A 57,389-nucleotide genomic window follows, 5' to 3' on the forward strand; every position below is an offset into this window, starting at 1 on the left:
ACTGCAACGACGTCATCATCTTCATCAACGCAGCCGGTCAGTCAAAGCAGTGCCAGCAGTACCACTCATACTGGGGTTACTAACAACTACCGCTCCGGCGGTGGCAGTAGTTATGCATACAAGGCAGTGCCGAACACTGCAGACAGTGAAACCGTCTATGTGAGTCCTCAGATTCCCGGCCGTTATCACAAGGATCCCAACTGCCGCGGCCTGCACAAGTACGGAACAAGTATCCAGACAATGACACTAGTTCAAGCCCGTGCTGCCGGCTACGTTGCCTTCTGTGCATACGAGCGGTATGGCGACTAGAAATTAACCTGAAGTAACAGCAAAAGTTCCTCATTTTTGAGGAGCTTTTTTAGTTAACTTTACAATTGTTCCAAAATACTATGCATGTGCATAGTATCGTGTTATACTTCTGTGGTTAAGTTCCACGCAGCTTTTTGCATTAGACTCAGGAGGTCTTAAATTGAAATTAATCACAGTTGAAGAACATTACGACACCGATGCCAACATTGAACAATTTAACAAGTATTCAGAAGTTAAGAACAACAACCCGTTCCAGGATAAGTTAAAGCCATTCCTTGTTGATTTTGACAAGAAGGTTGAATACATGGACGCGAATGGCATCGACATGCAGGTGATTTCCGATGCCGGTAACTCCGCACAGGTTTTGCCAGACAAATACGCGGTTGCTGGATCCCACGCGCAGAACGAAACGCTGGCAGAAAACATCAGCAAGTATCCAGACCGCTTTGCCGGCCTAGCAACATTGCCTGCGAACACACCTGACAAGGCGGCTGCAGAGCTCGAGTACGCTGTTACTAAGCTCGGCATGAAGGGTGCCATCATCAGCGGGAGTATCGACGGCCAGTTCCTTGACGACCCGAAGTTTGACGCGATTTTCGCCGCTGCCGACAAGCTTGGCACGACGCTGTACTTGCACCCAGGTGTCATCACCAACGCCCAGAAGGCCATGCTCTACGATAGTAAGGCCTACTCACCAGCCGCTTCCAACATGATGGCCGGCGCAATGTGGGGTTGGCACATGGAAGCCGGGATTCAGGTCATGCGCCTCATCACTGCCGGTGTGCTCGACAAGTACCCGAATATTAAGCTCGCAACCGGTCACTGGGGTGAGTTCATCCCGATGTTTCTGGAACGGATCGACGGCTTCAGCGACATCATTACTAAGTTGCCACACAAGTTCTCTTACTACTACAAGCGTCAGGTTTACATGTCACCATCCGGTATGTTCACGGCTCCCCAGATGCAGTTGTGCCTGAGCGAAGTCGGTGCCGATCACATCATGTGGTCCGAAGATTACCCATACGTGCAGTCTGGTAAGACGACCCGTGAATTCCTCGGGGGTGCCGATGTGACTGCCGAGCAGCGGGAAGCAATTGCCCACGGAACTGCTGAGAAGTTGTTCAAGCTGTAATCAAGATCATTAAGCACAATCTTTGCACTTCAAAAGCACCTAAGAATGATTAGCACTTCATCATTCTTAGGTGCTTTTGGTTTAATTGTCCGGCTCATTAATTAAGTGCGCAGGGGCTAGCCGGACGCCGTGCACTGATCAGTTCGTTGATGGTGACGCTCGCGAAAATCAGTGCTGCGCCGATCATTTGTAGGCCACTGAGGTGCTCGCCCAGCAGCCAGATGCCAAAGCCCGCGGAAAACAGTGGCTCCAGCGAGAAGATGAGGCTGATGGTTTCCGGTGTCAGGAAGTGCTGCACCTTGGTTTGGACGACAAAGCCGAACGCGCTGCAGATAATGCCCAGCGCGAGAACGGCGCCCCATTGGGTGGTCGTTGCGGGCAGCTCCGGCTTTTCGAACAGGAGACTGCTGATGACGCCCTCTACGCCGGCAACGCCCAGCTGCAGGACGCTGATGCTGAAGGTGTCAGCAATTTTGCGGGTGACGTGGCCGGAGTAAATGATGTGGACTGCGTAGAGTGCCGCCGTCAGTAGGCATAGCGGCGCCCCAATGGAGAATTGCAGGTGGCCGTTTGCGACCAGCAAAAACAGGCCGATGATCACCGCAATGGTCGCAATGATTGCTGATGGCCGCGGCAGTTGCCGCTGCAAGACCGCGTTAAATATCATCACGAACATTGCTGTTGTCGCGACCAGGAAGCCCGCGGTGGTCGCGCTGGTGTGCTGAAGACCAAACATCACGCTGGCAAACAGGCCGTAAAGCAGGGTGCCCATGATAAGGGCGGCTTGAACGTGCTCTTTGTGCAGGCCGTGTAAACCATGCGGGAAGACCAGCATTGTGACCGCAAAGGCAATCAGAAAGCGCAAGCCCACCAGCAGCAGAGGGGAGACCGCGACCAAAGCGACCTTCATCCACATATAACTGGCGCCCCAAGCCGCAACTACCAGGGTCATCATTACAAACGCCCACCGTTTATTCATCACTATCGTCCTTTCCGGTACTTGTTCCATAGTATATAATCGGTGGATACATAAGTATAACGAATGATTCTTATTCAAGAATTAGCAGGGGTGATACAAATGAATCGCTACATCGCATTCTTAGAGGTCGTTACGCGGGGTAGCTTCAGCAAGGCCGCCGCTGCGCTGGGGTACACGCAGTCGGCAATCAGTCAGATGATTGCAGCGTTGGAAGATGAAGTGGGTGTGCGTTTACTACAACGGTCCCGGCGCGGGGTACGGTTGACACCAGAGGGCATGACACTGCTGCCCCAAATTCAGCAACTAGTTCGTCAGTATCGGACCTTTCAAAACCACGTAACGGCAGTTCAGGGCCTGATTGGTGGCGAGATCCGCATCGGGACTATCTCCAGCGTGACGCGACAAATCCTGCCGCAAGTCATTCGTGGTTTTGAACAACAATACCCGCAGGTGCGTTTTGTTTTCCATCAGGGTGATTACAGCCTCAACCGGCAGTGGATTGAATCCGGGGAGGTCGATTTTGGCGTGGTCACTCCGCCCGCGGTGCCGGACCTAACGACAATTCCCTTTTGGCAGCCACAGATGCTGGCGGTCCTGAACCGCAAGGACCCTTTGGCAAAATTACCGGTCGTCCCGCTCACGGACCTTGCTGATGAGCCCTACATCATGGTTGAACAAGGGGATTACAGTGAAGCACTAAATGCCTTCAAAGCTAAAGGTATCAAGCCGAACATCAAGTTCACGATTCACGATGATTACGCAATCATGGGGATGGTCGAGGCAGGACTAGGCTTTAGTATACTTTCCGCCGGCGTATTGGACCGCATGCCCTTTGACGTGGCGGTACGGCCGACTGACCCGCCACTAAGTTTGCACTTAGCGCTGGCGTTCAAGGACCGAGATGCCATGCCTTTAGCCAGTCAGAAGTTTATTGATTATATGCTTGCCCACAAAACTAAATAAACAGTGCGGCCCTGGATTCAAAAGTAGAATCTGGGGCCGTACTGTTTATTGTAAGTAAGATTAAGTGTTACCAGCTAAATTCTTCGTAGTACATGTCGGTGCTGGCGACCCCAGCGTTACTTAAAGCATGGCTCCACGAGTGGCCCATTTTGCTGGGGCCGGAGAGGAGGTACAGATTAGGGCTTTGCGTGAGGGCAGCAGTCTCCTTGGCGACGGCAAAACGACCCGCCTGCACGTGTAGCTTTAAGTTAGTCCGCTTGGCAGCAAGCGCCCGCAACTGCGGGACATAGATCAAATCCTGCGCGCGGTGGGCGGAGTAGTACAGCGTGATTGGAACGTTAGGGTAAGCCTGAATCAGCGCAATCATTGGCACCACGCCGGAACCACCAGCAACCAGAACCATGGGTGTGTCCGGATGCGTGTCGATCATGGTCTTGAAGCGACCAAAACCACCGGCTACGTTCGTTAGTGTGTTCACTGGCAGTTGCTGCATAGCGCGGGTGAAGTCCCCATCTCCCCGCACAGCCAACACCAGCCGGTCGTTCTCGACGGGACTAGCAACCGAGAAGGGGTGCAGTTCCCGCATGCTTGGGTAGTCTGGAAAGCTGATGAAGACATAGTCGCCGGGTGCAATCTGTAGCCGGTAGTGATGGGTAAACCGGAAAGTAAATTCAAAGAAGTTGGGTGCTAGTTGGCGCTTGGCAGTTAATTTTGCTTGCGGTAGCCACCAGGTATCCCGAATCTTGGTGTAGGCGTAAGCCAAGGCGACCACGAGGGTGTAGCCGTTGAAGAGGAACATATAGGGGTGGATGGCGGTGATGTAGTCGATCAGCTGGACGTGGACGAACACCAGCGCGACCGCGATTAGGTTCAGGCGGTGGAGCCACACTGAGAATTCATGCTTAAAAGTCCCTTCAAGCAGGTGTTTGAGGCGCGCCAGCAGCGGAATCCTGCTTGTGAGCCAGCCGGCCATAAACACCAACGAATAGAGCATCATCGCGATGAACAAAACCAGGGCGATATCGCCAGTTAAGCGGATCAGGCCGAATGAGTTGGTGTGGATTTTGTGGAGGACCGCCACTACGATTGCGACAATACTTAGGCAGCCGTGCACCATGTAGATGCTGGGCAGACCGATCAGCCGGTCGAGCCACTGCGGCCGGGTCGCCAGGTAGATGGCGGCCAGGAACCAGACGTAGGCGATGTTGCCGAATTGAACGCCCAGATTTGCAGAATGCAGGCCAGTTGCCAGGGTCAAGACTAATGGTAGCGGCAAGATAAATAATACAACGAGCCAAGTTAAACCTAGTAGGTAAGGAAAACGTTTAAGCAAGATGTGCACCTTCTTAATGGTGGGGGATTCGGCAGAAAATGACGGTTCAGTTTTGAATTGTTGGCAATTGGGTTCAACTTAATAACGCGCAAAGTATAACTGCATGCGAGAATCGTTGCATTAACAATTGTTAAGCATATAACTTTTTTTAATTTTATTCGCGCCGCGTGTTTGTGCACGAATCCGGACAATTGCCCAATTGCTGGCGTTATTTTAGGGTATAATTTGGCTAGTTACTAATGCACGGACTTTGGAGGAATTAACATGCAACACAAGAAAAGTTGGCTGCCGGCGCTGGTTGTGGTGTTACTGCTGCTTGGCGGCGGCTGGTATTGGTTTGCCCACAGCGGTAGTCACGCCAAGACGAACACGAACGCCGCGGTGACGACCGAAAAGCAGTTTTACCAAGATATCACCAAGAAGTACCCCCAGCTCAAGCCCGCTCTGGACCATGATGCTAAGCCAGACACCTACGTGATTCCGGGCCTATTGCGGACGCAAACGTTGAGGTCAAGTAGCAATCAACTCGGCGTCAGCAAAACCATGGATCCGCAGGGACTGACGGTAACACCGCAGTACGTGGTCATTTCGGCCTACAGTCACGACAAGAAGTACCGCTCCGTGCTCTACTTCATTGACAAGCACACGGGTAAGTTTGTGAAGCAGATCGTCATGCCGACCAATTCGCACGCGGGTGGTTTGGCGTACGACACCGTCAGCAAGCGCATCTGGGTCACGACCGAGACGGCATCCCAGACCGCATCGCTGTCGGCTTATGATCCTAGTACCTGGCAACAGGCAGATTTTGCCAAGACACACAATGCCAGCCAGTTTGACCACGTAATCAGTTTGCGTGGCGTTAAGCGGGCGTCATTTATTACCTACCACAATAACTCGCTGGACGTCGGCTTCTTCGACCAGAGTGCGCAGGGCAAGTTCCTGGCGTTCCCGATGACGCAGAGCGGCTTGCCTGACACCAACACGGCGCGGAAGGTTGAACTGCGGGGCGCAAACCAAGTCGGTAAGTACACGACTTCCAAGCGGCTGCAAGGCGCGACCTTCTACGAGGGCAAGCTGCTGTTCTCACAGTCATTCGGCCGTAATTCCTCCAACATTTTGGCCTTCGATAATGATGGCCAGCGCAGTTGGATCGATTTTGACAAGGACGATACGCTCAAAACGGTCAAGTTGCCGCCATATCTAGAACAGATCACCGCTGACGGCAGTGACCTCTACGTCCTGTTTGAATCTGGGGCGGCGAAGTACCGCAAGGCGAACCTGGTCTTTCACGCCGATCGGGTCGTGAAGTTTGACCTCGACCGCTTGCTGCAATAAACGAAGATTAGCAAAATTGCCTCAGCCCTTGATTGTCGTGGGCCGGGGCAATTTTTTGGCGTTTTAGGCTGCGTCAATCTTGCGGCCCCGGTTCTTCAGTGCCATGAATGCGGCTGGGAGCAATGAAATCACGATGATTGCCACCATGATGAGTTCGAAGTGCGTCTTCACGATGGCGATGTTGCCGAAGAAGTAGCCGGCGCCAAGTGCAACCAGGACCCAAGTGATTCCGCCGATGACGTTGTAGAAGGCAAAATCACGGTAATGCATTTTGCTGACGCCAGCGGTGAAGGGGATAAAGGTCCGGATGATGGGCATGAAGCGGCCGAGGAAGATGGCCGGCTTGCCGTACTTGGCGAAGAACTTCTGGGACCTTTCCAAGTAGGCGGGCTTGATGAAGCGACTGAGTTTCTGGCTGTGCATCAAGTGACTGCCGAAGTGTTCCCCAATTTCAAAGTTCAGGGAGTCGCCGGCGATGGCCGCAATGCTCATGATGGCCAGTAAAATCCAGATATTGAGGCCGTGCCCACCGAGCGCGGCGAGCGAGCCGCACAGGAACAGCAGCGAATCACCAGGCAGGAATGGGAGCACAACGACGCCGGTCTCAACGAAAATCAGGGCGAACAGGCCGAGATAGATCAGGCCGCCAAACTGGGCAATTAGTTGCGGGAGTAACTGGCTAAGATTGGGTACGAGGCTGGTGAGTAGCAGGATTGACATGGCAATTTCCCCTTTGAATGGTTTTCCGAATTAGTTGATGGTCTTAGAATACCCACCCGCCGGTGACCCGCCCACTCATGAAAACTAAAGCGAAAATGAGTAATTTTCAGCTACTCTGCCGCCGCTCCAGACAGATGGGCAATTATTTCTGAGCAAAATTCAGAATGGACACTGAGCGGCAATATTGCCCGGGAAATAATCTTATCGAATGGTAAAAATGCAAAATCATCGTGTGGCGCGCTTTTAAGGGTACATTGTTGTTTCACAAATGAATGATACACTGATGGAATGTGCCACAGATGTGCCACCCTCACTCGTAACCCAAACTTTAAAAAAACTAAACTAGAATAAAAGAAATAGCGTCTGCGGTCCGAACTGGAATACCGAAAAATTTGATCATTCGACTATACTGTGACGCTGTTTCTTCCAAAACACGAAAAAGCGACAATCCGAGTAGTGAACTATCACCACCTGGACTGTCGCTTTAACGTTTATATAATCGATTACCAGAGCACTATTAAATAATTGCGCAGTCTATTCCATCAGGATTATTTATTTTGATGGAGAGAACCATCCAGTATGCTTGTGGTACAAACGCGAATGCTTGACAATATTTGCAGAGCATTTTCCCGCAGTGGTTTTGCTCTTTGTCGAACAGTATGGATTACTGCCATAATCGGCCAAACAATGAGTGCTCTTCGCCAAAGCAACATCACAGTCACTTTGTACAAAGTTTCGCGCAGCCATAACAGGGTTTGCCGTCTTAGAATAGTAACGCCCGTTGCCTAGATAACCGTTGAAACGATTGCAGTGCACGTATTGTCCATGCTTAGGTAACTGACCATTACTAAGCCCACCTACTTGTACATCCGCCGAGGTAGACAGAGTCGCTGCTGACTCCTCTGCATTCAGAGCTTGATCGTCCATGTTCTCAATAATCTGTCCCATATCGACCGTTTCTTGTACAACAACAGTTTTGCCATCAGAAAGTTGGCTCTGCGACACTGCTTGTGTATTCTTTGTTCCAGCTGTTGTACTTTCCGTCGTTACATCCAATGCACCATCTTTATTGGGGTTAGTGTTAACAGTCACTTCACCCTTTGAATCAGTCACATAAGATTTTCCCTCAACTGATACAGGCTCACCGCTGTACTTTACGTTTCGTTCCAAACGATTATCAGTTGCGTTGTAGATCCACCCTGTTTGTTCGTATAAGTTAATAACATCTTGGTTCAGGTCGCTACAGTCGAGAACCTGTAAAACTTCTTTTTTAATTGTAACCGTTTTATCAACGTTACTTGAGAACCCAGTGGTAAATGTAAACGCACTGGCCATAACCCCTAAAATTGCAACTTTTCTCCAAAAGATTTTCTCATTTTTTCCAACTCCTAAATGTTAGCTGACGATACTCCGACCCATGTTCACCTTCAACAACCACGCTATACAGTCGTAGGGCTTGCATCACCTCCCTTCTTGTATATTTTTTCGATTCATATAGTCGTGCAATAAATGAAGTAGCTAAGGCACATGAAATCGATGTTCCCGAAATTTTCGATCTTGATAAATTCGAGTACAACGTTCCAGGCATAACGTAATCAACATCCCCAAAGTTTGAATAGTCTGCAATTAACCCAGTGGATTCAACAGCACCAATACTCAAAACACCTGTTAGTCTGGCAGGAAAATCAGAGTATTCTCTGGAGTGATTACCCGCCGCCGCAACAACCACTGTTGAATCGTTCATAAGTTTTAATATGATATTCTGAATTCGTTGACTAACGGATTCGAAGTAAAAGCTCATGTTGACCAAGTCGTAGTCTTTGGATTTAATTGCAGTTAAAGCCCGATACACTCCACTTTCAGTAATAGTTGTCGTTCCAGCAGCATAAACATCAACAATACTAGATTTTGGCCCGTATTTTTTTATAATACTCACAATCTGATCTGCATGGGTGGTGTTGTTAGTGGGGATTGATTTGTTAAAAACGGCCTTATCTTGCGTAAGGTTTGTCGAACTGTCGATAATTGCTATACGGGGATTTCGCTTATGCACCATTCGTTTTGAAAACTGAATACTTTCGATTGTCCCAATGTGACTGGAAGTACGACCATACTTGTGTGATGGACTAGTGCACCCACTCACACACAATATTGTTAGAAGAAGAAGTACAGTCAACGTTCTAATTTTCATTGCACGACCGGATACAGTGTAATTAATTTATTGACTAATTGGCTACGAACAGAGGTGTAATTCCTACTGAAGTATACGTTGGTTACAACATCTCGATTTTTCTTTATGCTAAACAAGCTAGATTTTACGTTTTCCTTATCTGATATCTGCAAAAGTGCCATCTTCATATCGCCATCGGAACTCATATAATGAACAAGCTGTCCTTTGTCGGCGTTACCAAAGTCAATATTGTATTCATTATTTCGACTGAATGTTGTAACCTGGTTTGGAACGATGCTATGTTTTTTAGCAACCGTTGCTAACGTATGAGTATTATCGACTTCCTTTGCCATCTTGGTTAGCGCTTGATGTTCACCCTCAACAACGGTGAGGTGGACGAGATACGTACCATTGATTTTTTCCTCTTCGTCAAGAAATTTCCGTAAGGTTGATTCTGTAAACAAATCAAAGTTTTTCGCTAAGCCCTTTACACGAACATAGTCTGTAAGCTGTCGAGATTTTGTCGATTTAATATTTGGTTTTGTTAGTTGTAAATATTTTAATTGAGTGACCTTTTCATGGTCAGATATTGATAAATGCTCTTTAGTAAACTATTGATTAATCATACTTCGCTCTTTAAGTGCAGTTACTTCAGTCGTGAAATAATCCTTTTGTAACCCATTATTCACATCTTGCTTGGTTATCTTCTGATCTCCGACCGTCATTACAGTTCTTTGTAATTGAGTGTTTTCGAAGGCTTTCATGCCGAAAACAGTACAAATTACCGTAACTAAGCAGGCAACCAATGCCGTGACAAGTATCTTTATGTTCTTTTTCATAAACTAATCCTCCATGTGTATATACTTACATCGACGGTATAAGCACAAATATCATCCAAACGATAAATAGAATTAACAATACAAAGACGGCAACTGATAACCATAAGATGACTTTATTCTGTTTCTGAGCGCCGATATATACCATTACAAGTGCAATCAGGAGAAGAAGTACCAAATATTTAGTCATGAAAGATCTTACCTTTCTACATGTTTTTAGGGGTCTACACTTTCTGGTGTTGGAGAAATCCAACGCGGAGAGTGTGGATCCTTTTTAAATTACAGATATATCTAAAAGGACACCTACAAAGTTACCCGTGCTATGCTCTACGCGTCGAAATCAAAAGCAAGAGAGGTAATCTGTCGATGTCCACTTTTAATCCTACGCTGTCTGTTATTGGAATTCCAGACCCACATATCCATGTTTACGAAGTATACGATGAATTCCGTGGTAAAGGCTCACGTCGCCGGAAAGTACATGTCATTTTTGCTAATCTTTCTTACAGTCTGAACCACTGTCCACTATGTGGGATGAATGCACTGCGTCCTAACGGGCACAAGCTTACTCACATTCACGTAAAAGGAGCTACAGAGGTTCCAACAATCATTGATTTAAACAAGCAACGCTGGTGGTGCGATAACTGTGGCCATTCAGTTATGGGGACAACACCCCTGGTCGAAACTAACCATTCGATTGCCAAAGGCATTGAACAAAGAGTCATTAAATTGGCACAAGACCGGCTTCCGCGGAAGACTATTGCGCTATTGCTAGGCATTTCATCGACAACTGTGCAAAGATTTCTCAATGCCAATGTAAAGTATCATGCGGCAAAGCATTTACCCGTAAATCTGTGCTTTGACGAGTTCCGTTCGACAAGCAATATGATGTCGTTCATTTGTATTGACGGTGATACACATAGGCTGGTCAGCCTGCTTGGTGACCGCCTGAACAAAACCATCAAGGACTTCTTCATCAACCAGTACAGCCTTAAAGAGCGCCGTGCAGACGGTAACGATGGACATGAATGCCGCTTATCAACTCTTTATCCATGAAGTCTTTCCGAATGCTCGCATCATCATCGATCGGTTTCATATCGTTCAGTTACTTGGGCGAGCACTAGATCAAGCACGTATCGCTACACTTAAGCAGATTCAGAATCACCACCTGAGAACCTACAAGGTTCTCAAATCGCAGTGGCGTCTCTTCCACAAAGCAAATCCAGACGCGCAACACGTCCGTTACTTGTTCGGATTGAATGAATATATGTCCGAGCAGAACGCCTTAGATATCGCATTGGACAAGTACCCAGAACTCAAGCAAGTTTACGGCACCTATATCTCCCTGCACGATGCATTAACGAATCGGGACACAAGAGCTTTCTGGCGAATACTTGATACTTACAAACCGACAGGTAGCCCAATGGATACAGCCATTAGTACGCTTTATAAAAATCGTCGTGGTGTTCTTGCGGCGACAGCCAGCCCACGATCAAATGGTCCGATTGAAGGTGTTAATCGCTTAATCAAGTCTTTAAAGCGCTCCTGTTTTGGCTTCGGCAACCAGGAAAACTTCTTCAATCGCATTTACCAATTAACAGCTTAAAACAACAAAGAGGCCTCCAATTATGGAGATCTCCTTGAATGATAAATTTATTCTTCAACACCATTTGACGCAGAGCCTAAAAAATTTAAGGCAAAAAAAGTGCCGCTAAATTCACTTTGCAGAATTTAGCGGCACAGATTAATTGGCTTCAGATACGGCTACTTTGTTGACACGGCTTGGTCGCGCAGTTCCCGCCGCAGCGCCCACAGGTTCAGGGCTAAGGCTGCAAGCATGAGAATCAGGGCAACTAGCATGATGTGGTGCAAACCCATGTACAGGATCTGGCGCATCTCTGGCAGTAGCTGCTGCGGCAGAGACTTGTTGCTCTGGGCGTTGGAGAGCTTGTTCATCATGCCCATGGTGATTTTGCCGCCAGCCTTGAGAACGCCGGCGTGCAAGGCGTTGTTCATGACCAGGCCGAACAGGGCCGCGGCCACGGACTGCGCGAGCATGCGGATCAGGAAGGAGAAGCTGGTTGCGACCGGCACATCCTGCGCATCCGCGTCAGTTTGCACTTTAACTTGCAGCTCACTGAAGATGAGGCCGTTACCGAAGCCTTCAAAAGCTCCGGCGGTCAAGATTACCCAGTAGGCAGCGTGCGCACCGGCCAGTGACATGATGATGTAGGTCATGATCAGCATACAGATACCGACTAGGAGCAGCTGCTGCGCGGTGACGCGGTGACGGAACGGTGCGGCAATCGTGGCGCCCGCAAAGTTAGTTAGCGAGCTGGGAATCTGCGTGCAGCCACCGACGAGGGCAGACAAGCCGAGCAGCGCTTGCGCCCACATTGGGCCGTAAGTGACGAAGGCCATGAACGCACCCCAGATGATGGTGAATAGGCCGAAGTCGACGAGCAGGTCGGTGTTTTTGAACAGCCGGCCGGGGATGATGGGGTCATCCGCACGCTTTTCCGCCCAAATGAGGCCAGCGAGGCTAACCACCGCCAACGCGGCCAGCAGCAGCACAATCGTTGTTGACTCGGTGCCAATCATTTCGATGGTCATCAGCAGGCTGATTAGGCCGACCGACAGGAAGCAGGTGCCCAGGTAGTCGAATTTTGCCCGGGCCTTGGCCGTGACGTTTTCCTTGAAGAATATCTGCACCAAAATGGCGGAGAGCAGGCCAATTGGCACGTTCAGGTAGAAGACCCAGTGCCAGGACCAGGTGTCAACGATGGCCCCACCGACTAGCGGCCCGATGATGGTTGCCGTCGAGAAACTCGCGGAGACCAGTCCCAGCACCTGCATGCGTTTGCGCGGGTTCTTGTACAGTTGCGCGTAAATGATGTAGGGCAGGGAGACCATGCCGCCGCTGCCGAAGCCGGCGATGGCCCGCGCAATGATCAGGGTGATCATGTTCGGGGAAGCACCCTGCAGAAAACTGCCGACAACGAACATGATGGCGGCAGTTTCGTAAGCGCGCCGGTTGCCGAAGCGTTCACCGAACTTGCTCCAGAGCGGGGTGGAAACGGCGGTGCCGAGCAGGAACACGGCGACGACCCAGCCCATCAGCTCCAGGCCGTGCAGGTCGGCAATGATTGCGGGCAGTGCGGTATTAACAATGGTGCCATCCAAGCCACTCATCGCGTTCGAGAGCAGGAGGGCAAAGGTTACGATAATGACATTTTTCTTATTCACGTGGGTTCTTCTTTCAGAAAATTAAAACTAATATAAATGTTACGCTTCTATTAGTTTCGCTACAAGACTGTTAATCCGGCTTTCTGCAGCAAAGACAGCTTTGCAGGTGGTAAAATATGCCTAATTGGAATATATCGACGGGGAGGCATCAATCAATGGAAACTCAGAAGTTGCAAGCGTTCGTCACTGTTGCCGCGACGCGCAGTTACACGGAAGCCGCGGCTCAGCTGTTCACTACGCAGGCTACGGTGTCCAAACAGATCTTGGCGCTCGAAAAGCAGCTGGGAGTGAAGTTGTTTTCCAGGACGCATCGCCAAGTTGAGTTGACTCCGGATGGGATGATCCTATTGCCCAAGGCGCAGGCGGTGGTTACTGCCGCCAATGCACTCACGGCTGCGGCCACACGGCAACAACACGCCCAGCACGCAATTTTGCGTATTAAAACTATTCCGTCGATTTCTAATTACCGGGCGTTTAACCAAATTGCCAGCTTTCATCGCAAATATCCGGAGGTCAAGCTGCAAATTAGTGAGGGTGAAAGTGACGCCCTCGCCGCAGCTTTGACCGCTGGCAGCGTGGATATTGTATTCACGCGTTTGCTTGCGGGCCCGGTGCGCAGCAATGAAACCTTTATTGGCGAGCAGGATGAATTATGCGTGTTGCTGCCCAAGAGCAATTCGCTTGCGCGCAAAAAATCTTTGACTGTGGCGGACTTGCACGGGGCCGATTTGCTACTGCTAGGGGAGAGCACCCATTTGTTCCAGCCAGTGGCCCAGTTGTTTGCGCGTGCGGGCGTTACGCCCCACATTACCTACAAGGGTCAGCGGATCGACCTGATTCTGGGGATGATCAGTCGCGGCTTGGGCGTTTCCATCATGATGGCGAAGGCAATCGACCTTAGTGATTACCCCAGCCTGACGACCGTGAAGTTAACGCCGACCGTGAGCTCACAATTGGCTTTTGTGCGCCGAAAAGGACACAACAGCTCGGCGAGTGATCAGTTCTGGAACTTCATCCATCAACGTAAATACTTAAAGTCAGGGGACTATTCCAATTTGGAATAGTCCCCTTTACATTCCGAATTGGTTGCCCGCCGCTTTCCCCGCATAATAAAAGTATCGAAAACGGAGGCAAGCAAATGACTGAAAAATACGATCTACGCAAAGTATTAGCTGAAATCAAGGCCGTTCCGGGGCAATACCACGAAACCGACAAGGGAATCGACCCGAACGCCGACCTGGCTGGTGTTTACCGCTACATCGGTGCTGGGGGCACGGTGCAGCGGCCGACTCAGGAAGGCCCAACGATGATGTTTAACAACGTCAAGGGTTTCCCCGATTCGCGCGTGCTGATCGGTTTGCAGGCGTCCCGCAAGCGGGTCGGGATGATTTTGCACCACGATTACAAAACGCTGGGGCAAATGCTCAACGAGGCCGTTAGCCACCCGGTTAAGCCAGTCATGGTGACGCGGGACGAGGCCCCGGCGCAAGAGGTTGTGCATCTGGCCAGCGACCCGGATTTTGACATTCGCACCTTGCTCGCAGCCCCAACCAACACGCCAGTTGACGCTGGCCCGTACATCACGATGGGCGTGGTTTACGGCCACAGTCCAAACGGCGATCAGGAAGACGTCACGATTCACCGGATGGTTCTCGAAGACCGCGATACCATCGGCATGTACATCATGCCCGGCGGCCGCCACATTGGGGCCTTCTTGAAGGAATACGAAGCCAAGAACGAGCCGATGCCGATCACAATCAACATCGGGCTCGACCCGGCAATCACGATTGGGGCAACCTTCGAGCCACCGACCACACCACTTGGCTACAACGAGCTGCAGGTTGCTGGTGCGCTCCGCCAGCAGGCCGTTGACGTTGTGCCTGGGGTCGTGGTCGACGCCAAGGCAATTGCGCGTGCTGAGTGGGTGATTGAGGCGGAGATTCAGCCCAACGTGAAGATGCAAGAAGACATCAACACCAACACTGGTTTTGCGATGCCTGAATTTCCTGGTTACAACGGCACGGCCAATCCAGCCGTCAACGTGGTCAAAATCAAGGCGGTCACGCACCGGCAGGACCGGCCAATCGTCCAGACGACCATTGGCCCATCTGAAGAGCACGTCTCCATGGCTGGGATTCCGACTGAGGCTTCAATTCTCAGTTTGGTGGACCGCGCCATTCCGGGCAAGGTCAAGAACGTCTACAACGCACCCGCTGGTGGTGGCAAGCTCATGACCATCATGCAGATTCACAAGGATGATGAAGCCGATGAAGGCATTCAACGCCAAGCTGCCTTGCTCGCGTTCTCCGCGTTCAAGGAACTCAAGACCGTCATTTTGGTCGATGAAGACGTGGACATCTTCGACTGGAACGACGTGATGTGGACCATCAACACCCGCTTCCAGGCCGACCGCGACATCATGGTGCTGGAGGGCATGCGCAACCACCCACTGGACCCATCCGAATTGCCGGAATATGACCCGGCGCGGATCCGCGTGCAGGGGATGTCCTCCAAGCTCGTCTTAGACGGCACCGTGCCGTACACGATGAAGGATAGGTTCAAGCGGGCCAGTTTCAAGGAAATGAGTAACTGGGCTGACTATCTCAAGTAAGTAATATGTAAGCATGATTTTGCAGGAGGGCTCATTATGAAGAAAATCATTGTTGGCATCAGCGGCGCGTCTGGCACCATCTACGGGCTGCGCCTACTCGAAGCTCTCGCTGCCGACCCGGATGTGGAGACGCACCTGGTCATGAGCCCTTGGGCAAAAGAAAATCTCGCGCTAGAAGCGACCGGCTACACCGAAAAGGACGTCCGTGCCCTGGCCGACGTGGTTTATGACGACCGCGATATGGGTGCCGCCATTGCTAGCGGTAGTTTTCAAAATGACGGCATGGTCATCGTGCCCGCCAGCATGAAGACCGTCGCTGGAATCGCGATGGGTTACGCCGACAACCTGATTGCTCGGGCCGCCGATGTTGCGCTCAAGGAACGCCGCCAGCTGATTCTGGTGCCCCGCGAATCACCATTCAACCAGATCCACCTGGAAAACATGCTGAAGTTAGCCCGCATGGGGGTGGAGATCATTCCGCCCATCCCGGCGTTTTACAACCAGCCGAAGACCATTGATGACCTGATCAACCACAACACCATGAAGTTGCTCGACCACCTGCACCTGCAGAACAACTACAGCCAGCGTTGGCAGGGGCTCGCCGCCGCCAAACAAGCGGTCCGGCGCCAGCAGGAGGCGGTCACTCATGAGTGAGCAGGAGTTCAGCGTCACTAAAGAAGGCTACACGCTGCGGGCAAAATTATCCCGTGAGAACCAAGATGTGCTCCTGGAAATCACTGGTGGTGATGTACCGCACTACGGTGTCGTCACCATCGTCAGTCCGCAGCAGCCCATGCAGACGATTGCGCTGCCGAGTCGGCCAGGGCACAATCATCAAGAGGGCGTCCTGACCAAGCGCATCGCCAGCGTGATCGCGCCGGTTTTGCAAAGCAACGCCTTCATCATCGGCGGCCTGCACGTTAACCGCATTAGTAAGCAGCAGTTGGCGGCAGCGGGGATGATGGCGCAGGAGCTAGGTGTGCAGATTCGTGATTATTTGGCGGCACACCCGCGCGCAAAAGTAATTGAGGAATTTAGCTAATATCGCAATGGAGCCAGGGCAGCGTAATCGCTACTCTGGCTCCATTTGTTTAGCTGCGACTTGATAGCCACAAGCCGATTAAGGTCAGACAGGCGCCAACAATCAGAATTGGCGTCAGTGCCTCGTGCAGGATCCACACCGAGAAAATCAGGGTGATGACCGGCACTAAGTAGATGTAGACGCTACTTTTGACCGCCCCAATGTGCTTGACGGCGGTGTTCCAGGTGACGAAGCAGAGCGCACAGGCACCCAAACCCAGGAAGAGGATGTTGCCGAGGTTGATGGGCTCAGCAAAAGCGTGGAGATCAATTTTGAAGTCTAAGACCAGCGTCATCGGCAGCATGAACAAAATTCCGTAGAAGAATGTGTGGCGAGTCGTGAGGATGAGGTTCAGGTTCAGCTCGCTGATTTTTTTAGTAATGATTGAGTAGACCGCCCAGGCGAAGGCCGCCAGCACCGCCAGAATATCGCCCAGCGGGTTCAGGTGTAGCGTGGCCCCACTCCAACTAATGAGTATCACGCCGCTGATGGCGACAACGAAGCCGATGTAAAACGAGTACCGCGGTTTCTCCGTCTTCAAGAAAATCATGGCGAGTAGCGCCGTGAAGAAGGGCGAAATCGTGGTGATGATACCGACGTTACTGGCGGTCGAATAGGTCAGCGCAATGTTTTCCAGCAGGTAATACATGGTGATCCCACTGAGCCCGGCGGCCACGAACCACCACTCTTGCTTGCGTTGTGCCAGGTGCAAGCGCCGCGGCTTGATTAACAATAAGGCACAGTAGCCGATGAGAAAGCGGGCAAGCAGGATCTCCAGCGGACTGAAACTGCGCAGCAGGATTTTGGTGGCGATAAAGGTCGTGCCCCAGATGAGGACGGTGATGGCGGCCGCGGTGTGACCAACAACTTGTTTGTTTTGCATGGTGCTCCTTTATAATGACCGAACGATTGAATTGCATTGCTACCATTATAGCTAAAGTGCAGCCATAAAAGAGCCACAACTTTGAATTCATAAGTTGCGGCTCTAGTTTGTGTTATAGGTTATCAGGCTTCTTAACCTCTGGCGTGTTGCCCCATTTGGTCAAGCGTTGCAACTCGTTAATCGTTGTCGGTGCCAGCAGGGACGCCAGCAGCAAAAAATTGGGCAGCGTTTGAATCAGGTAGCGTGAGCGGCCGCCTTCAAAAGCCAGTAGGTAGAGAAAGCTACCGATAATGCCGACCCGCAGCGCGACGATGAAAAGGCTCCGCTTTCCCCAGGCAAATGCAATCAGCAGTAAGCAGAGGCACCACAGCAACTGCGCGAACCAGCGGAAGTCGCCGAGGTTCGTGCCGTAGAGGTAAACGAATTGCTTGATGTGGTTGGCAACGCCCGGCCCCGGTTTGGGCTTGGGATTGTCGTTAATGAAGTGGCCCTCCTTGTCCCAGGCAAAAGTGCCATCAGCCGTGTTGTTGGCGTGCTTTTGGACGAGAAACTTGGCGTAACCGAGCGGGCCCATTTTGCGGATCCGCTCCTTTAACTTGCGCATGGAGTATTCGCTGCGGGCCTTTTTGGTCGGCAGCACGGCCATCATCAGGGCATCGTGGGCGTTGTAGCCCCCGGCACCGGAGACGCCCATGCTGACGAAGTGAATGGGCGGGATCTCGCGGCCCTTGTCGATGGTGATTTCTTGTTGGTTCTCGATTACGTGCTTGAGGCCAACGTAACTACCAGCAAAAGTTGCAACCGTTACGACTGCCAATACCAGCCAGCGCCATGACCACTTGTGCGTGTGCAGCGCGTAGAGTGCTAGCACCATCAGGAAGCCGACGCCGGGTACGATTGCGGAAGGCTTGATGAAGTAAGCCGCCACGAAGGCAAAGGCGAACAGCACCCCACCCAGTGCTTGCAGCAAACTCGGCAGGTGGTTTGTGACCAGTAACGCCGCCCCCAGCAACATCAGGCTGACCAGCGGCAACACCCACGCGTCCGTGTAGGGGACGATAATGGTGGGAAACCAGCAGAGCCACAGCGCGTGGATGTACAAGCCAGGCGTCAGCGCGTCTTTCTTGATAATCCACAGTGCCAGCAGGTTCAGGACCGCGGATAGGTCAACCAGTCCCCAAGTGATGAGGTCAAAAGTCAGCCAGGACGTGGAGCCCAGCACGTGCGCAAACCAGCGCATCACCAGTAGGACCGGCACGTTGTTGTAGTTTTGGCTAAAGTAAGACCGCATGTTGGGACTGGTGACGTCGGTCAGACCTTGGTGCAAGGCGGACGCGTCCCAGCCGATTGGTGGGTGAATGTAACTAACGAAAACGCCCTGCCACACGACTACTAGTGCCAGCAAAATGCTCGCGGTCAGGCGGGCGTGGTCCACGAAGATGAAGTGGCACAGCTCGCGAAACCTAGGAAAGGCATACAGCCCGATGCAGACGGCGAGCAGAAAGATGACGAAAAAAGCCGTGACGATGGTAGTGCCGGCACCAGTTTGCCAGTTGTCGCCAATAATCAGGTTCGGATTGAGGAGTGCAAACAGCGTGGTCGCCCCGAACAGGATTCCGAAGAACCAGCCGATAACGTGCTGACCAAAATTAAAGAGTTTTTCGCGCATAGGGGACCTCTATTATGGTAGGTTGCGGCCGGTCACGTCGATGACGTAGGAGCGGGTTGGGGAGTCGGAGACTTGCAACCGCAGGAGTTGGGCGCCATTTTCGCGAGTTAACTTGTCAATTTTATCAAAGAGGTATTCGGTCACATTTTCAACGGTGGGGTTGACCGTCGCAAATTCTGGCAGGTCGTTCAAAAACTTACCGGACAGCTCGTCTAGGGCGGCTTTGATCAGCTTTTCGATGTCAAAAAAGGCCACCATTTTGTTGACGGTGTGCAACTCACACTGAATTTCCCAGGTGTGGTTGTGCCGCTTACCGGTGCCGCTTTCCCAGCGGACCGCGTGACTGGCGTTAACGTATGACTTGATGATGTAGGTGCGTTGTTTGTGCATATTATTTCTCCTCATCGTGGTGCTCGCGCAGTTCGCGCAGGTCGTCCTTGAGCACCGCTTTTACCTGCTGCGTTTCCTGATCAAAACCACGCAGCTGCCATGACGCCTTGGTGGTCATGCCGTTGATGATGCCAACCAGCCGGATACCTGAACACAGCATGTTGTATACCGGCAGGGTGAAGGCGACCCACCACAAACTTGAGTAGTAATGGCGTTCATCTGGGTGCGGCCGCAGGATCAGTAGCACACTGGCAAAATCGATCAGGGATACGAAAACATACAGCCCGTAAATGAGCACGTAGGACAGGGCCATGGTGCCAGCCGGATAGCCGAACTGAATCAGAACCACGGAGGCACACATCCAGATCATTTTGGGGAAGAGGAAAGTGTGGTCGACCATCATGCGCCGAATCAGGAAATTCTTGAAGAACAGTTGCAGCTTGGCGGTGTGTTGCATGTAGTTTGCTGCCACTTCCATTTCGCCACGTTGCCAGCGCTGGCGCTGGGTGTAAAGCTCATTCAGGCCGCTGATCGGTTCAATGTAGAAAATCGCCTCGGCACAGATGACGACCTTTTTGCCGAGCCGGGTGCGAATCTGGAAGGTCATGTCCGTGTCTTCGCCGATCGTGTCGGTGTCGTAGAGAAAGGTGTCCATCAAGACTTCGCGGCGAAAGGCGGAGAAGGCCCCCGACATCGTGAACAGTTGGTCGTGCTCGGATTCAATGGTGCGTCCGGACAAGAAGGCCTGGGCGTACTCGTAGTATTCATTTTGCGCCAGGAGCTTGTGAAATGGTTTCTTAATGGCGGAGACCAGGTCGTGGCGGGGCAAAATGGAGCCGGTCATCGCCGCGATGTCCGGGTCGTTTTCGAAGCGCAGCACCATGTTCTCCAGCGCGTGCGCCTCAAGTTCACCATCGCTATCAATGTTGATGACGTAGGTACCGATACTCTGGTAAATCGCCGTGTTCAGCGCGGTTGCCTTACCCTTATCGGTGTTGACGTAACGCAGGATCAGTTCGGGAAACTTATTTTGCGCCTCGGCGAAAGCCCCGAAGGAATCATCGGTGCTCTGGTTGTTGGCCAAAATCACTTGCAAGGAGTCCTTGGGGTAAGTCTGCTCGTTCAGCGAGCGGATACAGGCGAATAGGGTGTCCGCAGAGTTGTAAACCGGCACGATCACCGTAATCATTGGCCACTTTTGCGGCTGGTCGAGTTTCGGAGCGTGGAGCTGCCGGATAATTAGGCGGCCGGTGGACCAGATGGCGGGGATGATTTCGACCACAATGGGAATCAGGGTCCAAGTGATCCAGAAGCCCATTTGAAACAGTGTTAAATGTAACCAGTAAAGCATAACAGGACCCCTTTGCTAATTTTGCTGCGACTTCCGGTCTAGGCGACGCCCGACTAGTTCCCGGTAAACCCCTTGGGCTAGTTGTGAGTAAGTGAACACGTTGTAGTAGAGCGCAATGACTAAGACGTAGAACACCAGGCGGCCGATGATGGCGTGGGCGACAAAGTAACTGTCAGCCCCGGCAAAATGCACGATCGTCACAACCACGCTCAGCCGGATGATGTTGGCCAGGTAGATGAACAGGGTGCCGAACACCGCGTAGAAGAGCTTCTCCCGCCGCGCATAAGTGGGAAAGAAGCAGATTAGTGAGACCAGCGCCGCGGTCTCGATGATGCCGGAGCACTCGAAGTCGATTCTCATGGTAACGGAGCCCATAGCGGTGGGGATGTAAACCGCACCGGTGCGAAGAATTACTTGACACCAATGCGTAATCAGGCCAAATAAACTTTCCCCGTGAATGACCGCATGGGTGAAGAACCACACCCAGTACGGCTGTGCGAAGCCCATGAGGATAAAGAAGAGCCCAGCACTGCCCACAATGAACATAAAGGCAGAGAGCCGGGCCCGCTTTAACACGGATAGGACGTATAACCACAAAATAGTACCAATTAATAGATATAAGCTCATAAACGTGTTCCTTTAGACTGAATGTTACTTACCTGCGACTTGAACGGGCTGGGTTTTTAGCAAGCCCTTCTTCTTGGCTTTCCAGAACCCAAGTCCCGCAATCACTACGCCGGAACCAGCGAGCAGGTAAGGGCCGGTTGACCCACCAACTGCCGTGACGCTGTCGTTACCAAGTTGCGTGTTGGTGACGGTGATTTGCTGACCAGTCGTGTCCGCAACGTTGAGCTTACTGAGGTCGACGGCGAGCACCATCGTCTTGTAATTACCACCGTTGGTACCTGCGAACTGCGCAACCTTGGCAGTACCGACAGTTCCGTACTGATTGCCGTCATTCCATTGGCCGCCGGTGAAACTGACATCGGCACTACTGCCATCGCTTAAGTTGTTCGGCATGTCACCGGTCCAGACTTGAAAAGTCTTGCCGTTGATGGTGAACGTGTAGCCGTTATGGTCAGGTAAGGGCTGGTAGTCCGCCATTTTGACGTAAACGTAGGCTGTATCGCCATTAGTAGTGACCGCCATGGACGCATTACCAGTGGAGGTTTTCGTCAGCTTAACCCCATCTTTGGCCCATTGATCAGGGTCGGTCGACATGGAGGTGCTGACAGAATCGTTACTATTATTCTGATCACCCTTGGTCGTGTCCGCATCACCCTGGTCGGTGACAACGCCGTCCTCGGAAACATTAGAAGCATCGGTGCCGCTAGTGCCCGTGGCGGTTGCCGTGCTAGCTGCAAGGTCGCCAACAACGGCAGTGGCACTACCATTGCCAAGGTTCCAACTGCTCAAGGACACAGGAGTCCCAGTTTGAACGTCACTGCCCGCAACCTTGCTGAGGTCAACGGAAAAGTCGACAACACTGTAGTCACTCGTGTAAGTGCCATTGGCCGCGACGCGCTTGACCGTTGCGGTACCAACATTTGTCGTTTGGCCGTTACTCTGCATGCTGACGGTGACCGTGCCATCAGTTGTCGCAGCACCATCAGCTCCGAAGACTAAAGTCACCTGCTGTCCGCCGACATTCAGGATCCAGCCGGAACCCGGCACGGCGTTGTTTGCGGTCCCGTGCAGTTGCACCGTCCCGGCGACTGTCTGCGGACCGGCTTGCAAATCAACTAGGCTGGTTGTGCTTCCGGAACCGTCATCCCAGAAAGTCAATTTGCTTGTATCCGCAAAACTCGTTTGCGTATGTACTAGTGTTGCGCCAACACCAACTGCCAGTAAGAAGGCCGCTGCCCCTAAAATTATTTTAGATTTCATAAAAATTATCCCCGATTTGCTGAAAAAACTTGTATCCCCAATAATCCTGATTATAGCATGTTTTTAAATTTATTCATGCAAATATGCAAAGAGAACACACAATTAACACAAATTTGTTCAAAAAGAAGGTGGAAGCGCTTTGAAGTTGGACCTGCGCTTATGTTGAAATTAGTAGGACTTAATGATATGCCGGATTGGTTTTCAAAATGTAGAAAAAAAGACGGTGCCCACCAACTTGAGAGGTGGCACCATCTTAATTGAGTAAACTGGATTTAATTTAGTTCAGCGCGTGAAACGAAACGTAGCTGGAATCGATCCACTGGTCACCGCCAAGGCCGTAGTAGGTGTGGCCATCGACAATCCGCTGGTTGAAGATTTTCCATTGGGTTCCGTTCATCAGTTTCTTAGCACTGCCATCGCTGTTCAGGACCATGGTGCTGTCGGCATGCCAAACTTGAATCCCGTAGCCCGGCACATAGTTAATGGTCGCAATCCCGCTCTTGGCCGTAGTGTTAGCTTCTGCGCTCACTTCAGCCGGCGACTTGTAAGCGACATCGCTGGCGTCAACATACTGGCCGCCGCCGAGGTCGTACAAGATGCGGTTGCCCAGTTGTAATTCAGCGAAGACCTTCCAAGTACTGCCGGCACCGAGCGCCTTGATGGTACCGTTGCTCTTCAGGACTGGCGTTGCGCCGTCGCTCTTGAAGACGTAAGCCCGTGTTGCGCTAACAGTGACCTGACCGCTGAGTGCGGTGGGGCCGTCAACGGTTGCGGCACTTTGACGGACAAACTGATTGCCACCAACGTTGTAGTAGGTAAGGCCACCGATAACAGCGGTGCCGAAGTACTTCCAACTGGAGCCGGCGTTCAGTACCTTGTTAGTTGAGTCGCCGTTCTGGTCGAAAACAACCGTTGCCGCATTACCAATTTGGATTTTGCCACTGGCAGGGGTGATGGTTGGGCCGACAGTAGTGCTTGTTGTCGTGGCGGCAGTACTGCTGTCCTTAGTGGTACTGCTTGCGGTTGAGCCAGAAGTAGTGGCGCTGGTCGAGTTGTTCGGTTCCGCCTTCAGCAGGCCCGCCCCGGTACCGTTGATTGTCTGCACAGGGTCGTTACTGGTATCGGGTGAACCAGAGGTGACGATAACGGAACCAGCATAGACGTACTGGTCCCCACCAACGTTGAAGTACTGGTGGCCGCCGATTGTGGCGCTACCGAAAATTTTCCAGCTACTACCAGAATTAAGCTGCTGGCCATTAGCGACGCCATTCTTGTTGACGATTTGCGCGCCGTCCGTTGCTGTGACCTTGACGATCCCGGTTGCGACCACGTCTGGGCTGACTGGTGTGTCACTCAGGTTGGTGTTGAGCACGAACTCATCTTCGTCGGTCGTGGAATTGGTGCCCAGGTAAAAGAAGGATTTACCGCCAATCAGTGCGGTGCCTTTAATCGCGAGCTTGGTGCCCTTGAGCAGCGTGCGCACGATTCGTGATCCGTTGCTGGCGTAAACAGAAACGGGACTGGCGACGTATTTGGTGCTGGTGGCGGTCGTGGTTACCGTCGCGTTACCGATCGTCTTCGTGGTGTTCGTTGCGGCGGACACGGGGTTCTTGCCGCTGATTGCGACCGCGGTGGGTGCGAGGGCGAGAGCTGTTGCTGCGGCGCTTGCAAAACGTAAGACTTGTTTCTTCATGTTCGGCCTCCTATTGCCTAGTGTTTGGTTTCACAAAACGTTAAAGTAATTAATTTCAGATAGATGATACTTACATAGCCAATTATAGCGGGCTCCGGATGGCGATGCCATGCAAAAGGGTGCGGGTTCGCAGTTGTTGTGAAACAGTAACATAACACCAGTTGGTTTTGGATTGACGCAAAAAGGCGCGGCTCCGGCATTTCTGCGGGAGTCGCGCCTTTAAACGTTATTTGCTTGGTAATGCTTAGTGGGCCTGAACGACTTCACTAGGGTAGGTCATGACCATGTACTTGGCACCATTGTGGGCGGCCAGGTTCTCGACTTCACGGGCACCGGATAGTTGCGCGGTTTCAAGACCGAGCCAGGAGTTGGCGCTGCCTGCCTTGGCAGGAGTCTCAGCATTTTGCAGGTACTTACTCAGGCTGAAACTGACGTAGGCGGAGTTGGACGTGATGTAGAAGCGGTCGTTGTCGATGCTGATGCCCTGGAGCTGGGTGGACAGGACTGGCTTGATTGTCATGCCTAACTGGCGGAAGCTGTAGCTACCGTTGCTCTTGCGGACACCCTGCTGGATGATGTAGGCCGTGCCGTGGGTCGTGGTCAGGGATGCAGCAGCTGCGGCATAGAAGTTACCGGAGTTGTCGAAGGCCAGGACGTTCGGGGCGGTGTAGTGATGGGTGACTGGGTCCTGCAGGTAGAACTTAGCGGTGCTTTCGCGGCGCAGGCTGTTCGGGTTGACCGTGGCGAGCTGAACGGGGTGCCGGCTCAGGAAGCTGTCGGAGCCATTGCTGTAGGCGACCATGAACTTAATTTTGTTCGTCTTGCGGTCGTAAGCGAGGCTGCCGCTGCAGAAGGCGCTGTCAAGGTTGGAGAAGCGCACGTGGTTACCCTTGATCAGTGACTGCGGATTGCTGGACAGCAGGTTCTTGTTGCTCTTGAGCTTCTTGATGGCGTAAGTATCGAGCCGCATGATGTAGCCGTTGTAGAGGTAACCGGTCTTAGAAGCGTTGCCGTTGCGCCGGGAGAATGCAAAATACATGTTCCCGGACTTGTCCATCGTGTACCCTTCGGCAGGACTGCCGGCAAAGTAACTCTGGGTCTTGTGGGACGGGTTGTTGTTGCTGCGGATGGTCTTCGTTGGCAAGTATAAGGCGGTGCTCCACTTAGCACCCTTCTTGGAGCCGGCCGTTACCTTGTAGGTCTTCGGTTTGAAGTTGCTGTGACTGTATCGGTTGTTGGCAATCCCCTTGGCGCCGTGGGTGTTAATGGTGGCGTTAGAACGGGCCGCGTAACTTTCGCGTTGCCGAATGTTGCTGACGGCCTGAACGGTTTGGCTTGCGGATGTGCCGCTAAAACTGACCTGCGTTGCGGCCCCGACTGCGAGCATTGCTGCAAGCAGGGCGGTGGTGATTGTTGCTGATTTCTTCATTGTTACTCCTCCAAGTGGTGCTGGTATGTAATGCTTAGATATAATCGTGATTGCTTAGGATCAGCCCCCATGGTTTAAGTGGCGTCCCCAATCAACCCTCATGTGCCAATTATATGCACCAGCGGGGTGTTTGTACATGTACTTACCATTATTCAACTTAAATAATGAAAGCTATTTTAAGCGAATCTTTTTGAACAGTATTTGGCGCCAAATTGTGACGCAAATGGGCAAAAAAATACTCCTCGGGGTGGAGGAGTATTTGGTGAACTCAAAAGTATAGTTTACAAGCTATTGTGATATTAGTCTTTTTCAGCAGCGGCGTTTGCTTGCTCATGTTTGTAGAGCTTCCGGTCGTAGTGCACGATGAATGGGTACCAAACTGCGAAGGCAACCAGCGCGCAGACAACAGACAGAACGGCACCTTTCCAGCTGGCGGTGGCGATGAAGCCGCTCAGACCAACTGGGGTCGGCCATGGCTGTTGCAAAATGATTTTGGGCACGATGTGGGTCGTGACGGCCAAGTAGCCAACGATCCCGGAAACCACTGGGGCCCCGATGAACGGAATGGCCAGCTGGGCGTTGTAAACAATTGGCAGGCCGAAGAGCAGCGGCTCGTTAATGTTGAACAGCGCTGGGACGACTTCCACGCGGCCGAGCGCCCGCAATTGCGCGGACTTGGACCGGGTTGCCAGCCAGATGGCGACCCCGAGTGTGGCCCCAGAACCACCGATGATAACGAAGGAGTTCAATGGGTCACCAGCGAAGAAGTGGCTTGCACCCTTGACGTTTGCGGCCAGGTTGGCCAGGACGATAGGAGTGTAGAAGGAACTCATGATGGTGGCACCGTGAATCCCGAACCACCAGAGCAGGTGGATCAGAAGAATGATGATAATGAAGCCCCACCAGGTGTCAGCAATGTTACTGATGAAGGAAAATGGAATGAAGAGTACCTTGAACAGGTCGGTGCCGGCCATAACCAGGATGAAGTTGAGCAGGGAAATGACGATGGCAACACAGGTGGCAGGAATCAGTGCGGAGAAGGAGTTGGAAACCCCTGATGGCACTGAAGCTGGCATCTTGATGCGCCAGTTGTGCTTGATCGTTTCGCGGTAAATCTGGACGGTGATCCAGCCGACCACGATCCCGGTGAAGATCCCAACGGAGGCGATCCGGGTGATCCCACCACCGGAGACGGCGTAGCCACCACCGATGATGTTCATTTTGTCGAGTGACTGCACCATCTGGATGCTGCCGCCCTTCCAGATGAGCTGGGGGACGGTGATGAAGAATGCCATGAGGAACATGAGCAGGCCGTTGAGTGGTTCAAGAGCCAGGTGTTCTTCATCGCGGTAAATCTTCGTGTAGGTGTAAGTAAAGGTACCGGCGAAGACTAGGGCCAAAATGCCCATGGTCGAATTGAAGACTACTTGGAACAGGTTCGTGAAGCGTCCAATCGTGCCTGCGTACCAGCCCGCAAAGCCCGGAATGGGGAAGGCTTGCGGCAGGACGGTCAGGATCAGGAAAATTGCCCCGACGATTGAGAAGGTGATGACACTGTAGCCAGCGGCAATGATGGAACGAACGAACCGGGATCCGGAAAACTTCCCGATGCCGTCCGCGAACTTGTCGCGCAGTGAGTGCTCACCGCTGATTTGATTGTCAGCCATTCAAATGCATCTCCTTAAAAGAATAAGTATTGCTGGACGTCTACAACTTACTGAGAATAATTGCAACGGACATGATGGTTGGTGTTACCCGCCCCCTCAAGCGGAATTTTGTCCGGTGGCGCTTTTGCTGTAACCGATTACATTCAATACCTTAGCGTATTCATTCGAATGAATCAAGCAATTTTTAGAAGATAACGGTGCATCGTGGGTCGGTATAAGCTTGGAATCCGCTTGGTAGGCAGCATGTGGGTGATTGCTACTATGTAAGTCATTCGAACCTCATTTAGGCGTTAGCTACTGTTAAATAACAGGACGTATTCTTTGCAAAGCAGGTTCGGCCTGGTAATCCGTAGTCCAGCGGTGGCGCCTGTTAAAAAGCACTAATTCACTAGTTACTTTGCCGTAACTGCTCAGCGGGTAGTTTTCCGCATGTAACGAGTCACGGCTAAAAACACAAGAATGCGTTTACAATTTTCCGGACCAGTGTTATATTCGATTCATTCGAATGACAATAATTTGAATGCTGGAGCCTGAGGGGGAATGATCATGGCAACGAAAATCATCATGTTGGCCTGTGCTGGGGGGATGTCGTCCAGCCTGCTCGCTAAGCACATGCAGGATGCGGCAGCTGCGGATGGTATTGACGCTAAAGTATTTGCGGTTCCGGCTGAGTTGATTGGTGATGACTTTGCCAAGTACCACCCAGACGTGATCATGATTGGTCCCCAAGTCCGCTTCGTGGCGCCCCAGTGGCAAAAGAAGCTGGACATTCCCGTCGCTGTCATCGACATGCTCGATTATGGGCGGATGCGTGGCGAGAAGGTTTTGCAGACGGCCATGCAGCTATTGGCTGCGCAGAAGTAGGGCGTGCAGCTTATTGGGTGCTGACAATTTTGAAATAATTATGTGGGGGTAGATTAGTATGAGTAAATTACCAGAAGGTTTTCTTTGGGGCGGTGCGGTTGCGGCCCATCAGTTTGAAGGTGGCTGGCAACAAGGCGGCAAGGGCGTCAGCATCGCCGATGTCATGACGGCGGGTAGTAACACCGAGCCCCGCGAAATCACGGACGGTGTGCTGCCGGGCAAGAATTATCCGAACCACGAAGCCATCGATTTTTACGACCACTACAAAGACGACGTGAAACTGTTCCACGAGCTGGGTTTGAAGTGTTTCCGCACCAGTATTGCCTGGACGCGGATCTTCCCGAACGGGGATGAAGACGAGCCAAACGAAGCGGGGCTCAAGTTCTACGATGACCTCTTTGATGAACTGCACAAGTACAACATCGAACCGGTCATCACCTTGTCCCACTTCGAGATGCCGTACCACCTGGTCAAAGAATACGGTGGCTGGCGCAACCGCAAGCTGATCGACTTCTTCACGAAGTTCGCCACGACCGTGTTCAAGCGTTACAAGGATAAGGTCAAGTACTGGATGACCTTCAATGAAATCAACAATCAGACCAGCATGTTCAACAAGTGGTCCGTCTTCACCAACTCTGGGCTGCTCGCCAAGCCGGGTGAAGACCTAGAGCGGGCGATGTTCCAGGCTAGTCACTATGAGGTTGTCGCCAGCGCGCTAGCAGTCCAGATTGGCCACAAAATCAACCCGGACTTCAAAATTGGCGCGATGTTCTCCAACGGCCCGGCCTACCCGCTTAGTCCTGACCCCCGCAACATGATGAAGTCGGAGCGGACGATGCAGGCCGCGCAGTGGTACGCGGATGTGCAGTGCAAAGGTAAGTATCCAAACTGGCTCAAGCAGTATTTTGCCCGGAAGCACTTTGATCTCGACATCACGCTTGAAGATCTGGATGTGCTCAAGGCGGGAACGGTCGATTACATTGGCTTCTCCTACTACGCGTCCCACGCGGTGCAGGCAGTTAAGGATGAGGCTGACGACTACATGACTCGCGCCAAGGATAGTGAAGTGCAGAACCCAACGCTCAAGGCGTCCGATTGGGGCTGGCTGATTGATCCAATTGGTCTGCGCTACGCACTCAATTGGTACAGTGACCGCTACGACAAGCCACTCTTCATCGTGGAAAACGGGCTGGGTGCCTTTGATAAACTTGAAGACGGCAAAATTCACGATGACTACCGCATTTCCTACCTGCGTGAGCACATCAAGCAGATGGAGCTGGCTGTGAATGTCGATGGTGTTGACCTGATGGGGTACACACCATGGGGCTTCATTGACTTGGTATCAGCCGGAACCGGCCAGATGGACAAGCGTTACGGCATGATCTACGTTGACAAGAACGATGCTGGCAAGGGAACCATGAAGCGCATGAAGAAGGACTCCTTCAACTGGTACCAGAAGGTGATTGCGTCTAACGGAGCTGACTTAGACTAAGCGGAAAAGGTGGGCGGAATTACGCGCTCACCTTTTTGCGCTGTGGTCAGATTAATCATTCGTGCGATAATAGCGGTAGTTAGTTTTAGTGGAGGAGGATGCAGATGGCTAAGCGAGAGAGTTCAATTCCAGTCGCAACCCTGGTGGAGCGCATGATCAATGATATTCACACGGGTGCGATTATCGACGAGAAGAATAAATTACCGACCGAGCCCGAGCTCATGGAGCGCTACGCCGTAACCCGCTACACGCTGCGGCAGGCACTCAGTCGCCTCAGCGTTCTGGGCTACATCTACCAGGCGCACGGCATCGGGACTTTTGGGCGGCCGCGGCAGGATGATAACTATGTGTCCGTGCAGAACGCGGTGGGCCTGTCGACCGAGATGGCGCGCCAGGGCAAGCAACTCACGACCACCGACTATTCAATCGACGAGGTGACGGCCGCCGATGCTGCGTTCACGCCGAGTGCGGGCAAAATCGACCCGGCGACGCGGCTGTGGGAAATCAAACGCTACCGGATGCTGGACGGCAAGCCCTACACTTTTGAGCATTCCTATTACTTGCGCGACATCGTGGGGGACGTCCCTGAATCTGCGTTGAAGGGTTCACTATTCGCCTTCGTCGCGGAGAATAAAACGCTGACTTTGGGTTTTCAGGATAAGGTGATGGAGGCCGCACCGCTAGCCAAGGAGAACGCCTGGTTTTTCGACTTAGCAGCGGGGGCGCCAATGCTGATCATGAACGATGACTCTTACCTGAGTTCCGGGCAGTTGTTTGCTTTTTCCAAGCTGAGTTATGACTACCGAATGGGCAAGTTCTTTATGTTTACGCGGCTATAAATAATCTTGTGGGGGCAGAATTTTGATTAGGATAATTGCAACAGACATTGACAGGACCTTGGCGACTGGCGGCAAAATCCCCGCCAGTGCCGTTGCCGCCGCGAAAGAGGCACTGGCCGCTGGGATTAAAGTGGTGCTGGCGTCGGGGCGGCCGCTGGTGGGGATGCAGGAATACCTTGATACGCTGGGCATTGCTGGCAGTGAGCAGTACGTCATTACGCACAATGGTGGCATTCTCGCCGATACGGAGGGCCGGGTGTTGAGTAGCCACCTGATGAGCAATGCGGATTACGTCAGTCTGACCGAATTCGGGCGGCAACACCACGTTCCTTTTGGCGTGCAGGATGCCAGTGGCCAGGTTTACACCGCTGACCACGACATTGATTACATCACCGCGCTGCAAGCGGTTGAGAATCACTGCAGCATTCGCGTGCGGCGGCCGGACGCGATGCCCGTCGATTTTGCAATTGCCAAGGCTGATTTCGTTGGTGACCCCGCGCTGCTGGATAAGGTGGAACCATTCGTGCGGGCAAAATATGGGGACGAGCTGTACATTACCCGCGCCGGCCGTGTGTTTATCGAACTCATGAACAAGGATGTCAGCAAGGGGCGCGCCCTGGCCGAACTGGTGCGGCGGCTCGGTTACTCTGCGGACGAGGTCATGGCAATCGGGGATGAGGAGAACGATCTCCCGCTGCTCAAGTTTGCCGGCACCGCGGTCGCGATGGGTAACGGTCTGGACACGGTGAAGGCTGCGGCCGACCATGTCACCGATGACATTGCACATGATGGGTGGGCGCATGCCGTGCGCAAGTACGCACTCAGCTAACCTGGCTTCTGTTGCGGCGACAGTGCTATGATAATGGCATGGATTTTACCGTGACAATACGAAAGAGTGATCATTGTGGAGATTAATGTCATTAGTGGTAAGAGCAAAAAGTTAACGCTCCAGGTCGCTGACCTGAGCGAAATCGAGAAGCTGAAGCAGTCAATGGGCAAAGATGGGAAGATGCACTACATCGTCACCATCGACAAGCGGCGCTACAGCCTTAGCGACGATGAGGGACTGCGGATTAAGAAACTGCTGGGCAAGTAATAATACTTAGTTAGCAAAATAATAGGGGCCTGGCGATTAACGTCCGGTCCCGTTTTTTTGTTACTGATAGTTATGCTCCTGTTGTCCACCGGTAGCTGAATGATAGCACGAGGAAGTTGGCGAGAATGAACAGGCCGATGCAGATTGCTGATACCATTGGTGGGAAGAGCAGGCTCACTAGGACGATTGCGCCGCTTAGCACATACAGGTAGCCCAGTGCGCGGGCCGTTTTGCGGGCACCTGAATGGTTGGTAACGTGCCATGGAAAACGCATGCCAACGTAGCGACTATTCGTTTCCTGTACTGTCGGCATGTAGTTACCAATCAAGATGAGGATAAGCGCAACAATGAGCAGCGCCCAGAAGCGAATGTTGACGTTGTTGCCGACGCCCGCGCGAATGGTCACTGCGTACATAACTACACTGATGACGGGGAAAATCCAGGCAACGACGCGGCCCATTCTGCCCATGGCGTGAGGCTGTTTGCTTTCGGCGTAGTAAGTGCTCCCCACTGTGATGAGTTGGAATAGGAGCATGAGTAGGGGCAAGCCGAAGACTACCATCGGCCGCGCCATCCACCCGTTTGGCTGATTATTAATGCTCCAGTGCGTCACCATCCGTGCTGGTAGTCGGGAGTACACGCTCGCTCCGTACAGGATGGGGGCGATGGTGACCAGACTAGTAAGAATCAATGTGTGCCATTTACTTTTGCTCATTTTGCTCTCCTCCTAAGCCGAGGCTATAAATCCATGTCAGAACCTCTTCGAAAACACTCGCGTTGAGGTCGTAATAGATGAAGTTTTTTTCCTTGCGCTCTGTAATGAGTCCCGCTTGCTTCAGCAGTTTCAGGTGGTAGGAAACCGTTGCTTGCTTTAGGTCAAAATGTTGCGCAATCTCGCCCGCGGGCTGTGAGCCCTTGCGTAGCAGCTCCAAGATTTGCCGTCGCACCGGGTCCGAAATCGCCTTGAGCGTGTCACTCATCGCCATGTGCTTCGCCTCCTAGCTATATAGAAATCTTTCTAAATAGAATATAGCACCGGAGCAAATGGTAGACAAGACTATTTTGATATTTTTCTAAATAGTTTGGGCAGTCATGATGGTGCATCTAAAGGCGATAGTTTCATACATAATCTTGTGGAGTCTTGAGCAACTAGTGCTTATACTGGAGGGAGAAAGAAGGCGGCCGTGATGACTGGCTGGGTCAAAATCTTATTTTTGTTTGTGGCTGGCATTGCGGCCGGCCTGACGAACTCAATGGCGGGGATGGGATCGGTCTTTTCTTACCCAGCCTTACTGGCGTTGGGACTGCCACCGGTGAATGCGGATGTGACTAATACGGCGGCGTTGGTGTTTACTGGAGTTAGCTCGACGGTGTCTTCTAAGCAGGAGCTGCATGGCAACTGGAAGGTTGCGTGGATTAATGCACTGACGACGATTGTCGGGGGTATTTTCGGCGCATGGATCCTCATCACTGCACCCGCGGAGTCTTTTCAGAAGCTTGTGCCGTTCTTTATCTTAGCCGCTGGGGTGTTGATGCTGCTGAGCAATCGGAAGAAGCAAAAAACTGTGGCAGGACAGGCTGTGCCGGCACCAAGTCGGTGGCGGATGGTGGGGCGGACCGCGGCCATATTTGTGGTCGGACTTTATATGGGGTATTTCGGTGCATCATCTGGGGTGATCATGCTGGCGGTGCTGTCGTTTACGAGTGCACTGCCTTTTGCGGTTAATAACTCGATAAAGAACTTCAGTTCACTGATGACAAATTTCATTTCACTGTTTGTTTACGCAATAAAGGCCAAAATCTACTGGTTGTTAGTTTGGCCAATGGGTGCTGGGCTTTTCATTGGTGGCTATCTCGGGCCAATTTTTATTCGTCACATTCCTGTGCATTTAATGCGAACAACCATAGCGGTTGCTGCGTTTATTGTCGCAGGAGTACTTTTCGTACAAGCATATTAGGATATCTTTGACGTGGTTTATGAAACATTACTGGGTGTGGGATCAGCGTGCTCTTCGTTGATGTCACGCTTTTTTGTAGCGATATTTGACGAACTGAAGAATGTATTCAGTACCGCTTGAGGAAAATCATAAATCAAGTCAATGTTTTTTTGTGCTGTTCAGAACTGAGACTCATGTAAAATGGTAAAATTTAAAATGTGGAATGTTGATAGGACGGGATTCTTTTTGTGTGCTCCCCGCCTGAGCAGGGGTGATCCTAACCGTCAATAATCCCATGCCAAAAGCCGTCCGTGCTCCCCGCCCGAGCGGGGGTGATTTTGCATGAATAGAGCAGGTCTGCATGACTGTCCTTGTTTGTGGATTGCAGTCAAACGCAGGTGTTCATACTTCGATGATTGTGGAGGATAGCTAAATGCCGCATATTCCGAATGATCAAATTCACCCAGACGTCAGGAAGATTGGTATCTTAGCGCGAAAAATTGCTCCTAGCTTGGATGCGAGGTTTTTCCAACGAGCCAATTGGTTCATGAATCACGCAGTTAAGGGCCGGTTCCCCAAAGACATGCAGGTGGACGAGCATTGGACGTCGCGCCCGGACGGCACCCAGTTGCGTATCATCGTTGCCCGCTCACTGCGTCCTAAGCCCAATGCAACCGGTGTGTTATGGCTCCATGGCGGGGGCTATGCGATGGAGATTCCCGAGATGGACTTGGGTTACGCCCGTAAAGTTCAGGCTGTTAGTAATTCTGTCATCGTTTTACCTGATTATCGCCTGTCTGTAGACTTCCAGTACCCAGCTGCGCTTGACGATGCTTATCTAGCGCTCAGGTGGATGAACGATAACCATGCATCGCTTGGTATTAATCCGAATCAGTTTTTCGTGGCCGGCGAAAGTGCAGGTGGTGGTTTGACCGCCGCACTCACGCTCTACACACGGGATAAGGGTGAGGTTCCGCTTGCATTTCAGATGCCACTGTACCCAATGCTCGACGACCGGCCAACCACCTCTTCAGTCGATAATGATGAGCCAATCTGGAATTCATGGAGCAATCAAAACGCATGGCAAATGTACCTTGGTGACCATTATCATACGGTCGACCTAGAACCATATGCCGCTGCAGCCCGGGCAACTGACTACAGCAACTTGCCACCGACCTATACTTTTGTTGGTGACATTGAGCCTTTTTATCAAGAAACGCAAACTTACATCCAAAATTTGCGGGAGGCTGGGGTTCCTGCACACGTCGACGTTTATCGCGGCTGGTTTCACGCGGCTGACAAGTTTGCACCGAGATCACGGATTGCTAAAACGGCCACCGCTTCATGGCAGGCGGCCTTCAAGCACGCGACCGAAACGTATTATAATCGAACAAGTAAGTAGTCTATATATACCTCGCGTTAATCAAGAGGCCGACTGAAGTTTTATCGCTTCAGTCGGCCTTTTGTAGTTATGCTTCACACATTCCATTAGGGGTGGACTATTTCCGCCCATACAGATTAATCAGTGCCTGATTGTAGTAAGTATAGTTGGGATTGCTGCGGTTGAAGTACGCTGACATCACGGTTGTCTTGTGAATCAGATCCGTGTGCCCCAGTCCGAGCGCGTGCCCAATCTCGTGGATCATGGTCGTCTCAGTGGTGTACTTGCTAGCATAGCGGAAGTCGACCTGCGCATCATAGTTGATGCTGTTTGGCCAGTACCGCGGGATCTCCTGGCTGGCCGCGTTGGCGGCTAAGCCGTAGTTGTGTTGATTGTCAGCGTAGTAAACCTTGATGTCGGCATCACTCTTACCATCCCCGACATACTTCAAATTAACATTTGCTCCGGACCGGTTGATCTGATTCAGCGCTGCCGTCAGCAGTCCATACAGGTAACTTGTCCGGGCCTTGCTGGTTCCACGGGCAGGGTAGTGCATGATCGATACGGTGAGGTTTGACTTGCCGAAATAAGTATTTTCATAAACAAAATTTTGCTTGCTCGTGGCCCACACTCTGTCGTCGGTCGTGTTGCGAACGTTGCGGAGCCCATTATGTTTTAGTTGCGCACTCAGCGAGCGGTAATTACGAGCTTGACTGTAGCTGGTCACAGCTGCAGCAGAGGCGGCTGGCGCTGCGGTAACACCGATGCCAAGCAAAGTAAGCGCAGTTGTAGTAAGGGTAATAATGCGCACTAATAATCCATTCTTTTTCATAGTTGCATCCTCATAGGTGAAACCCTACGAGAAGTCCCCCAACTACTTTACACGTAAAAAAATAACACAAAACGGGGCCTGATTCAAGCAACCGATGGCTATCAGCCTGTGTGCAGTTAAACCGGAACCATAATTAACGTGCATAATAATCCTACAATTATTTAATGAGCGCTCATCGAAAGAGGCAGCAAGCTAGCCACGCTAAGACCACCCCGCGGTCTAATATCGCTACTTAAGCTCGGTTCTTAGTCATTCCGTATTTCCAACTGTCTTTGTATATATAAACATAGGATAGCTGAATCTAAGCCCAACTATAATAACAACTAGCAAAAAAGCCACCAAAGATAAAATTACTTTGGTGACCTTGATTTTACATTTTTTAGATTTTAGTGAATCAGTTTACCAACCGTAGTGAACACCCAGCTCAAACCCAAGCTGTATTCGAGAATGGTCACTGGCTTGCACAGCATGATGATTGTCACGAACTTTTTCCGTGGCATTTTGGTCAGCCCGGCGATCATGCAGAGCAAGTCATCGGGGGCGATGGGCATGAGGATGGCAATCGTGAAGAAGCGGTCGAAGCCCTTGCCACCGTCGAGGTAGTGCTGGTACTTGTCCAGCGTCTTTTCGGGGACGATGAAGCGCACGAAGCGGCGGCCGTAATGACGGACCAGCGAGAAGCTCAGCATGGAGCCGATTGCGATGCCGATGTAGTTGTAGACGAAGCCCCACTTAGCGCCGAAAATTGCGATGGCGGCGACGGTGGAGAGACCACCGGGGATGATGGGAAAGATGACCTGGACCGTCTGCAAAAGAATGAAGACGGTCGGACCCATGACACCGGCGCGATTGACGACCCGTTGGAGCGCGGCCATGGAGGAGAAGTAGCCGGCGCGGTAACACAGATAGGCGATGAATATTAGTAGCACAACGGCCACGATTTGCGCGTTGCGTAGGCTTTTGCTCTCGCCAGTCATTTGTCTGCCACCCCTTAATCCTTCGTCAGTCGTTTTTTACTTGCTAAAAGTGATTCTAGTCCATCTTGCTGGAAGCGGTCAATAAGGCGAAAGACCGAGCTTTGTCAGCAGGATGTGGCTGGTCACCACCGCTAGGAGAAAATTTGCTTGCTAAATGCGTAGTTGAGCACAATCACGACGACTTGGTCAATCAGTTTGACGATGACCGGGGAGCCGTGCAAAAGGGTCAAGCCGACGAACAGGATGGCGGTATCGGCCAAAAGTGAGGCCCCGCGCAGGGCGAAGAAGCTGACGCCTTCCCGGAGCACAACCTCGGCACTGGTGTCTTTTGACGCAAAGACGACCAGTTTGTTAGCGATGAATGCGAAGAGCACGCTCAGGAACCAAGCGGCGACGTTGGCCCAGAACCAAGGGACATTGATGTGGGTGAGGGCGAAGAACAGCACTAGGTTGATGCCGGTGGTGAGCCCCCCGACGATGAGGTAGCGCAGTGCGGCGCCGTATTTTGCGTAGAGCAGGTTGATTGTCTTAACCATGATGAGCCTTTCTTAGTTGTGCATCTTGCAAGTGTAGATGAAGGATGCGGTCTTATTAGCGTGGCCGTTGATCAGCAGGGGATGCTTGGCCAGCTGGTAGTGGTAGGTGTGCACGACGTCAACGCGTTGTTGCTGGCGGGTGCTGTTGCGGACGATGATCCGGTAGTGGCCGGCAGGGAGCTGGTGGTGCAGCCGGTATACCTGACCCGCAGAGTAGAGGTGGTAATGTTCGCCGGTCGCCAGCTTTACCAGTGTGACGTGGACAGCGGAACCGGGGTGCACCTGCACGGAGAGGTAATTGGCATCCGCGTTGAGGTCGATTTTTTCGCTCATGGTCATCTGCGGCAGCATTGCCAGTGGCTTAGCGTGGTATTGCTCCGACAGCTGGCTGCGCTGCGCGGCGACGACATCATTGCGCATGTGGGAATTGCTTGCGGCCATGGTCAAGGCAATCGCGGCGATAATTGGAATCGCGGTGACGATGGGGCTGAGAACCGGTACAAACCGCCGCTCGCGCTGACTGATCGGCGCTGGTGCGGGTTGCGGCGTTGCGGCCAAGGCAAACCAGAGCAGGGGCAAAATTGCTTGGCCGTAACGGGGCTCAGTCTCCCACAACAAGGTGTGGAAGGCGAGGTAACCGAGTGCGGTGACCACACCGGTCAGGGCGACTACCTGGCGCGGATCAGTCAAGTCTGGCCGCCAGGTGAGCAGCCGCAGCATCAGCGTCACGAACAGCACGAGGGTGGCGGTGGAGTAGCTGATTTGTGTCAGGCGTGAGTAGAAACTGGCATTGCGGTTGTACCATTGTGGTGCCGCCTGGAAGCCGCCGTTGTACCAGCGGCCGACGTCGCGGACGTTGAGCATGATGCCAATTTTGATGAACCACAGGCGGACCAGCCCGAACGCACCGAGGTGCTTAGCGCGGCGGGGAATCGCCTTGAGGTCAGCCTTTTGCCGGGCCGCCTTGTCGGGTAGCTTGATGGCCTTGCCGACATCCTTGCCAGCGTACATGCCGAACTTCTTGGAATTCATCCCCATCAGCATCCAGTGGGTGACCGGGAACTGGTAAGTCTGGTTCGGCGTGTAGTTGCTGGCGCGGTAGATAGCCTGGTTCGTGGGGGTGCTGAGGCCAAAACCGAGCACGATCAGCAGCATCGGCAACAATAGCCGGGACTTTTTGAGTTGGTGCTTGTGGATCAGCAGGCCGGCGATAATCATTAGCGCCGGAATCATCACGATCATGTTGGCCTTGATGACTTCACCAAGGAGGGTGGCGCTGACTAGGCCGATTCCCGCAACAATGTGGTAGCGTCGGGAACCATCACGCCAGTGCAGCAGGATGCGCATAACAATCAGCAGCACGAGCATTGAGGGCAGGTCGGAGTAGAACACCTGCAGGTAGTAGGTGTAGGCAAACGGAGTGAGCATGGTAAACGCAAAGCTAGCCAGTAGCAGGCTGTTGCGTTTGCTGAGCTGCCAGACCGTCCGCAGCAGCAGGACAATGAAGCTGTCCAGGACGAGCATGCTGAGCAGGTGGATGCTGACGTTGGTCGACATACCGACCACTTGTGTCAGCCGCAGCCACAAGGACATCAGGTAAGCGAGCGGCACGTTGTTGGCGTAGCGCCAGAAGTAGGTGATGTTCCAGCTCATGTGGCCGGCAGCCATCTGATCGGCCTGAGCCAAGACGCGGTAGGGGTCGTGGTAAACGGTGTCGGGCATCACGTTCAGAATGTAAATCTGCGCGATGACCATTGCGATTAAGCCAATACCGATCAACCAGCGAACCCGCTGGTAGGGGATTGTGTTTAGTGGTTTTGCCAGCAGGTGGGTGCAGGCAAAAGTGAGGACAACTGTGATGATCATTGCCAGGCCGATGCTGCCGACAACATTACTGATTGCCCCAATGAAGAGGCAAAACGAGAGCACTGCCGGGAGAAATGCCGGCCGCAGACTAAGCTTATTTGTCATTATTCCAGGACCGTCTGGATCGTGTAGCGCGGACGGTCTTTCACCTCCGTCATAATTTTGCCAATGTATTCGCCAATCACGCCGAGACTGACCATCTGGACCCCACCGATGAACCAGAGGGAGACCATCAGGGATGACCAGCCATGGAGCGCGAGGCCGAGAACCTTCAGGACAACCGCGTAAACGACCATCCCCATCGCCAGTAAGCAGGCCAGAACGCCCAAAATTAAGATCAAGCGGATCGGCGCCACGGTGAGGCTGGTGATGCCGTCCCACGCAAAGGCCAACATCTTTTTGAGTGGGTACTTCGATTCCCCGGCCGTGCGCGGCGTGCGTTTGTAGTAGACAGCGTCGGTTTTAAAGCCCAGCTTGGGCACGATGCCGCGGATGAAAATGTTGCGTTCGGGGTAATCAAGGAAGGTCTGCACTGCGCGCCGGGACATCAGGCGAAAATCTGCGTGGTTGGGCACGAGCTCAACGCCAAGCAGCTTGAGCGTTTTGTAGAAGGCATTAGCGGTCGTGCGTTTGAACCAGCTGTCGGAAGTGCGGTCGTTGCGGACCCCATAAACGATGTCGGCACCGCTCACGGACTTGGCAACCATTTCGGGAATCTTCTCGGGGTTGTCCTGCAGGTCGGCATCAATCGTGACGATCATGTCGGCAGTTTGCACCGCCTCGTGCAGGCCGGCAATTAGCGCGTTCTGGTGGCCAAAATTCCGGGAGAAGCGCAGTCCGCGGACGCGGGAGTTGCCGTGGTTAAGCTTCTCAACGATTTCCCAGGTGCGGTCGGCCGAGCCGTCATCCACGATGAGGATGTCCGATTGCGTTACGTTGCCCTGTTCGGCAATCTGGTTTTCAATTGCGAGTAACTTGGCAACGGAGGAGGCCAAAATTTCCTCTTCGTTGTAAGCTGGGATAACAATTGTTAGTTTTTGCATTTTCATAATTATCTGATCCTTTCAGGAAGAACGCGGCGCATGCAGCCTTTGATCTGCACTGCGTAAGGCGTCACGATGAGCCAGTAGCCGGCTGCGAGGAGCACGCTGCCGGTCACGTCGGAGGCGAAGTGGTCGCGCAGGTAAACTCTGGCGACGGCAACAAGGATGATCCAGAGGGCACCGGCCATAACGGCAACAAGTTGGGTCTCCTGGTCCTTGATTTTGGGCAGCAGCAACATCAGCAGCGTGAATACCATCAGGCTCGTGCAGAGCGCGTGGCCGCTGGGAAAACTGAAGCCGGTGTCGGGGACCAGCTGGTGCACTGGCCGCTGCCGGGCGACGAGCATTTTGATAATCTCGGCGATTACCGAGTCCCCCAGCTGCAGGCCGAGTACCCAGAGGGCCTCGGTAATGTCGCGGCGGTACCAAAGCCAGATGCTGAGCAGGACCGTCATGCCGATGACCGTGGCGGGACTGCCGAAGAAGGCAATCACCTTGAAGCCAGCTGTGTTGAGCGGACTGATTGATTTCGTCGCGAGGGTCCGCATGCCGCTGTCAAAAGACTGTAGCCAGCCGGACTGGATTTTGACGCTCACGGCGAGGGCGGCGAACAGTGCCAGTAGGATCACGCCGCAGAGGTTCTTTTGCTTAGTTTTCATTGTGGACACCTCCGCGCCGGCGCCGGGCCAGTTTAATTAAGTGCAGTGCCACCATTAGGATGAGTATGGACATGATTGAATCCCCTTTGCGGAATAATTGCTTGGCTTATCTATGGTTCCAGAATAGCTAATCAGGGAATTGTTACCCACCTATGAAAACTAACCCAAAACTGAATTTCTTTAAGCCTGGACCGCTTAAAGTGCGCGGAGTTGGGCTTTGTTTCTGAAAAAAATTTAGAATTCCGTATATGCAGCGTAAAAAAAGAGTGGACCACAACGCGTTCAGCTCCTGAGCATTAGAAAAAGAGGTGCCTATTCCCGGTTTTGGGGAGTAGGCACCTCTTTAGCTAAGCGGAAGGAGCTGCGTTGTGGGCCACGTTTGCAGCCGCTCATTAATTTGAGCGGCCTGCGGGTGGCATTTATTCTGCTGTCGATTGTTCTGCTTCCGTTGCTTGCTGCTTTTGCACGGCCGGCAGGTGCAAACTGAAGATAGTGCCGCGGGGCTGGTTGTCAGCGACTTGCAGGTTGGCGTTGAGCAAGGTAGCCAGTTGAGTTGCAATCGCGAGCCCTAAACCAGTTCCGGGGACGGAACCGCGGACGTCGGCGCTGCGGAAGAAGCGCTCGAAGACGTGGGCTTTTTCCGCGTCACTGATTCCGCGGCCCTGATCCTTAACGCTGATGATTTGACCACCGTCAGCGGCCTGCCGCAGCGTGACTGCAATCGTGCTGCTTGCCGGTGAGTACTTGGCGGCGTTGGTCACGAGGTTGCTGAGAATTTGCTCGAGGGCGTTAGAGTTAGCGACGCCGTGCACGTCAGCGTCAATATCAGTGGTGATTGTTTGCTTGAACGTCCCCTGCATTTTTTGCACAATGCCGGCGACTTCAGTGCTGAGGTTGAGGTCGTTAACGTCCAGCACCAACCGGTCAGCCCGGGACAGAGTCAACAGCTCTTCAATGAGTTGCTGCATCTGGCGCGACTCTTCAGTAATGTAGCGGACAGACTTGGCAATGATTTCCGGATGGTCGTCCCCGTGCCGTTCGATCAGCTGCGAATGACTGCGGATGGTCGCAATCGGCGTCCGCAATTCGTGGGCGGCGTTCATGACGAACAACTTCTGCTGCTCCTGCCGTTCATCCAGCATCGCGAGTAGGTCGTTGAAGTTGCTGGCCAGTTCGGTGACTTCAGTCGGTTGCTTGGGCACGGGCAACCGCATGGAGCCGGGTTCCTTCTCTTTGGTGATGGTCTTGGTGGTGCGGGACAAATCCGACAGCGGGTCAGTCAGCCGCTTGGTCAGGCGCTGAATATAAAGCGGACTGATGAGCAGCGTGAGAATCAGCAAAATGGCCGTGATCTGAATCACCCGCAGCAGCACGTCGATTTGCGGCGTCATGCTCTGCCACAGTGTGTAGTAAATGCCGCGCGCGTGGGCCATGCGGTGGTAAAGGAAGCCGATGTTGTGGCGGTAGTACAAGTTGGCGATGAAGGGAACCTTAACTGGCTCCACCTTGAGAATTTTATCAGCCTTCGGGGAATAGTAATGCTTGATCTGGGCATTCTTGCGCTCGTTGTGGACGTAAACATAGGTGGCACTGGTGTCCAGCGTGCTGTTCCGCCGCCAGTTTTCCCAGTCGTCGTCGCCATCGATATCGGTCTTGCTGAGGCTCCTTGTGATGTGCTCGGTCGTCGTGCCGACTTCTTTGATTAACTGGTGGCCGACCGCGATGACGATGAGCAAGCTGAGTGCCAGGGTGATGACAACAATCATGGTCATCATGCTGCGCAGCATGATTGCCGCGCTGGATTGTTTCCGCTGTTTAAACATTTTGCTCACTCCGCAACGTTTTCCGACAGCATGTAGCCGACGCCGCGGACGGTGTGGATCAGCTTGCGGCCATTGCCCTGCGCGTCGATTTTGCTGCGCAGGTTCCGTACGTAGACGTCCAAAATGTTCGGCTGACCCTCAAAATCCGCGCCCCAGACGGTGTCGAGCAAGTCGTCGCGCGAGCAGGCCTCATTCTGATTGCTGATGAGCGCCACGAGCAGCTCGTATTCGCGCTGGGTGAGGGGGATGATGTTGCCGCCGCGGGAGACGCGCTTGGTGTCGGTGTCAACAGATAAGTCGCTGACCGTGTAGACGGTCGCGTTACTCTGGGCGGGCTGAGCATGCCGCAGTGCGACCTGGACCCGCGCGATGAGCTCCTCCATTTCGAAGGGCTTGGTGACGTAATCGTCGGCGCCGCCAGTGAGGCCAGCCACTTTGTCACCGATGTAGTCGCGAGCGGTGAGCATAATGATCGGCACCTGACTGGTTTTGCGGATCCGCCGCAGCACGCTGAAGCCGTCAACGTGCGGCAACATCCAGTCCAGGATGATCAGGTCGATTTTGGCTTCGTTGTCGCGGAACTTGTCCAGCGCCTCGACCCCGTCTTTGGCCCAGATGACCGCCATGTCCTCGAAGCCCAGCTCGGTGCTCAAGGAATCCGCTAATGCCTCTTCGTCTTCTACTAATAATATCGTCGTTGCCAAAAGTATCTCCTCCAAAGAAATGCTTTGCATAGTCTGCAAAATGATTGCTGATTACTGCCGGCGCGTTCGTTCTGCGCGGACACAAATATAGTAAAGCACTACGAGACCGCAGTACGCAATCAATGCCAGCCAGATGGTCCAAGATTGAAAGATAATCTTAGAGCTTAGGGCGCCGATTGCAATGCCGGCGCTGATTGGGACGTGCAGAAGTAGCCGTCGCAAGTTGTGCGGCTGCGGCAGGGCGAACACGATGGTGGAGACAATGGCAATGACGACTGCACTTACCCGCAGCTGCCACGTGCCGAAGCCCAGTGCCCAGGTCAAAATCGCTGCCCAGCTCGCCACGTGCAGCTGGCTGGCGTAATGCCGGCCCGACTTACCGGCAAGCAAGTGAATCAGCAGCAGTGGCCCCAGAGTCAAGAGTGGGCTGATCACGGGTCCCAAGCCCAGGCTGTTTTCAAGCATGAGCAGCCACGATAACGCACTGAGACCGGCAAAGATGTGGGCAAGCAGTTCCTGCTGCGGCCCGGCTGCGGGCCGCGTGCGGTTGCTCTCAATAGCCAGCACGAGGTTGATGACGAACATGGCCGGCAGCGACACGATTTGGGCCAAGCTGCAGACCGCGAAGCCGCCGATTCCAGCCAGTAGCAGTAGTCGGAGCCGCTGGGTGTGTGTCCCGGGAACCGTTTTAACGTGAGCTGTAAGCAAATTGCGCATGGGGCACCACCTTTCAAAAGTTTATAAGCTTAGGGTAGGCCGGAACGTGCGGCGGGGCTACTAAAGAAAAGTGAAGCAATTCTTAAGAAAATTTAGATTTTGCAGCCGCGAGTGGCAACGGGCGGAGCGTGATTATGCCAAAATATGGTCGGGACATATTTTTAAAAAGACGCATTGGGATGGCCTAAATCCCGTCATGGCGGCGTTTATGCGGGGTCGCTAAAATATGGCTTGTGGTTTGCTGCACAAGCAGGCTGATTGACAGAATTTTTGCAAAATTTTCCTTAACAAGCCCGATTTTTGGTTCAAGCGTTTAACCATCCCAATATTAGCAATTTCCGCAAAGCCAGTGCCAGCAAGGGTTTGCGGGTGCCGCTGCGCATATTTTATTATATGTCCCGACCAAGTTTTGGCTGCTTTTGCCGCCACGCGTTGCGACTCGGCTGGAAAGACAAGACGCGCTGCCCGCCACCGACCGTTAACGCAGATCATCGAACTTGGCTGAGGTTCGTGGTAGGCTACTCGCGAGGTGAAAACGATGACTGATGGGGACCGCATTGCGGACGAACTTAAACAGGCCGGCGCAAGGCTAACGCAAGCTGATGTTGATTTAATTATCAGCACGCTCGCGGATGTAAATTGTGAGCAATCCGTGCGCGCACTGGTGCATCTAGAAGGCGGTGAGCTGAGCGCTGCGCAATATTGGGAATGGCTCAAGGGCGACGCGGGGCTGCTGGCCGACGAGTTGCCTCGGTAAACTGGAGTTGTTCCGGAACGACACGAAAACGGCAGCCTCGCGATTGACAAACTAATCGCGAGGCTGCCGTTGGTTGTTAGTATCTCAATAAGCTGCTTATTCCTTGAATAGCGTCAGAATTTGCATCTTCGTCTGGGCTGCCTTCAGCGCCTTGATGAAGCTCTGGTGCGTCAGCAGTTTTGCTGTGTTGCTCAGGTAGTGCAGGTGGTCGCCGTTGTCATGCTCAGGGATGAGGAAACTGATCATGGTGTCGACGGGCTGGTCGTCAAAAGTCTTCCAGTCAATCGGCTTCTGGTTGCGGACCACGAGCATTGCGGAACGCTTGATAGTGGCATCTTGGGCGTGGGGGATGGCGATACCTTGTTCCATCCCCGTGGAGCTCTCGGCTTCGCGCTTCAGGTACTTCTGGTAAACTGCTTCCGCATCAGTGGCGATGCCATTCTTGACGGCAATTTCGGCCAGCTGGTGCAGGGCATCGTCGCGACTGGTGGCGTTCAAATCGAGGACGATGCTGTCTTCATTGAGGATTTCACCAAGGTCGTTGGTTGCGGCATCACTTTCGGAAACGGTGCTGCTTGCTTCAGGAGCAATTGCAGCAGCGGCTTGGTCACCGGTCAGGCCGGCGAGGGAAACGGAGTTCTGGCTGACGCCGTGTTTCTTAGCGGAGTGGCCAGCAATCAGTGCGAGGAGCACACCGGAAACGGCGGAACCAATCAAGATGTAAACGACCCAGAGAATTGGGTGGTTGACCAGCGGTAGGATGATGAAACCACCGTGGGGCGCTGGTACCTGAATTTTGCTCATGTAGGTCAGAATTGAGGCGATGGCGGAACCAATCATGAAGCTCGGAATGTTGAGGAGCGGGTTCTTCGCTGCGAACGGGATGGCACCCTCAGTGATATGGGTGGAACCAAGCAGGAAGTTAACGTAACCGGCGCTGCGGTCATCCTTGGAGTATGCCTTCGGGTTGAGCAGAACGGCAATCCCGGTTGCGATTGGTGGTGCGATACATGCCGCGGAAACACCGGCCATGAAGAAGGCGTTGCCCTGAGCGAGCAGGGCGGTACCAGTGAGGTAAGCGGCCTTGTTGATCGGGCCCCCGAAGTCAGATGCACACATGATGCCAACAATGAGACCAAGGATAATTGGGTCAGAGTTCTGCATGCCCTTCAAGAAGGTCATCATGCCGGTGTTAATCCCAGCCATTGGTTTGGTAATGACCCACATGATCATGCCGGCGAAGAAGACCCCGAGTACTGGGTAGAGGAAAATTGCTTTGAGACCACGGAATGCCTTGTCAGGCAGTGGGCGCAGGAGGTATTGCAAGAGGATGACGATTGCGCCGGCGATGTAACCACCGACGATCCCACCAAGGAAGCCAGTCCCACCATTCAGGGCAATCATCCCGATGGCGAACCCAACGACCATCCCACTACGCTTGGCAATGGCTTCAGCGATGAATGCTGCGAGCACTGGCACCATCAGGTTCATGGTGTAGCCACCGATTGTGTTCAGCATTGCGGCAAAAGCGTTGAACTGCGCGCTCTTCGGATCAGCTGAGTAAATGCCCCAGAAGAAGGAAACCGCGGTCAGAACACCACCGGCAACAACGAATGGCAACATGTGGGAAACACCATTCATCAAACTGGTGTAAATCAGGTGCCAGATACCTTCACCGCCGGAATTCTCGCTGTCGCCAGCGGCTTTGGCCTGGCTATTTGGCTTGTAGATTGGGGCGTCTTTTGCAAGGGCCTCGTCAAACAGCTTGCCGGAGTCCTTGATGGCTGATGCGACGGGCACCATGATGACGGGCAGACCGGCAAAACGGTCCGCGTCAACGTCAATGTCGGAGGCCACGATGACTGCCTGGGCGTTGTCGATTTCCTCTTGGGTGAGGGGGTCGTCAACACCGGCCTGGCCGTGGGTTTCAACCTTGATGGTGAGGCCGCGGCGCTTAGCTTCTTGTTCGAGGGCTTCTTGGGCCATGTATGTGTGCGCAATCCCGGTCGCACACCCGGTGGCCGCAATCAAATCATATTTAGCCATGAATAATACCTTCTTTCGTGTTGAGTTGCTGCACTGAAATCTGCGTTAACAAATCATCAAGCTGCTTGAAGTCGGTCACCCAGGCGTTCCGGGCGGTGTCGCTACCAGCGGCCAGGGCGTAGCGGAGGTTATCTGCTGGTTCCTTACCTGCGACCAGTCCGGCGACAAAAGTTCCGAGCATCGTGTCACCGGCACCGGCAGTGTTGAGCACTTTGATCCTTGGCGCGTTGCCCTGGTAGACGTCCTTGCCGATGAAAATTGCTCCGGAGCCACCTTGCGAGATGAGCACGTTCTGGGCACCGCGCTTTTGCAGGTCGCGGCCGAGCTTGATGAGCTGCTCGTCGTCAATGTCGGCGGGTAAATCGTACCAGCTGGCCAGCTCAGCGTTGTTGGGCTTAAGGAGGTAGGGGTGGTACTGCAAGGTGTTGAGCACTTCTGGATAAGAAGTGTCGAGCACCAACTTGAAGCCCTGCGTGACGGAGATTTTGCCGATTTCCGTCAGGATGCTAGGACTGATTCCTCTAGCAAAACTACCGGAGATGATCAGCACGTCGTCCGCTTGCAGCTGGCCGATGTGGTCGATCAGGGTTTGCAGGCCCGCGGGTGAGACTTCCGGGCCGGGATTAACTTGCTTGTATTCCCGGTTGCCATCACGGACGTGCGTGAACACGTTGATGCGGGTGATGCCGCCGGTGTCGATGAAATCATTTTGGATGCCGGCTGCGGATAATTGCTGGGTGATGTAGGCGAGCGTGAAGCCGCCGCCGACACCGAGGGCGACGTTCGGGACGCCGAGGCGGTGCAGAATAAAGGAAACGTTGACGCCCTTGCCGTTAGCCTGGACGTCGTAACTATTGGTGCGGTTCACCACACCTTCGTCCAGACGGGGGGTATCGATGAATAAATCAATTGCTGGGTTCAGAGTTAAGGTGTAAATCATATTGCATTCCTCCTGTCCATGTATATAGCGTACCGCAGCCACGGCCGAAAATGTTTTCTAGTTAAGCGGGTCGAGATGCGGTGAGCTGAAAACCTTTACAACGGTTACGGGCTTTATTAACATGGGACACATAATGACTAAATACAGATCAAGGAATAGTGGTGGCAATTATGGGCAAGTTTAGTGCCAGCGAGCAGTACGTGGTTGACCTAATTAATAAGCAAAAGAAGCAGATCATGCAGATGTCGATCGTTGAATTCGCGGAATTTGCGAACGTTTCGACAGCCACCATCGTGCGAACGATGAAGAAGTTGGGTTACACCGGCTACACCGATTTTCGGCACTCGATCAGCTCCACCCCTGCCCACGATGAGCCCGCGGTCCTGCGCGAGGCGGACGCCAACATTGGTGCGGTGATCAAGGCCAACCTGTATGAAGTCGAGGAAACCATTAACCAGCTGGAAATTGGGACCATTGAGGACAGTATTCAGCAGATTGCCGGGGCGCGGATCATCTACATTTTCGGTCGCGGCCTGTCCGAGATGATTGCCGATGAGATGTCGCTCAAGTTGCAGCTGACCGGCAAGTACACCCAAGTGTTGCACGACCCGAACATCATCAGGACCCTGGCGAAGCGGGTCAAGCCAGACGCCTGCGCGCTTTTCGTTTCGCTGAACGGGGAGACACCAGAACTGGTTGAAGCTGCACACAGCTTGCGCAAAAATGGCGTGCCGATTATCACCATTACCACTAACGCGGATGCCCCCTTGTCCAAAATCACCGACATCCTGCTGGTGGGGCACAAGTCGGAGGAGTCTTACTTTCCAGATTATGAGGTGCACTCCCGGTTGCCGGTGCAGGTGATTGGGCGGATATTGCTGGATGCGTATGTGGTAAGGCTGCGGGAAAACTCAGGGAGACGGGTTAGCTATTAATAGGCCACATGAGACATACTAACTGTAAATTAATAGGTAAGAGTGCTCCAGAGACGGTCACGCTTATAACTTGAGTGATGTTGACAAATAAATCATCACAAAATAGAGCCATCTGGACAATAGTCTAGATGGCTCTATCGTTGGTTATTTCAGACGGATAGATTGATCAGATCATTCTTTAGAAGTGGTGTTACTTTTCGGATAACATTTTCTTAATCAGATGGAATCAAAATAGGTTTAAACAGAAGGAGGGATAATTGTGCGGACATTAGTGGAACAAATTCGACAGTTGCCAGTTGTGACAACAATGTTGGACGCAGAGCAGGAACCAATCCGGGTCGAACACCGAACCGTTGCCGATGCCCTGTCTGGAGCAGGCTATTTGGTTGCAGAGGAAACTGTGGGGGATGATTCAACAGTAGTAAATGTTGTGATTATTGATCCGGAAGATGGTGATGCAATCGTTGCAGAGCTTGGCACTGATCTTCAGGAAGCGATCGTCACTCTCGCGGAAGAATTTGCGAACAGTGATTCATTACGCGAACCTGGCAGTGCAGATGGTTACGGATGGTATCACGAATTGGAAACAAAATAACCCCGGTTAGGGCTTACCGTTATTTAAGACACATCGTCCTTTAATTTTGCCGCACATGGTCAGCATAGAGCTGCCAGGCGTTAAGAGGCTATTACCCATCTATGATCCCGTTACAGCCAAATATAGATTAGTATTCGATTGCAAAACGCTGAGCTTTCAGGTAAGCTAATCTTTATTAAAGTTGTTGTTGCGATGGTTCTTGAGTAAAGGAGATTGCGTATGACGGTTAAAGGGAATGTTTTGCCCCGGCATCAGTTACGGAAGGTTGCCGCAGTTTTCTCTGTTGGTGTGGTTGTCAGCTTGCTGGCTGCTTGTGGGAATAGTGCTACGAAGACCAAAAAGCAGGAGAACATCGCTGTATCCATTAATAGTCAGATTATGTCGATGGACCCAGTTCACGCGACAGACATGACCAGCGTCGAGGTCTTGAACAACTCTGAAGAAGGTCTGGTTACGTCTGGTAAGAACAGTAAGGTTACACCAGGAATTGCCAAAACTTTCAAGGTGTCTAAAGATGGCCTGACCTACACGTATAATTTGCGGCACGGTGCAAAATGGAATGACGGCAAGGAAGTAACTGCCCAAGATTTTGTCTACTCTTGGCGGCGTGCGGTTGATCCAGCAACTAAGTCTGAGGACGCGTACATGTTCTCTGGGATTAAGAACGCTGATGCAATTAGTGCAGGCAAGAAGGCTGTGGGCACCCTTGGCATTAAAGCCAAGGGCAAGTACCATTTGACCGTTACTCTGGATCGACCAATCTCGTACTTTAACAAGTTGATCGCCAACGCGTGCTTCATGCCCCAAGAAAAGTCAGCTGTTGATAAATACGGGAAGAAGTATGGTACTGCGTCCGATAAGGTTGCTTATAATGGGCCGTTCAAGCTGACCAAGTGGGATGGTACCGACAACACTTGGAAACTGGTTAAGAACAATAACTACTGGAACAAGAAGAATATTCACTTACACTCAGTGAAATACCAGGTAGTTACCGAAGCCGCAACAGGACTGAATCTGTTTGAATCAGGGCAGTTGGATCAGGTGACGTTAACTGGGACCCAAGTTGCAAACGAGAAGAGTAACAAGAGTTTCAAATTGGTCCAAGGTGGCGCTTCGTACTATGCACAACTGAACCTCGCGAAGACGTCTAACCCAACATTGAAAAAAGCATTGAACAACAAGGATATTCGCCAAGCGCTTTCGCTGGCCCTGAACCGGAAAGAGCTAGCGAATAACGTGCTCGCTGATGGTTCAACGGTCAGCACCGGCTTAGTTGCACCCGGGATTGCTAAGGATCCGAAGACTGGTGAAGATTTTGCTAAGGCGGCAGCAGTTCCTAGCGTCACCAAGCAAGACAAGCAAAAGGCTAAGTCACTGTGGAGTGCTGGTTTAAAACAGATTGGTGCTTCAACCGTCAGCATGAGCCTATTGTCATCCGATACGGACGCTGCAAAGTCGATTTCAGAGTTCTTACAGGGTCAGTGGCAGAGTGCATTACCTGGGCTAAAGGTTCAGATTAAGACGATGCCGGCCAGCGCCCGGATTAAGAACATGATGAGCGGCGACTTCGATGTTGTCGTCGGCGGATGGAATCCAGAATATGCTGACCCAGCCACCTACCTGAACATGTTCGTAACTGGGAACACCTACAACTTTGGTGGCTACAGCAACCCTGAGTTTGATAAGCAAATGAAAATTGTGAACACGACCGCTAACGCGAACAAACGCTGGGCGGCAATGGTTAAGGCCCAGAAGTTATTGACCACCGAAGAGGGCGTCATTCCTCTGTACAAGGCTAACAACGCGTACCTGCGTAATACCAAAATTAAAGGCATGATCCAGAACATTGCCGGTCGTAACCCTGGCTGGCGTGGTGTCTATTTAAAGTAACACAATGATGCAAACGGGCCCTCAAGTAGAATTCTTGAGGACCCGTTTGTGTTGTTTATAAGAGTTGGGCTTTATAATGTAAGTGGCCAGCTGTAGATCAGAAAACAGTACAGAAATAAAATAGCTCCCCGATAAATTGCTGTAAGACCGTTGTGCGTCTAGATGGCATTTATCGTAAGCCTGCTGCAGCAGCCGCGTCCACAGCCTGTTTGGTTGGTACAAGCGTTTGAAGTCGGCATCGGTGTCAACGTCTTCTATCTTGGATTTTGTCGCGCGCAACGACTTTCAAAGCTGTACGTGGGTTAGCGGCAGGTTGTAAGTGAATTTTGTCAGCTCAACGACCGCACCAGTCCGGGACGCACCGGCAAAACAGTGCACGGCTAGGTCATGGCCGTCAGCGATTGCCTGCTCAATGAATTTAACGATTCGGGTTGCACCTTCAGCAGTTAACAGTGCGGCGGGTTGACCTGGAATTGACTCGTTGATGTCGTCCGCGTGTATTGGCGGTCCCGGGCGATTTCATCGTTATCAGCAGGGTGATCAAAGTCGCCGCGGATAATGATGACGTCAGTTAGTCGGTGGACAGGAGTGAACAGTTTGTAACTTGCGAGACTCAAACTATAAACGTGTGTTTGCATGCAATCTCCTTCAATCCTTGTTGACGAAATGACAACTTCTTAAAGCGCTTAATCACTTGGAGCAATAAGTAGAATTTGCAAGCCAAAGCCAGATTTATTTTTGAACTAAATGAGGATGATTATGGAAAAATTATTACAACAAATTCGGGCGTTGCCAGTCGCAACAATAATTTTGGACGCAGAGCAGAAGCCAATTCGGGTTGAACGGCAGACCGCGGCGGACGCACTTGCTGGTGCTGGATACCGAATTGCGGAAGTATCTGCCGAGGGTGATGCGGAGACAACAGTTGTGGCAATTGTTGACCCAGAGGATGATGACAGCATTGTTGCGGAGCTGGGAGATAATCTGCAGGCGGCAATTGCCACACTCACGGAGGAGTTCGCTGACAGTGAATCACTGTCTGAAGCAGGGGCCCTGACCATGAAGGCTGGCGACACGTTCTACACGTGTAGTTAGCAATCTAAGCAAACGTGTTGAGTACAGATTGTGAATCGATATGTGAGCGCCAGGAACCTCGCCAGGCTAGACAGATACTAGTCTTTTGCAAACATGCCGTTTTTGACATATGATGTTCTTAAACGACGAGAGGACGAATACATAATATGAACTATGGATTACTGACCTTAACGTTCCTTAGCGTCAACCTGGATTTCTTCTTCATGCTGATTTTTCTGCTGAAAAAATACCACTTGCCGAGCGTAATTATCGGTTACTTACTGGGCAACATCTTATTATTGGTCTTGAGTTACGCTATGGGTAGAGTGCTGAATGTATTCTTGCCGGAGTGGGTGCTTGGCGCGCTGGGCGTATTGCCAATCTACCTTGCGCTGCACGACGACGATGACACGGCCGCCGTCAAGCAGCACCGCTCGGAACCACTCAGCGTGTGTGTGACCTACCTATCCGTGTGCGCCGGCTGCAACCTCTCGATCTTCCTGCCGGTGTTAGCGGGGGAGACACCGCCACATTTTGTGCTGGCATTGTTGTTTATCGCGGCGCTGACGGTGCTTGTGGTTCTGTTGATCAAGCTGATTGCTGCGGTGCCATTGGTCACGCAGTTGATGGCGCGTTTCGGTGAGCGGTTGATGAAACTTTGCTACGTGCTGGTCGGCTGCTACGTCTTCTGGGACAGTGGGCTGATCAGCCACCTGCTTGGCTTAATGTAAAGGAGCTTAATATGGAATACGATGATGCTCTGCTGGCGGAGGCGGGTCGCATATACAAGGTGCTGGCGAATCCGAAGCGGCTCAAAATTCTGCTCTATCTGGAAAATAATCCTGCCAATGTTTCTACGATTATGGCCAGTGTTGGGTTACCCCAGCCACTGGTCTCGCACCAACTGGCCATTTTGCACGAGTACCAGCTCGTCAGCAAGCGTAAACAGGGCACATTCGTGTACTACGAGCTCGACGACCCGCACATCCTCGAAATCGTGACCGCAACACTCGGCCACGTCGCCCACGAAATCAAGGGCGAACCGCACCCTCACGGCAATGGCCCTGAATAATTGCAAAAAACGAGCAGCTAGTCTGGAGTAATAATTCCAGATCAGCTGCTCGTTTTGTTTTACATATCTAGCTTACTTGTGTGCGTTCTCGAACTCCTCAACCTGTTCGCTGGCATCGGCCCAGATGTCTTCCTGCTCGCTGATCTGTTCAGTGAGGCTGTCGACATCCTTTTGCATATCCTGCAGCTTGAGGGCGCTGGCGGCGTTCTCGGGCTTGGCCATCTCGGCTTCGATGGCTTCCTTCTTGGCGGTGAGCTCATCGATCTGCTTCTCCGCGTCATCAGCGGCACGTTGCAACTTGCGCAGGGCGCGCTGGTCTTCCTTGGATGCTTGGTAAGCCTGGTTGGCGGCGCTTGGAGCGGCCTTTTGCTTGCTGCCATCTTCGGCGACCGTTTCGGCCGGAGCAATCTTTTCTTGGTAGTAGTCCCAGTTACCGAGGTAGGTGGTGCTGCCGGTCGGCGCGATGGCGATCAGGCGCTGGGCGAGGCTGTTGATGAAGTACCGGTCATGGGAAACGAAGATGACGGTGCCTTCGTATTCCTCCAGGGCACTCTCGAGGACTTCCTTGCTGTTGATGTCCAAGTGGTTGGTTGGTTCGTCCAGAATCAGGAAGTTGTCGTGATCCATGGCGAGTTTTGTCAGCAGGAGCCGCGCCTTTTGCCCCCCGGACAGGGAGGAGACGAGCTTGTCGACGTCATCCGCTCCGAGCAGGAAGGTCGCCAGGGCGCTGCGGACCTCGCGTTCGGGTACGGTCGGGTGCTCGTTCCAGACTTCATCCAGCACCGTGTTCTTCGGGTTCAGCTGGGCTTGGTCTTGGTCGTAGTAACCGGGGTCGACGTTGGCCCCGAACTTGGCTTCACCCTTCAGGAAGGGGATGCGGCCGAGGACACTCTTGAGCAGGGTGGACTTGCCGACCCCGTTTGGCCCAACGATAGCGACGCGCTCGCCCTTACGGATTTCAAAATCAATGGGGCCAGACATCGGCTGATCCTTCTCATAGCCGATGGTGGCGTCCTTGACGGTCAGAACCACGTTGCCGCTGGTCTTGGCCGGGGTGAAGTGGAAGTGGGCGCTGCTGTCACCAGACGGCTTCGTCAGGCGGACCATCTTCTCGAGTTGCTTGCGCCGGCTCTGCGCCATTTTGGTAGTGCTGGCCCGGACCAGATTCTTGTCGATGTATTCCTGCAGCTTGGCGATTTCTTCCTGCTGCTTGTTGTAAGCCTTCCACGCCTGCTCCAGGTTGGCGGCGCGCTGCTTGCGGTATTCGGTGTAGTTACCGTGGTAGTGGGTGGCGCCGGTGGGGCTGAGCTCGTAGATTTCCTTGACGGAGTGGTCGAGGAAGTACTGGTCATGGCTGACAATGAGGATGGCACCAGGGTAGGCGCGCAGGTAATTTTCCAGCCAGCCGAGTGTGTCGATGTCCAGGTGGTTCGTGGGTTCATCGAGGATGATCAGGTCGTGCTTCGCCAGCAGCATTTTGGCCAGGGCCAGGCGGCTGCGTTCACCACCGGAGAGGGTGGAGATGCGGTCGTGGTAGCGTTCTGGCGGGAAGTTGAAGCCGGCCAGCACGTTGCGGATCTCGGCCTCGTAGCCGTAGCCGCCCTCTTCGCGGAATTGGTGGCTCAGGTTGTCGTAACGCTTCAGGACGTCCTGGTAGCGCTCGTCGTCCTGCAAAATTGCTGGGTCCGCCAGCTGGGCTTCCAGCTCGTGCACCTGTTTTTCCATCGCGCGCAGCTCCTTGAAGCCGTCCAGCATCTCGGCGTAGATTTCCTTGTCGGAATCTAAGCCAGAATTTTGCGCCAGATAGCCGATGGAGATGTTCTTCTTGACGCTGAGGGACCCGTAATCGGGCTCCGCGTCGCCGTTCAGAATTTCAAGGAGGGTGGTTTTCCCGATCCCGTTCGGGCCGACCAGACCGACCCGGCCGCCTTCTTGAATCTGTAAGTTAATGTTAGTAAACAGGTCAACACCGTCGAAGGAGCGCCCGATGCCCTGTGCCTGAAGTAGAATCACTGTGTGTTTCCTCCCTGAAAATATCTTGCTACTAATATAACACATTCGTCTTGCGACTAAGTGAAGCGATTCATCTCACAAAGTTTTGGCGATTATACAGAGATGTTCGGGTTTTATCAGTATGAATCGCTTAATTCGTTCTCTTTTGGGGATATTATTCAAAAAAATGTAAAAAGAACCTCTGTAATCCTACTGCAAGCGCTTGTATTTGTGAATTTGCACGTATACCATTAGGGTGAGTTCCAGCAGAGCAGGATACTAGTGATTCAGTGAACGGAGGCGTAGTGATGACGAGTTCAGTAATTCCTAAAGCCACAGCGAAAAGGTTACCCCTGTATTACCGTTATTTGCAGTTTCTCGCGGATTCTGGCACCGAGCGGATTTCTTCAACCGAGTTAGCTGCAGCAGTGAAGGTCGATTCGGCAACTATCCGGCGCGACTTTTCCTATTTTGGCGCGTTAGGCAAGCGTGGTTATGGCTATGATGTCACGGCGCTTGTGACATTCTTCCGCAAAATCCTGAATCAAGACCGCCTGACCAACGTGGCGCTGGTCGGCGTAGGCAACATGGGGCAGGCGCTCTTGCACTACAATTTTCGCCAGAGTAATAATATTCGCATCAGCGCCGCCTTCGATAATAATGAAGAGATTGCCGGAACGATTAAGTCTGGCGTGCCGGTCTACCCAATGTCGCAACTGGTGCAGCAGTTAGGCGATCAGCAGATCAAAATCGCCATTTTGACCGTGACCGATGACGCCGCCCAGGAAATCAGTGACGAGCTCATTGAAGCAGGAGTGCGGGGCATCATGAACTTTACGCCGGTCCGCATCACCGTGCCGAGCACCGTGCGTGTCCAGAACGTGGACCTTGCCACCGAGCTGCAGACTCTGATTTACTTCCTTGATAACTACGGGAAGAACCAGAGTAAGCCCGCTAGCTAAAGATTATTATGACAATCGGGCCCCCTGCACGTGTGCGGAGGGCTTATATTTTGCTATGCATTCCAAGTGCTTGTGCAGTCGCATGCCTATTAATTGTTGGAAGTGCTACTATGTGCGTACGGGCAGTTGGCCTTGAAATGAGAATGGTGCTGATGTCAGCAAGGGCGATGCTAAGACACGGTCCACCTGCCTGATTAGTTGAATATTCGGCACGCATTTGAAGGGAGCGTTTATTTATGATTAACAAGAAATTTACTTTAGCAGCTGTTGCGGCGGCTGCAATTGCTGCAGCCCCTGTTGCTGCACCAGTGATTGGCGCAGTTGCACCGGTTTTTGCTGCTACATCCACTAGCAACAGTTATACGGCTGATCGCAATAGCACAGAAATTGTGGTTAAGGACGTCTTCACTGCGGGCAGTAAGGGCGCACCAGTTTACAGTTCCCCAGCCGCAACCAAACCAACTAGTCGCGTTTTGGCAGCTGGTACGAAGTGGAAGTCCGTGGGTCAGCTTGATAACGGAATTTTGTGGTATGACCTAGGTAATCACGAATGGGTTCGCGGTCTGGACGGTGCTGCTTTTGATAGTGCTGCAACTAAGGACACTACTTCAAAGATTGGTATCGGTACGATTAACTACAACAAGAATTATGGCATCCAGGTTTGGACCAAAGATGGCAA

At 52.5% G+C, this 57,389-nt stretch carries 56 protein-coding genes and 1 pseudogene (2 of these 57 cut by a window edge); 25 read left to right on the forward strand and 32 right to left on the reverse strand.

Annotation, left to right across the window (positions count from 1 at the left end):
* A protein-coding gene (locus tag GN107_RS02780; protein ID WP_155286334.1) for a hypothetical protein crosses the window boundary here: on the forward strand, positions 1-309 show its 3' portion. It extends 390 nt beyond the left edge of the window; only the last 309 of its 699 coding nucleotides appear in the window; the start codon falls outside the window, past its left edge; it ends in the stop codon at positions 307-309.
* A gap of 160 nt (positions 310-469) precedes the next feature.
* Positions 470-1,441, forward strand: coding sequence for an amidohydrolase family protein (locus GN107_RS02785; protein ID WP_155286335.1), 972 nt, complete (start codon positions 470-472; stop codon positions 1,439-1,441).
* 97 nt (positions 1,442-1,538) lie between these two features.
* Here GN107_RS02785 and GN107_RS02790 read toward each other — a convergent pair whose 3' ends face one another.
* Positions 1,539-2,420, reverse strand: coding sequence for a DMT family transporter (locus GN107_RS02790; RefSeq protein ID WP_196246230.1), 882 nt, complete (start codon positions 2,418-2,420; stop codon positions 1,539-1,541).
* Positions 2,421-2,519: 99 nt separating this feature from the next.
* Here GN107_RS02790 and GN107_RS02795 point away from each other — a divergent pair, with 99 nt between their 5' ends.
* Positions 2,520-3,383 carry a LysR family transcriptional regulator gene (locus GN107_RS02795; protein WP_155286337.1) on the forward strand — a complete coding sequence of 288 codons (864 nt, stop codon included), beginning with the start codon at positions 2,520-2,522 and terminating at the stop codon, positions 3,381-3,383.
* 67 nt (positions 3,384-3,450) lie between these two features.
* Here the strand turns inward: GN107_RS02795 and GN107_RS02800 are convergent, their stop codons facing one another.
* Positions 3,451-4,716 carry an FAD-binding oxidoreductase gene (locus GN107_RS02800; RefSeq protein WP_155286338.1) on the reverse strand — a complete coding sequence of 422 codons (1,266 nt, stop codon included), beginning with the start codon at positions 4,714-4,716 and terminating at the stop codon, positions 3,451-3,453.
* 264 nt (positions 4,717-4,980) lie between these two features.
* Here GN107_RS02800 and GN107_RS02805 point away from each other — a divergent pair, with 264 nt between their 5' ends.
* Positions 4,981-6,051: a YncE family protein gene (locus GN107_RS02805; protein ID WP_155286339.1), complete on the forward strand. Its 1,071-nt coding sequence runs from the start codon at positions 4,981-4,983 to the stop codon at positions 6,049-6,051.
* Positions 6,052-6,114: 63 nt separating this feature from the next.
* On the opposite strand, the gene GN107_RS02810 is transcribed toward GN107_RS02805, so the two are convergent.
* From GN107_RS02810 to GN107_RS02830, 5 genes are all read right to left on the reverse strand, one after another.
* Positions 6,115-6,771: a VTT domain-containing protein gene (locus GN107_RS02810; protein WP_196246231.1), complete on the reverse strand. Its 657-nt coding sequence runs from the start codon at positions 6,769-6,771 to the stop codon at positions 6,115-6,117.
* A gap of 552 nt (positions 6,772-7,323) precedes the next feature.
* Positions 7,324-8,106: a hypothetical protein gene (locus GN107_RS02815; protein ID WP_155286340.1), complete on the reverse strand. Its 783-nt coding sequence runs from the start codon at positions 8,104-8,106 to the stop codon at positions 7,324-7,326.
* A 37-nt stretch (positions 8,107-8,143) separates the two neighbouring features.
* Entirely contained in the window at positions 8,144-8,707 is a 564-nt protein-coding gene (locus GN107_RS02820) for a S8 family serine peptidase (protein WP_196246232.1), read from the reverse strand.
* A gap of 251 nt (positions 8,708-8,958) precedes the next feature.
* The gene (locus GN107_RS02825) at positions 8,959-9,405 is read right to left on the reverse strand and encodes a hypothetical protein (RefSeq protein ID WP_155286342.1); all 447 of its coding nucleotides are present in this window, start codon (positions 9,403-9,405) and stop codon (positions 8,959-8,961) included.
* 147 nt (positions 9,406-9,552) lie between these two features.
* Positions 9,553-9,780: a SurA N-terminal domain-containing protein gene (locus GN107_RS02830; RefSeq protein ID WP_155286343.1), complete on the reverse strand. Its 228-nt coding sequence runs from the start codon at positions 9,778-9,780 to the stop codon at positions 9,553-9,555.
* A 363-nt stretch (positions 9,781-10,143) separates the two neighbouring features.
* On the opposite strand from GN107_RS02830, the pseudogene GN107_RS02835 reads away from it, so the two are divergent.
* A pseudogene (locus GN107_RS02835) lies at positions 10,144-11,380 on the forward strand (ISL3 family transposase).
* Between the two features lie 158 nt (positions 11,381-11,538).
* Here GN107_RS02835 and GN107_RS02840 read toward each other — a convergent pair.
* Entirely contained in the window at positions 11,539-13,020 is a 1,482-nt protein-coding gene (locus GN107_RS02840) for an MFS transporter (RefSeq protein ID WP_155286344.1), read from the reverse strand.
* Between the two features lie 155 nt (positions 13,021-13,175).
* Here GN107_RS02840 and GN107_RS02845 point away from each other — a divergent pair, with 155 nt between their 5' ends.
* The 4 genes from GN107_RS02845 to lpdD all read left to right on the forward strand — a co-directional run bounded on the left by GN107_RS02845 (position 13,176) and on the right by lpdD (position 16,673).
* Positions 13,176-14,084 carry a LysR family transcriptional regulator gene (locus tag GN107_RS02845; RefSeq protein WP_196246233.1) on the forward strand — a complete coding sequence of 303 codons (909 nt, stop codon included), beginning with the start codon at positions 13,176-13,178 and terminating at the stop codon, positions 14,082-14,084.
* Between the two features lie 74 nt (positions 14,085-14,158).
* A complete protein-coding gene (locus GN107_RS02850) occupies positions 14,159-15,631 on the forward strand; it encodes a UbiD family decarboxylase (RefSeq protein ID WP_155286346.1) in 1,473 nt (490 codons plus the stop codon).
* Between the two features lie 36 nt (positions 15,632-15,667).
* Complete coding sequence (locus GN107_RS02855; protein ID WP_155286347.1) at positions 15,668-16,285, forward strand: UbiX family flavin prenyltransferase; 618 nt, start codon at positions 15,668-15,670, stop codon at positions 16,283-16,285.
* Positions 16,278-16,673: a prenylated flavin chaperone LpdD gene (gene lpdD, locus GN107_RS02860; RefSeq protein ID WP_155286348.1), complete on the forward strand. Its 396-nt coding sequence runs from the start codon at positions 16,278-16,280 to the stop codon at positions 16,671-16,673. Before GN107_RS02855 ends, lpdD begins: the two co-directional genes overlap by 8 nt.
* A gap of 49 nt (positions 16,674-16,722) precedes the next feature.
* Here the strand turns inward: lpdD and GN107_RS02865 are convergent, their stop codons facing one another.
* From GN107_RS02865 to celB, 9 genes are all read right to left on the reverse strand, one after another.
* Positions 16,723-17,595: a DMT family transporter gene (locus GN107_RS02865; RefSeq protein WP_155286349.1), complete on the reverse strand. Its 873-nt coding sequence runs from the start codon at positions 17,593-17,595 to the stop codon at positions 16,723-16,725.
* A gap of 112 nt (positions 17,596-17,707) precedes the next feature.
* Positions 17,708-19,264 carry a TIGR03766 family XrtG-associated glycosyltransferase gene (locus GN107_RS02870; protein WP_155286350.1) on the reverse strand — a complete coding sequence of 519 codons (1,557 nt, stop codon included), beginning with the start codon at positions 19,262-19,264 and terminating at the stop codon, positions 17,708-17,710.
* A gap of 12 nt (positions 19,265-19,276) precedes the next feature.
* On the reverse strand, positions 19,277-19,654 hold the full coding sequence (locus tag GN107_RS02875; RefSeq protein ID WP_155286351.1) for a 6-carboxytetrahydropterin synthase: 378 nt from the start codon (positions 19,652-19,654) through the stop codon (positions 19,277-19,279).
* A 1-nt stretch (position 19,655) separates the two neighbouring features.
* A complete protein-coding gene (locus tag GN107_RS02880) occupies positions 19,656-21,005 on the reverse strand; it encodes a TIGR03111 family XrtG-associated glycosyltransferase (protein WP_155286352.1) in 1,350 nt (449 codons plus the stop codon).
* Between the two features lie 15 nt (positions 21,006-21,020).
* Entirely contained in the window at positions 21,021-21,632 is a 612-nt protein-coding gene (gene xrtG / locus GN107_RS02885; protein ID WP_155286353.1) for an exosortase XrtG, read from the reverse strand.
* Between the two features lie 24 nt (positions 21,633-21,656).
* A complete protein-coding gene (locus GN107_RS02890) occupies positions 21,657-22,892 on the reverse strand; it encodes a Firmicu-CTERM sorting domain-containing protein (protein ID WP_155286354.1) in 1,236 nt (411 codons plus the stop codon).
* Between the two features lie 277 nt (positions 22,893-23,169).
* Entirely contained in the window at positions 23,170-24,585 is a 1,416-nt protein-coding gene (locus GN107_RS02895) for an SLAP domain-containing protein (protein WP_155286355.1), read from the reverse strand.
* A gap of 244 nt (positions 24,586-24,829) precedes the next feature.
* A complete protein-coding gene (locus GN107_RS02900; RefSeq protein WP_155286356.1) occupies positions 24,830-26,014 on the reverse strand; it encodes a hypothetical protein in 1,185 nt (394 codons plus the stop codon).
* Between the two features lie 299 nt (positions 26,015-26,313).
* Entirely contained in the window at positions 26,314-27,681 is a 1,368-nt protein-coding gene (gene celB / locus GN107_RS02905; RefSeq protein WP_155286357.1) for a PTS cellobiose transporter subunit IIC, read from the reverse strand.
* A 546-nt stretch (positions 27,682-28,227) separates the two neighbouring features.
* On the opposite strand from celB, the gene GN107_RS02910 reads away from it, so the two are divergent.
* The 5 genes from GN107_RS02910 (at position 28,228) to GN107_RS02930 (ending at position 31,972) form a co-directional block, all read left to right on the forward strand.
* Entirely contained in the window at positions 28,228-28,545 is a 318-nt protein-coding gene (locus GN107_RS02910) for a PTS sugar transporter subunit IIB (protein WP_155286358.1), read from the forward strand.
* A 58-nt stretch (positions 28,546-28,603) separates the two neighbouring features.
* Positions 28,604-30,037, forward strand: a complete 1,434-nt coding sequence (locus GN107_RS02915; RefSeq protein ID WP_155286359.1) for a 6-phospho-beta-glucosidase — start codon at positions 28,604-28,606, stop codon at positions 30,035-30,037.
* A gap of 104 nt (positions 30,038-30,141) precedes the next feature.
* Entirely contained in the window at positions 30,142-30,876 is a 735-nt protein-coding gene (locus tag GN107_RS02920; protein WP_155286360.1) for a GntR family transcriptional regulator, read from the forward strand.
* Positions 30,877-30,898: 22 nt separating this feature from the next.
* On the forward strand, positions 30,899-31,705 hold the full coding sequence (locus GN107_RS02925) for a Cof-type HAD-IIB family hydrolase (protein ID WP_230678539.1): 807 nt from the start codon (positions 30,899-30,901) through the stop codon (positions 31,703-31,705).
* Between the two features lie 75 nt (positions 31,706-31,780).
* Positions 31,781-31,972 carry a hypothetical protein gene (locus GN107_RS02930; RefSeq protein ID WP_155286362.1) on the forward strand — a complete coding sequence of 64 codons (192 nt, stop codon included), beginning with the start codon at positions 31,781-31,783 and terminating at the stop codon, positions 31,970-31,972.
* 70 nt (positions 31,973-32,042) lie between these two features.
* Here GN107_RS02930 and GN107_RS02935 read toward each other — a convergent pair whose 3' ends face one another.
* Both GN107_RS02935 and GN107_RS02940 read right to left on the reverse strand, forming a co-directional pair.
* Positions 32,043-32,687, reverse strand: a complete 645-nt coding sequence (locus GN107_RS02935; protein WP_155286363.1) for a DUF1648 domain-containing protein — start codon at positions 32,685-32,687, stop codon at positions 32,043-32,045.
* Complete coding sequence (locus tag GN107_RS02940) at positions 32,674-32,958, reverse strand: autorepressor SdpR family transcription factor (protein WP_155286364.1); 285 nt, start codon at positions 32,956-32,958, stop codon at positions 32,674-32,676. Before GN107_RS02940 ends, GN107_RS02935 begins: the two co-directional genes overlap by 14 nt.
* 201 nt (positions 32,959-33,159) lie before the next feature.
* Between GN107_RS02940 and GN107_RS02945 the strand changes: the two genes are divergently transcribed.
* Both GN107_RS02945 and GN107_RS02950 read left to right on the forward strand, forming a co-directional pair.
* A complete protein-coding gene (locus GN107_RS02945) occupies positions 33,160-33,930 on the forward strand; it encodes a sulfite exporter TauE/SafE family protein (RefSeq protein WP_155286365.1) in 771 nt (256 codons plus the stop codon).
* Positions 33,931-34,456: 526 nt separating this feature from the next.
* On the forward strand, positions 34,457-35,311 hold the full coding sequence (locus GN107_RS02950; protein WP_230678540.1) for an alpha/beta hydrolase: 855 nt from the start codon (positions 34,457-34,459) through the stop codon (positions 35,309-35,311).
* 97 nt (positions 35,312-35,408) lie between these two features.
* On the opposite strand, the gene GN107_RS02955 is transcribed toward GN107_RS02950, so the two are convergent.
* The 9 genes from GN107_RS02955 to GN107_RS02995 form a co-directional block, all read right to left on the reverse strand.
* Positions 35,409-36,122 (reverse strand): M57 family metalloprotease, encoded by a 714-nt coding sequence (locus tag GN107_RS02955; protein WP_155286366.1) that lies wholly within the window; start codon positions 36,120-36,122, stop codon positions 35,409-35,411.
* A 386-nt stretch (positions 36,123-36,508) separates the two neighbouring features.
* On the reverse strand, positions 36,509-37,099 hold the full coding sequence (locus GN107_RS02960) for a TVP38/TMEM64 family protein (RefSeq protein WP_155286367.1): 591 nt from the start codon (positions 37,097-37,099) through the stop codon (positions 36,509-36,511).
* A gap of 131 nt (positions 37,100-37,230) precedes the next feature.
* On the reverse strand, positions 37,231-37,635 hold the full coding sequence (locus GN107_RS02965) for a GtrA family protein (RefSeq protein WP_155286368.1): 405 nt from the start codon (positions 37,633-37,635) through the stop codon (positions 37,231-37,233).
* A 12-nt stretch (positions 37,636-37,647) separates the two neighbouring features.
* Positions 37,648-39,606: a glycosyltransferase-like membrane protein gene (locus tag GN107_RS02970; RefSeq protein ID WP_155286369.1), complete on the reverse strand. Its 1,959-nt coding sequence runs from the start codon at positions 39,604-39,606 to the stop codon at positions 37,648-37,650.
* A complete protein-coding gene (locus GN107_RS02975; protein ID WP_155286370.1) occupies positions 39,606-40,550 on the reverse strand; it encodes a glycosyltransferase family 2 protein in 945 nt (314 codons plus the stop codon). Before GN107_RS02975 ends, GN107_RS02970 begins: the two co-directional genes overlap by 1 nt.
* A gap of 2 nt (positions 40,551-40,552) precedes the next feature.
* On the reverse strand, positions 40,553-41,203 hold the full coding sequence (locus GN107_RS02980; RefSeq protein WP_155286371.1) for a phosphatase PAP2 family protein: 651 nt from the start codon (positions 41,201-41,203) through the stop codon (positions 40,553-40,555).
* 419 nt (positions 41,204-41,622) lie between these two features.
* Positions 41,623-43,026, reverse strand: coding sequence for a sensor histidine kinase (locus GN107_RS02985; protein ID WP_230678541.1), 1,404 nt, complete (start codon positions 43,024-43,026; stop codon positions 41,623-41,625).
* Between the two features lie 5 nt (positions 43,027-43,031).
* Complete coding sequence (locus GN107_RS02990) at positions 43,032-43,730, reverse strand: response regulator transcription factor (RefSeq protein WP_155286372.1); 699 nt, start codon at positions 43,728-43,730, stop codon at positions 43,032-43,034.
* Positions 43,731-43,781: 51 nt separating this feature from the next.
* A complete protein-coding gene (locus GN107_RS02995) occupies positions 43,782-44,447 on the reverse strand; it encodes a hypothetical protein (protein WP_155286373.1) in 666 nt (221 codons plus the stop codon).
* A 538-nt stretch (positions 44,448-44,985) separates the two neighbouring features.
* Here GN107_RS02995 and GN107_RS03000 point away from each other — a divergent pair.
* Positions 44,986-45,204 (forward strand): hypothetical protein, encoded by a 219-nt coding sequence (locus GN107_RS03000; RefSeq protein ID WP_155286374.1) that lies wholly within the window; start codon positions 44,986-44,988, stop codon positions 45,202-45,204.
* A 96-nt stretch (positions 45,205-45,300) separates the two neighbouring features.
* On the opposite strand, the gene GN107_RS03005 is transcribed toward GN107_RS03000, so the two are convergent.
* Positions 45,301-47,250, reverse strand: coding sequence for a fructose-specific PTS transporter subunit EIIC (locus GN107_RS03005; protein WP_155286375.1), 1,950 nt, complete (start codon positions 47,248-47,250; stop codon positions 45,301-45,303).
* Positions 47,243-48,190, reverse strand: coding sequence for a 1-phosphofructokinase (gene pfkB / locus GN107_RS03010; RefSeq protein WP_155286376.1), 948 nt, complete (start codon positions 48,188-48,190; stop codon positions 47,243-47,245). Before pfkB ends, GN107_RS03005 begins: the two co-directional genes overlap by 8 nt.
* Before the next feature lie 170 nt (positions 48,191-48,360).
* Between pfkB and GN107_RS03015 the strand changes: the two genes are divergently transcribed.
* From GN107_RS03015 to GN107_RS03025, 3 genes are all read left to right on the forward strand, one after another.
* Complete coding sequence (locus GN107_RS03015) at positions 48,361-49,125, forward strand: MurR/RpiR family transcriptional regulator (protein ID WP_230678542.1); 765 nt, start codon at positions 48,361-48,363, stop codon at positions 49,123-49,125.
* 259 nt (positions 49,126-49,384) lie between these two features.
* Positions 49,385-49,720, forward strand: coding sequence for a hypothetical protein (locus tag GN107_RS03020; RefSeq protein ID WP_155286377.1), 336 nt, complete (start codon positions 49,385-49,387; stop codon positions 49,718-49,720).
* A 219-nt stretch (positions 49,721-49,939) separates the two neighbouring features.
* Positions 49,940-51,610 carry a peptide ABC transporter substrate-binding protein gene (locus GN107_RS03025; RefSeq protein ID WP_155286378.1) on the forward strand — a complete coding sequence of 557 codons (1,671 nt, stop codon included), beginning with the start codon at positions 49,940-49,942 and terminating at the stop codon, positions 51,608-51,610.
* Between the two features lie 446 nt (positions 51,611-52,056).
* On the opposite strand, the gene GN107_RS03035 is transcribed toward GN107_RS03025, so the two are convergent.
* On the reverse strand, positions 52,057-52,248 hold the full coding sequence (locus tag GN107_RS03035) for a hypothetical protein (protein WP_155286379.1): 192 nt from the start codon (positions 52,246-52,248) through the stop codon (positions 52,057-52,059).
* A gap of 121 nt (positions 52,249-52,369) precedes the next feature.
* Here GN107_RS03035 and GN107_RS03040 point away from each other — a divergent pair, with 121 nt between their 5' ends.
* The 3 genes from GN107_RS03040 to GN107_RS03050 all read left to right on the forward strand — a co-directional run bounded on the left by GN107_RS03040 (position 52,370) and on the right by GN107_RS03050 (position 53,756).
* On the forward strand, positions 52,370-52,705 hold the full coding sequence (locus tag GN107_RS03040; protein ID WP_155286380.1) for a hypothetical protein: 336 nt from the start codon (positions 52,370-52,372) through the stop codon (positions 52,703-52,705).
* A gap of 146 nt (positions 52,706-52,851) precedes the next feature.
* Positions 52,852-53,415 (forward strand): cadmium resistance transporter, encoded by a 564-nt coding sequence (locus tag GN107_RS03045; RefSeq protein ID WP_155286381.1) that lies wholly within the window; start codon positions 52,852-52,854, stop codon positions 53,413-53,415.
* An 11-nt stretch (positions 53,416-53,426) separates the two neighbouring features.
* Entirely contained in the window at positions 53,427-53,756 is a 330-nt protein-coding gene (locus tag GN107_RS03050) for an ArsR/SmtB family transcription factor (protein ID WP_155286382.1), read from the forward strand.
* Positions 53,757-53,828: 72 nt separating this feature from the next.
* On the opposite strand, the gene GN107_RS03055 is transcribed toward GN107_RS03050, so the two are convergent.
* Positions 53,829-55,769, reverse strand: coding sequence for an ABC-F family ATP-binding cassette domain-containing protein (locus GN107_RS03055; protein ID WP_155286383.1), 1,941 nt, complete (start codon positions 55,767-55,769; stop codon positions 53,829-53,831).
* A gap of 287 nt (positions 55,770-56,056) precedes the next feature.
* On the opposite strand from GN107_RS03055, the gene GN107_RS03060 reads away from it, so the two are divergent.
* A complete protein-coding gene (locus tag GN107_RS03060) occupies positions 56,057-56,710 on the forward strand; it encodes a redox-sensing transcriptional repressor Rex (protein WP_155286384.1) in 654 nt (217 codons plus the stop codon).
* 236 nt (positions 56,711-56,946) lie between these two features.
* Positions 56,947-57,389, forward strand: partial view of an SLAP domain-containing protein gene (locus GN107_RS03065; protein WP_155286385.1) — the 5' portion only. 205 nt of this gene lie beyond the right edge of the window; only the first 443 of its 648 coding nucleotides appear in the window; its start codon is at positions 56,947-56,949; the stop codon falls past the right edge of the window.

The sequence above is a fragment of the Lacticaseibacillus zhaodongensis genome, from assembly GCF_009687905.1.
Lineage (GTDB): Bacteria > Bacillota > Bacilli > Lactobacillales > Lactobacillaceae > Lacticaseibacillus > Lacticaseibacillus zhaodongensis.

Excerpts from the sequence above, each read along its gene's own strand:
- GN107_RS02790 (WP_196246230.1), bottom strand. The coding sequence starts at position 2,420 with ATGAATAAACGGTGGGCGTTTGTAATGATGACCCTGGTAGTTGCGGCT.
- GN107_RS02795 (WP_155286337.1), top strand. The coding sequence starts at position 2,520 with ATGAATCGCTACATCGCATTCTTAGAGGTCGTTACGCGGGGTAGCTTC.
- GN107_RS02805 (WP_155286339.1), top strand. The coding sequence starts at position 4,981 with ATGCAACACAAGAAAAGTTGGCTGCCGGCGCTGGTTGTGGTGTTACTG.
- GN107_RS02810 (WP_196246231.1), bottom strand. The coding sequence starts at position 6,771 with ATGTCAATCCTGCTACTCACCAGCCTCGTACCCAATCTTAGCCAGTTA.
- GN107_RS02815 (WP_155286340.1), bottom strand. The coding sequence starts at position 8,106 with ATGGCCAGTGCGTTTACATTTACCACTGGGTTCTCAAGTAACGTTGAT.
- GN107_RS02830 (WP_155286343.1), bottom strand. The coding sequence starts at position 9,780 with ATGAAAAAGAACATAAAGATACTTGTCACGGCATTGGTTGCCTGCTTA.
- GN107_RS02845 (WP_196246233.1), top strand. The coding sequence starts at position 13,176 with ATGGAAACTCAGAAGTTGCAAGCGTTCGTCACTGTTGCCGCGACGCGC.
- GN107_RS02850 (WP_155286346.1), top strand. The coding sequence starts at position 14,159 with ATGACTGAAAAATACGATCTACGCAAAGTATTAGCTGAAATCAAGGCC.
- GN107_RS02855 (WP_155286347.1), top strand. The coding sequence starts at position 15,668 with ATGAAGAAAATCATTGTTGGCATCAGCGGCGCGTCTGGCACCATCTAC.
- lpdD (WP_155286348.1), top strand. The coding sequence starts at position 16,278 with ATGAGTGAGCAGGAGTTCAGCGTCACTAAAGAAGGCTACACGCTGCGG.
- GN107_RS02865 (WP_155286349.1), bottom strand. The coding sequence starts at position 17,595 with ATGCAAAACAAACAAGTTGTTGGTCACACCGCGGCCGCCATCACCGTC.
- GN107_RS02870 (WP_155286350.1), bottom strand. The coding sequence starts at position 19,264 with ATGCGCGAAAAACTCTTTAATTTTGGTCAGCACGTTATCGGCTGGTTC.
- GN107_RS02875 (WP_155286351.1), bottom strand. The coding sequence starts at position 19,654 with ATGCACAAACAACGCACCTACATCATCAAGTCATACGTTAACGCCAGT.
- GN107_RS02880 (WP_155286352.1), bottom strand. The coding sequence starts at position 21,005 with ATGCTTTACTGGTTACATTTAACACTGTTTCAAATGGGCTTCTGGATC.
- xrtG (WP_155286353.1), bottom strand. The coding sequence starts at position 21,632 with ATGAGCTTATATCTATTAATTGGTACTATTTTGTGGTTATACGTCCTA.
- GN107_RS02890 (WP_155286354.1), bottom strand. The coding sequence starts at position 22,892 with ATGAAATCTAAAATAATTTTAGGGGCAGCGGCCTTCTTACTGGCAGTT.
- GN107_RS02895 (WP_155286355.1), bottom strand. The coding sequence starts at position 24,585 with ATGAAGAAACAAGTCTTACGTTTTGCAAGCGCCGCAGCAACAGCTCTC.
- GN107_RS02900 (WP_155286356.1), bottom strand. The coding sequence starts at position 26,014 with ATGAAGAAATCAGCAACAATCACCACCGCCCTGCTTGCAGCAATGCTC.
- celB (WP_155286357.1), bottom strand. The coding sequence starts at position 27,681 with ATGGCTGACAATCAAATCAGCGGTGAGCACTCACTGCGCGACAAGTTC.
- GN107_RS02910 (WP_155286358.1), top strand. The coding sequence starts at position 28,228 with ATGGCAACGAAAATCATCATGTTGGCCTGTGCTGGGGGGATGTCGTCC.
- GN107_RS02915 (WP_155286359.1), top strand. The coding sequence starts at position 28,604 with ATGAGTAAATTACCAGAAGGTTTTCTTTGGGGCGGTGCGGTTGCGGCC.
- GN107_RS02920 (WP_155286360.1), top strand. The coding sequence starts at position 30,142 with ATGGCTAAGCGAGAGAGTTCAATTCCAGTCGCAACCCTGGTGGAGCGC.
- GN107_RS02935 (WP_155286363.1), bottom strand. The coding sequence starts at position 32,687 with ATGAGCAAAAGTAAATGGCACACATTGATTCTTACTAGTCTGGTCACC.
- GN107_RS02940 (WP_155286364.1), bottom strand. The coding sequence starts at position 32,958 with ATGGCGATGAGTGACACGCTCAAGGCGATTTCGGACCCGGTGCGACGG.
- GN107_RS02945 (WP_155286365.1), top strand. The coding sequence starts at position 33,160 with ATGACTGGCTGGGTCAAAATCTTATTTTTGTTTGTGGCTGGCATTGCG.
- GN107_RS02950 (WP_230678540.1), top strand. The coding sequence starts at position 34,457 with ATGAATCACGCAGTTAAGGGCCGGTTCCCCAAAGACATGCAGGTGGAC.
- GN107_RS02955 (WP_155286366.1), bottom strand. The coding sequence starts at position 36,122 with ATGAAAAAGAATGGATTATTAGTGCGCATTATTACCCTTACTACAACT.
- GN107_RS02960 (WP_155286367.1), bottom strand. The coding sequence starts at position 37,099 with ATGACTGGCGAGAGCAAAAGCCTACGCAACGCGCAAATCGTGGCCGTT.
- GN107_RS02965 (WP_155286368.1), bottom strand. The coding sequence starts at position 37,635 with ATGGTTAAGACAATCAACCTGCTCTACGCAAAATACGGCGCCGCACTG.
- GN107_RS02970 (WP_155286369.1), bottom strand. The coding sequence starts at position 39,606 with ATGACAAATAAGCTTAGTCTGCGGCCGGCATTTCTCCCGGCAGTGCTC.
- GN107_RS02975 (WP_155286370.1), bottom strand. The coding sequence starts at position 40,550 with ATGAAAATGCAAAAACTAACAATTGTTATCCCAGCTTACAACGAAGAG.
- GN107_RS02980 (WP_155286371.1), bottom strand. The coding sequence starts at position 41,203 with ATGAAAACTAAGCAAAAGAACCTCTGCGGCGTGATCCTACTGGCACTG.
- GN107_RS02985 (WP_230678541.1), bottom strand. The coding sequence starts at position 43,026 with ATGTTTAAACAGCGGAAACAATCCAGCGCGGCAATCATGCTGCGCAGC.
- GN107_RS02995 (WP_155286373.1), bottom strand. The coding sequence starts at position 44,447 with ATGCGCAATTTGCTTACAGCTCACGTTAAAACGGTTCCCGGGACACAC.
- GN107_RS03000 (WP_155286374.1), top strand. The coding sequence starts at position 44,986 with ATGACTGATGGGGACCGCATTGCGGACGAACTTAAACAGGCCGGCGCA.
- GN107_RS03005 (WP_155286375.1), bottom strand. The coding sequence starts at position 47,250 with ATGGCTAAATATGATTTGATTGCGGCCACCGGGTGTGCGACCGGGATT.
- pfkB (WP_155286376.1), bottom strand. The coding sequence starts at position 48,190 with ATGATTTACACCTTAACTCTGAACCCAGCAATTGATTTATTCATCGAT.
- GN107_RS03015 (WP_230678542.1), top strand. The coding sequence starts at position 48,361 with ATGGGCAAGTTTAGTGCCAGCGAGCAGTACGTGGTTGACCTAATTAAT.
- GN107_RS03025 (WP_155286378.1), top strand. The coding sequence starts at position 49,940 with ATGACGGTTAAAGGGAATGTTTTGCCCCGGCATCAGTTACGGAAGGTT.
- GN107_RS03035 (WP_155286379.1), bottom strand. The coding sequence starts at position 52,248 with ATGCAAACACACGTTTATAGTTTGAGTCTCGCAAGTTACAAACTGTTC.
- GN107_RS03040 (WP_155286380.1), top strand. The coding sequence starts at position 52,370 with ATGGAAAAATTATTACAACAAATTCGGGCGTTGCCAGTCGCAACAATA.
- GN107_RS03045 (WP_155286381.1), top strand. The coding sequence starts at position 52,852 with ATGAACTATGGATTACTGACCTTAACGTTCCTTAGCGTCAACCTGGAT.
- GN107_RS03050 (WP_155286382.1), top strand. The coding sequence starts at position 53,427 with ATGGAATACGATGATGCTCTGCTGGCGGAGGCGGGTCGCATATACAAG.
- GN107_RS03060 (WP_155286384.1), top strand. The coding sequence starts at position 56,057 with ATGACGAGTTCAGTAATTCCTAAAGCCACAGCGAAAAGGTTACCCCTG.